The organism is Streptomyces luteolus, assembly GCF_029968015.1.
Lineage (GTDB): Bacteria > Actinomycetota > Actinomycetes > Streptomycetales > Streptomycetaceae > Streptomyces > Streptomyces luteolus.
The window spans coordinates 1-56,350 of the sequence record NZ_JASCIS010000025.1 but is presented as its reverse complement, the minus strand read 5'-3'; the positions used below and the strand labels follow the sequence as shown (position 1 = coordinate 56,350).

Below are 56,350 nucleotides of genomic sequence, written 5' to 3'. Positions count from 1 at the left end.
GAAGCTCGGCAGCTTGGCGACGTCACCGGAGGGGCGCTTGCCGAGCGCGTCGGACGAGCCGTCGGAGCCCACCATCTTCTCGGGCACCGGGATGTCCACCCAGCGGGCCGCGATCTTCGAGAACAACGGACCGGCGATGATCACCGTCGGTATGGCGACGAGCACACCGAGCGCGAGCGTGACACCGAGGTTGGCGCCGACCGCGTCGATGGCGACGAGCGGGCCGGGGTGCGGCGGGATGAGGCCGTGCATCACGGAGAGGCCGGCGAGGGCCGGGATGCCGATGCGCATCAGCGAGTAGTTGCCGCGCTTGGCGACCATCAGGACGACCGGGATCAGCAGCACGATGCCGACCTCGAAGAACAGCGGCAGTCCGATGACGCTGGCGATCAGCACGATCGCCCAGGGCATGGACCGCCCGCCGGCCTTGGCCAGGATGGTGTCGACGATCTGGTCGGCGCCGCCGGAGTCCGCGAGCAGCTTGCCGAGTATCGCGCCGAGGGCGATCAGCACGCCGACGCCCGCGACGGTCGAGCCGAGCCCGGCGGTGAAGCTCGTGATGGCCTTGTCGAGCGGGGCACCGGCGAAGGCCCCGAGCGCGAGCGACCCGATGGTCAGCGCCAGGAACGCGTGCACCTTGAACTTGGTGATGAGCAGGACGATGACGGCGATGCCCGCGAGGACGGCGATCCCGAGCTGGGCGTGGCCCGCCGAGGTGATCGGCTCGACGGCCTCCGCTGCCAACGTCTCGACGCTGAGACTGGTCACGGTGTTTCCCTTGCAGGAGAGGGGTGGTTACGGGGGAGTGGCCGCGTACGCAGGGGTGCGGGCGCGGCCGGGGTGCGCCACCGCGGGGGACGGCGGCGCGGGAGGTCAGTGCGAGGACGGCTGCTGCGGCGAGGGCGGTGCGCCGCCGTCCGCCGCGTCGAGAGTGCGGAGGGCTTGGACGGCGCGCTCGGTGATCTCCGCCGGGCTGCCCGCCACGTCGACGTCGACGCCCGCCTCGTCCGCGCCGAGCGGCTGGAGCGTGGCGAACTGCGAGTCGAGCAGGGCCGTCGGCATGAAGTGGCCCTGGCGGTGCGACATCCGGTCCTCGATGAGCTCGCGTGAACCGGTCAGATGGACGAAGACGAGGCCGGGTGCGGCCGACCGCAGCCTCTCGCGGTAACTCCGCTTGAGTGCCGAACTGCTGACCACCCCGCCGAGACCGGACCTGCCGTGCGCCCAGGCGCCGATGGCGTCCAGCCACGGCCACCGGTCGTCGTCGGTCAGCGGGGTGCCCGCCGACATCTTGGCGATGTTCGCCTCGGGGTGGAAGTCGTCGCCCTCGGCGTACGGGACGCCGAGCCGGGCCGCGAGCAGGGGGCCGATGGTGGTCTTACCGGTTCCTGCCACGCCCATGACTACGACGACGTGGGGGGTGTGCATGGCTGCTGCCTCGCTGTCTTCTTCGACATCCGTTCACACGGCCGTGGTCGTGCGTCACGCCACTGAAACTCATTAGGTCAGAGGAATTCAAGACCCTGTGACTTAAAAGTCAGACTTATTGTCGCCGAGCTCTCCTCGTAGGCTTACGCCATGACTGCACAGGTCCGAGGGCTGCACGCCCGCGTACTGGAGAGCCTCGGGCCCGCCATCACGGGCGGCGCGTACCCGCCCGGCAGCGTCCTGAGGATGGACGAACTGTCGAAGGAGTTCGAGGTGTCGCGCTCCGTGATGCGCGAGGCGGTGCGCGTCCTGGAGTCCATGCACCTGGTCGAGTCACGCCGCCGCGTCGGCGTGACGGTCCTTCCGACGCCCGAGTGGAACGTCTACGACCCCCAGGTCATCCGCTGGCGACTGGCCGGCGCCGACCGGCCGCGGCAACTGCGCTCGCTGACCGTGCTGCGCTCCGCCGTCGAACCCGCGGCCGCGGGCCTGGCCGCCACTCACGCGACCGCCGAGCAGTGCGCGGCCCTCACCGAGTGCGCGATCGGCATGGTCTCCCACTCACGCGGACGGCAGTTGGAGGGCTATCTGATCCACGACATCGAGTTCCACCGCACCATCCTGCGGGCCTCGGGCAACGAGATGTTCGCCCGCCTCGGCGACGTGGTCGCCGAGGTCCTCACCGGTCGTACGCACCACCAGGTGATGTTCGAGGACCCGGACCCGGCGGCCGTCACGCTGCACGTCAAGGTCGCCGAGGCCGTACGGGAGCGCGACGCGGAACGGGCTCAGGAGCTGACCCGGGAGATCACCCTGGGCGCCCTGGAGGAACTGGACGTTCTCGCGCCGTAGTCCGTCAGGCGAGATCGAGCGTCCAGTTCTGGCCGACCAGGTCGTGGCCGAAACTGTGGTGCGGGGACTCGTCGGCGAGCGTGAAGCCGTGTGCCTCGTAGATCCTGCGGGCCGAGACCAGCAGGGAGTTGGTCCACAGCGTCACCCGCCGGTACCCGGCCGCTCGGGCCAGGTCGAGGCACTGCTCGACGAGCCGGTTGCCGAGGCCGAGGCCGCGCGCCTTCGGGGTGACGAGAAGGGTGCGCAGCTTCGCCGTACCGGGCTCGTCTGCGGCCACCAGGAACACGCAGCCGGCCCGCTCGCCGTCGACCTCGGCGATCCAGGCGCCCTCGCGCGCCGGATCGTGCCCGGCGGCGTAGTCCGCCACGATCCGGGCGACCATCGCCTCGAACTCGCCGTCCCAGCCGAACTGTTCGGCGTAGCACTCGCCGTGCGCCATCACCACCCAGCCCAGATCGCCGGGTCGGTCCGCAGGACGCACGACGACGTGCGGGGGTCCGTCCTGAGGTGACATGGAGTCCTCCCGTGGCCTGCGCTCGCGCCTCCCGGCGCCCACTGACACGACTGTTTCAGTAGCTCTAGGCTAGGCCCATGTCCGAGGAAGCGACAACCCCCTCCGCCCGGCAGGTCGAACTCCTGGAGGCGGCCTACGCGTACGCCCTCACGCACGGCCTCGCCGACCTCTCGCTGCGTCCCCTGGCCGCCGCCATCGGCTCCAGTCCGCGCGTCCTGATCTTTCTGTTCGGCAGCAAGGACGGTCTCGTCCGGGCGCTGCTCGCGCGGGCCCGCGCCGACGAGCTCGCCCTGCTCGACCGCTTCGGCCCCGCAGGGCGGAAGGAGTCCATCGGGCTCGTGCGGGCGGTCGAGGAGGTGTGGGCCTGGCTGGCCGCGCCCGAGCACCGGCCGCTGCTCCGCCTGTGGGCCGAGGCGTACGCCCGCTCGCTCGTCGAACCGGACGGCGCCTGGGGCGGGTTCGCGCGCCGCACCGTGGACGACTGGCTCGACGCCCTCGCCGGCTGCCAGCCCCCGGCCGAGCGGGACGGCGAGCAGGGGACGACCCGCCGCACCCTCGCCCTCGCCGTACTCCGGGGGGCACTCCTCGATCTGCTCGCCACGGACGACGAGGCACGCGTCACCGCGGCCGTACGGCAGCAGCTGACCCACTTCGGCGGCTGCTAGTCTAGGTAGACCTATCTACCTAATTAGTGGAGTGCGCGATGACGGGAACCGGCTCAGGCACGTCGGGCAAGGGGCGGCGGAGGCCCGCGAGGGAGCGGCTGCTCGCGGCCGCCGCCCGGCGCTTCTACGCCGACGGCGTGGCGGCCACCGGCATCGACACCATCACCGCGGAGGCCGGTGTCGCGAAGATGAGCCTCTACAACAACTTCGCGTCCAAGGCCGAACTCGTCGGCGCCTACCTCGACGCCCGGCACGAGGAGTGGCTCGGCCTCTACCGCGCCCGCCTGGAACGGGCCGACGGTCCGCGTGCCGGAGTGCTCGCCGTCTTCGACGCGTACGCCGACCACGCCGCGTCCGTGTATGAGCAGGGCTTCCGGGGGTGCGGGCTGCTCAACGCGGCGGCCGAACTGCCCGCCCGGGACGAGGGCCGCGCGGTGGTGCGCCGCCACAAGGAGGAGGTGGAGCGGCTGATCGCGGGCCACCTCGCCGAGCTGCTGCCCGAACAGCCGGACCACGCACGGGAGTTGGCGGAGCACCTCGCGTTCCTCCTGGAGGGTGCGATGGCGCGGGCGGGCCTCGAAGGCGACGGCGCCCGCGTGCGGCGCGCCCGGACGCTCGCCGAGTCCCTCCTGGACACCCTGTGACCGGCGCGGGGGCCCAGCGGTCCGTGGGCCTCGGCGCGCTCTGCGTCCTCGCGGCCTCCGTGCTGTGGGGCACGACCGGCACGGCCGCGACCTTCGCGCCCGGCGTGGGCCCGCTCGCGATCGGCGCCGTCGCCATGGGCCTCGGCGGACTCCTCCAGGCCCTCATCGCCGCGCCCCTGATCACCCGTCATGCGCCCGCCCTCCACGCCCGGCGCGGCACCGTGCTGCTCGGCGCGCTCGCCGTGGCCGTCTATCCGCTCGCGTTCTACAGCTCGATGCGGCTGGCCGGGGTCGCGGTCGGCACCGTGGTCTCCATCGGCACGGCGCCGCTCGCCTCCGCCGTCATCGAACGCGCCGTCGACCGGAGGCATTTGACCCGCCGCTGGAAACTCGGCGCCGCCCTCGGCCTGACCGGCACCGTCCTGCTCTGCCTCGCCGAAACCGTGCACGCACCCGGGCCCGGAGGGGCGGACGGCCGCTCCGTGGCGGGCACCCTTCTCGGCGTGGGCCTCGGCCTGGCCGCCGCCACGACGTACGCCCTCTACTCCTGGACCGCCCACCGGCTCATCACCCACGGCATCCCCTCGCGCGCCGCGATGGGCGCCGTCTTCGGTGCCGGCGGGCTGCTGCTCGTGCCCGTGCTGCTGCTCACCGGCGCCCCGCTCCTCGCGTCCTGGTCCGCCGCGGCCGTGGGGGTGTACATGGCGCTCGTCCCGATGTTCGCCGGGTACGTGCTGTTCGGCTGGGGGCTCGCGCACGTACCGGCGAGCACGGCCACCACCCTGTCGCTGCTCGAACCGGCCGTCGCCGCCGTCCTCGCCGTCCTGGTCGTCGGCGAACGGCTGCCTGCCGTCGGCTGGGCCGGAGTCGCGCTCGTCGTCGCCTGCCTGGCCGTCCTCACCGCGCCGGGCCGCCGGCCGGTCGCAGGGGAGCACGGGCGTGGGCGTGGGGCACGTGTGGAGACGGCGGTCGCGGAGAGAATCAGGGACGCATCACCGTCGTAGCGCCCTGAACAGGAGTGAGTGACCGTGACCATCCGCCGCGCCATGCCCGACTTCCACACCGGCGACCTGGAGCAGAACCGGGACTTCTACGGCAAGTTGGGCTTCCAGGAGGTCATGAACCAGGGGTGGATCATGACGCTCGCTTCGCCGTCCAATCCCACCGCCCAGGTCAGCTTCATGACGCACGACAAGACCGCGCCCGTCGTGCCCGACCTCAGCGTGGAGGTCGAGGACGTGGACGCGGTCCATGCCGCGCTGCAAGGCAGCGGCGCGGAGATCGTGCACCCGCTGCAGGACGAGGAGTGGGGCGTACGCCGGTTCTTCGTGAAGGACCCCGACGGGCGCGTGGTGAACGTCGTCAGCCACCGCTGACCGCGCCCACCGGGCTCAGACCTTCCGTATACGGGCCTGAGTCACCACCCCGCCAGGCCAGTCGACGCGCGCCAGATGCCCGCCGTCACCGTCCGGCCGCACCTGGAGCGTGGGGTGGTGCGCGGGGGCCTCGCGCGTCAACGTAACCACGGCGGCGAGGGTCGTGCCGGGCGCGGGGACCTCGGCGGTCAGCCACGGCACGGCCGTGAACCGTCCGAGCGGACTGGTGCCCTCCTCCGTGTGGACGCCCGCCCCGGCGAAGCCCGTCAGCGCGTGCAGCCGTGACGTCAGCCCCTCCGTCGAAGCGGTCGCGTACGGCTTCGGGGCGTGCCCGGAATCCGACCCCGGCGGCGTGTCCGCCGTCAACGGCCAGCCGCCCAGGCGGAGTCGGACGGCCGGGCCCGGCGGACCCTCGACCCTGGCGAGGCGGACCTCGACCCCGTCGCGTACCACCGACGCGACCGTGACCACCGGGCCGGGAGTCGCCGGGCCGGTGCGCCCTGAGCCGTGGTCGAGGCCCGTGTCGCCGGTGAGGTCCACCCAGTGCACCCGGCCCGAGGAGAGCGCCATCAGGGCGCCGCCCGGGAGCTCGTGCGTGCCGAGGGCGGTGAAGCCGGTGCGGTGCGAGGCCCGGCCGTCGGCGTCGAGCAGGGTGACCGTGTTGTCCAGCGGGTCCGCGACGGTCGGGCCGGTCAGCGGCGGCAGCGTGGCCGTGGAGTAGCCGAGGCGGGCGTAGACCGGGGCGTCGGAGCGGACCGTGCCGGGCAGGGCGTGGTCCGTACCGTGGTTGAGGACCGTGACGACACCGTCGGCGCGCCGGGCCGAGACCAGCCAGCCCGGCGCCTCGACCGCCCTGGACTGATCCGACTCCTCCAGCGGCAGCGGCTCCTCCACCGCCGTCCACACCGGATGGTCGGCGGGCAGCGCGAGCCCGAGCATGCCCTTCGCCGCCCAGTACGGCGATCCGGGGCCCGAGTAGGACTGCCGTATGCCGGGCCAGGCGTGATGCCAGCCGAGCGTCAACAGGCCTTCGGCGTCCGGCACTTGGCGCCGCGTGAAGTGGTCGAGCATGCCGCTCGCCGCGCGCCGGGTGAGCCCCGGCGAGAGCCGTCCGGCGCCGGTGAGGGCACCCATCCACAGCGGGGCCGCGGCCGCGTACCGGTAGATCAGACTGCGGCCCTGAAGCAGCGGCGAACCGTCGGCTCCCACCAGGCGGACCGCGTCGTCCAGATAGCGGGCGAGGTCCGCCTCCCAGCCGGCCCGGACCTCCGGCGGGCAGAGCGAGCCGGTGACGTCGAAGAGGCGGGTCCACAGCAGCGGGTAGGTGTGCAGCGCCCAGCCCACGTAGTGGTCGTAACCGCGCTCCTCGCCGTCGGCCAGCCAGCCGCCCGCGCGCCGCATCGAGGCGTGGAACGCCAGGTCCTCCTCGATGTCCGCGGCCGACCAGGGCCCGCCCGCCTCGCGCAGAAACGACTCGGTGACGATCCGGAACCACACCCAGTTGTTCCGTACGTACGGCTGGTTCACCACCGTCGACAGCCAGGCCACCGTCGCCTCGCGCACCCGGTCGTCGAGCTTGTCCCACAGCCAGTCCTTGGTCAGCTGGAGGATCAGGGCAAGCGAGGCGGCCTCCACCTTCGCCTGCCCCACCAGGTCGGGGCGCGGCCAGGCCTCGGGGTGATGCGGGTCGGTTCCTGCGGCGAGCCCGGCCGCGTACCGCTCGATGAGGTGGTCCGGGTCGGCGCCCCGCTCGCCCGCGATCCGGAATCCGGCGAGCAGCAGGGAACGCGCGTACCCCTCAAGTCCGTCGGAGTCCGGGCCCGACGAGCTGTACGGGCCGGGCAGCAGGACGCGGGCGCCGCCGGGGGAGCGGTGGGCGTCGAGTGCCTTCAGCATCCGGTCGGCGAGCGCGGCCCAGTGCCGCCGCTCCCAGCCGGTACGGGGCGAGATGCGGGACCGTGCGGGTACGTCAACTCCGTTGTTCGGCTTCATACTTACTCCTCGCGCGCGGCTCAGGCCTGCACGGTCAGTGAGTCCCGGGTGAGGGGGGCGAGCGGCGGCCGGCCGCTCGTGAGGCGTTCCAGTTCCGTGAGGGCCATGCCGCTCATCCGGCGCGCCTCCGAACCGAGGGAGCCCGCGATGTGCGGGGTGAGCATGACGTTCGGCAGCGCGTACAACGGCGAGTCGGCGGGCAGCGGTTCGGGCTCCGTCACGTCGAGGATCGCGTGCAGGCCTGCGGCACACGCCTTCTCCAGGGCGTGGGTGTCGACGAGACTGCCGCGCGCGGTGTTGATCAGGACCGCGTCCGGGGGCAGGGCCGCGAGTTCGGCCGCGCCGATCAGGTGCCGGGTCTCGGGCAGGGCGGGCGCGTGCAGGCTCAGCACATCGGCCTGCGGCAGGGCTTCGGCGAGGCTCACGGGTTCGGCGCCCGCCGCGCGTACGGCCGCCGGGTCGGCCACCGGGTCCACGACCAGGACGCGCGCCAGGTCGAGTTCGCGAAGGAGCCGCACGAGACGGCTCCCGATGCGGGAGAAGCCGACGACGACCACGGTCCGCCCCACACCGCTGAGTTCGCCGCGCCCCTCGACGTACGTCAGGTCCTCTCGGTACGTACGGGCGTCCTGCGCGAGGAACGGCGCCTTCTTGAACGCCCACAGGACGGCGGCCAGGGTGAAGTGGACGACGGGCTCGGCGTTGGCGTCGGCGGCTGTCGTGACGAGGATGCCCCGGTCGAAGACCGCCTCGGTGACATGCCCGCGCACGGAACCGGCCGCGTGCAGGACGGCCCGCAGGCGCGGTGCGGCGTCGAGCACGTCCGCGTCGAGGCGCGGGCAGCCCCACGAGGTGATCAGCACCTCGGCCCCGTCCAGCCGGCGCCGGGCCTCGGGCGAAGTCAACTCGCTTACGGAGAGGGGCTCTTCGACACGTGCGAGAGCATGCAGCCGGGCCTGCTCGACCGGGCCGAACTGCAGGGCGAACGCGCGGTCCTCCATGACCAGGAGGGCGCGGGGGAGGGGCGACTCGACGGGTGACTCGGGCGACGCGGGCGAGACGGGTGGCTCGGGCGACGCGGTCGGCTCGGGCGGTTCGGGCGACTCAGGTGACACGGGCGACGCGGGCGGTTCGGGCGGCTCGGGTGGCTCGGGCGACTCAGGTGACACGGGCGACTCGGGCGACTCAGGTGACTCGGGCGGCTCGGGCGGTTCGGGCGACTCGGGCGGCTCGGGCGACTCGGGCGACAAGGGGCCTCCATCGGAAGGTGCCGGGGTGTGCGGGCTTCATCGGGAACAGTCTGCGGCCGTGCCCATCGTCAGGGCAGGGTCCGGCGCGAACGCAGGCCACCCGCCGCACCCGCTTGCCCCCCGGACCGGCGCCCCTCGGGTACTTCGTCCGGCCCCCGCCGGGCGGCGGCGCACCGCCGCGCTCCCTAGCGTCGCTTGAGGCAGGGGCATGCCTCGACACAGTGCAGGGGTGCCCGCGGACCTGCGGGAAGAGAGGGCACACACGATGCGAGCAGAGGTACGGGGCGCGGCGGGAATCCTGGCGGCCTGCGCGCTGACCGTGGCGGCGGCACCCGTCGCGACGGCCGACAGCACCGGTTCGTGGCGGGTGAGCGTCACACCGAGCACGGTCGCCCCGGGCGGGCAGGTGACGCTCAGCTCCAGCGGCTGCCAGGTGCCCACGGTCAAGGTGGACGCGCCGATCTTCGACCCGGTCGAACTGAACGAGGGCCACTCCGCCACCGCACACGTCTACCCGGACGCCAACCGGGGTGCGGAGTACGAGGTCACGTTCACCTGCAAACGCAAGACGAAGACGGTGCCGCTGATGATCGCCGGAGGGGGCGACACGGGAGGCCGGACGGGAGGTCACACCGGCGGCCACACCGGCGGCCATGAGACGGGCGGGCTCCACAAAGGCGTGAAGGCGGGCGAGGGCGGCGCCTTCTCCGACATCAGCCCCACCCAACTCGCCCTGGGCGGCGCCCTGGTGGCGGGAGTCCTCGGCTTCACGGTGATGCAGGTACGGCGCAGGGACGAGTGAGCCGCGGGGCCCCGCCTCACCAGGCGAGGCCCCGCCTCACCAGGTGGGGCCCCGCCGAGCAGCGGCCTCGTTCAGCTCAGGTGCCGGGTGAAGAAGCGGAGCGTGCTGTCCCCCTCGAACGCGGGGATCTCTCCGTGCTTGCCGGGATTGGCGTGCAGCGTCTTCTCGGCCGAGGCCAGGGCGTCGAACAGCGCCAGGCTCTCGGCCCGGGGCACCCGCTCGTCGTCCCACTGCACCAGGAACTCCACGGGCACGGTGACCCGTCCAGCAGCCGACTCCGAACCCGACTCCGACCCCGACCCCGACTCCGGGTCCGGCACCGAAGCCCCGCCCAGGCCCAGGACCGCCGCGCGGACCCGGGGCTCGGCGGCGACGAACGGAACGCCGAGCCCGCAGCCCAGGGACACTCCCCAGTAGCCCACCGGCCCGGCGCCGACGTGGTCGAGTTCCTGGACCGCGTCCAGGACCGCCCGCCATTCCGGGACCGTCCGGCGCGCCACCATCGCCTGGAAACCGGCGATCAGCGGAGCCAGTTCCTCCCCGGCCGCCACGCGGGCCGCGTTCTCGGTGGCGATCCGGTCGTACTCCGCGTCCTTCGGCCGGTCGCCATGACCGGGTACGTCGACCGCCACCACCGCGAAGTCGCATTCGGTCACGAAGCGGCGGGCGCGGAACTCGATGCCGGGGGCCTTCTTGTGCTGACCGCCGCCGTGGCCCATCAGGATGAGGGGACGCGTACCGGCGGCATCCGTCGGTGTCCACAGCACGCCGGGAATCCCACCGAGGGTGAAGAACTGTTCGGACACGCCGTCCGACGACGTCTGAGAGGTGAAGCGCATAGCGTTGCAAGCCTTTCGGGATGCCTTACGCGGGCACTCCCCGAGCCATGCGAGAGAGGGAGCCCCGACCTGTCACACCGTTGATCGGTCTCACCTCCTCGGTCCGCAGCGACGCACAGCGGCGGTGAACGTACCACAACCGCCCTCACGCGGCTCTGTGTTGGGTCCGACCCCGCACCCCGTAGAACAGCGCACCCGCCCCGAGCACCGCACTCCCGGCCACCACCGAAGCGGTCGGCAGAGCGAAGGCGAGGAGCGCGCACCCGGCCAGTCCGGCCGCCGGGACGATCCGGGGCGGGCGGCCCTCGGCCGGGGTCAGGGTCCAGGCCGAGGCGTTGGTGACGGCGTAGTACGCGAGGACGGTGAACGACGAGAAGCCGATCGCCTCCCGCAGGTCCACCGTCGCCGCCGCCACCGCGACGACCGCCCCGACGGCGAGTTCCGCGCGGTGCGGCACCCGGAAGCGCGGGTGCACGGCGGAGAGCCCGTGCGGCAGATTGCGGTCCCGGGCCATCGCCAGCGTCGTACGGGAGACGCCCAGGATCAGCGCGAGCAGTGAGCCGAGCGCGGCCACCGCCGCACCCGCGCGCGTGACCGGCACCAGCCACTCCGCCCCCGCGGCGCGCGCCGCGTCCGCCAGCGGGGCGGTCGCCTCCGCCAGACCCTTCGGCCCGAGCGCGGCGAGCACCGCGACCGACACGGCCGCGTACACCGCGAGCGCGATGCCCAGGGCGAGCGGGACGGCCCGGGGGATGGTGCGCTGCGGATCGCGTACCTCCTCGCCGAGCGTCGCGATCCGCGCGTACCCGGCGAAGGCGAAGAACAGCAGCCCGGCCGCCTCCAGGACCCCACCGGGCGTCGCGCCGTCCCCGAGCGCGAGGCGGTCGCTCCACGCCGGTCCCGACGACGTCCCCACCGAGACGGCGACGGCGATCACGACGGACGCGAGGACCGCGAGGACGACCGTGACGATCAGTCGGGTGAGGAGCACCGACTTCTGCACCCCTGCGTAGTTCACGGCGGTCAGCACCAGGACGGCCGCCACCGCGACGGCATGCTCCCGACCCGGCCAGACGTACGCCCCCACCGTGAGCGCCATCGCCGCGCACGACGCCGTCTTGCCCACCACGAAGCCCCAGCCAGCGAGGAACCCCCAGAACTCGCCGAGCCGGGCGCGGCCGTAGACATAGGTGCCGCCCGACGCCGGAAAGCGCGCGGCGAGCCGCGCGGACGACGTCGCGTTGCAGTACGCCACCAGTGCTGCGACCCCGAGACCCGGCAGCAGGGCCGACCCCGCCGCGCGCGCCGCGGGGCCGAGCGCGGCGAAGATGCCCGCACCGACCATTGAGCCGAGCCCGATCACGACCGCGTCGGAGAGCCCCAACCGCCGTCGCAGTTCCCCTGGTTGGCCGTCTCCGCTCGCTGCCTCGTGCATGGCCTCACTCCGTCACCCGTCACTCGTCGCCCGTACTGCGTACTGCGTACTGGAAGAATCTTCTAGAAATCTGTTCCACTCGGCCTGTGCCGAGGGCCATACTTCTCGGGGCCGCCGGAGTTCGGGGGACCGGCGGCCCTCGGTGGAAGGTAACCGCTCCAGGTAACGGGGCACCGTACGGGGGATGTTGGTGTCTGGCCTGCAGGGGGTGGTGGTGTACGGGGTCGTCGCCGGGATGCTGCTCGGTCTCGCGGTGTGGGGGTTCGTGAGGCGGCGCAGGGCGACCCCGGAGCCGCCCGCGCGGGAATACGCGGCGACCCGGCCCGAGGAGGAGACGGCACGCACCGAACTGCGCAGCCTCGCCCGCCAACTCGACCGCGACCGGGACGAGTTGAGCGCCCAGGGCCACAAGGCTGAGGCCGCCTACCGGGCCCGGGCCGCCGTCGAGCAGTGGCAGCGGCTCGTCGCGGCCCAGCCCGGCCGTTTCCAGGGGGAGCGGCACGCCGCGCTCGTCCGCCTGAGTGAACTCCTCGTGGAGACCGGCCAGTCCGAGGAGGCCGCCCGGGTACGGCAAGAAGCCGCCGAGGTCGCCTGGCGCGGAAGCCGCGGCGCGACCCTGCCGGGCACACCGCCGCCCGCCTATCCGGGCCCGGGTACGCCCCCACCGGAGCCGCCCCCGCCCGGCGCCGGACGCCGAGACTGAGCAGGCGCGCTGGTTCCGTGACACGGCCGGGCCCGCACGCCCCCATCGGCGTCCGCGAGAGGGGATCCGCTCCGCGCGTTCGGGGCGGGGCGGTTCACGGCCGTCACCGACCGGCTGCGGCCGCACATCGGCACCGGACGCGTCGAGCCCTGCCGAGGCGGCGGCCGCTCCGGCTCCGCTACAGCGGGGCGGATCTCCCCACGGTGCCTCCAGGGCCGCCCGCAGCGCGGCCACGTGCTCCGGCCCGATCCGCTCCGCGAGCACCTGCTCCAGCCGGGCGAGCGTGCGCCCGGCCTGCTCGACGCGCTGGCGCGGGCCGGGAGGCACCTTCGAGCGGGTCCTCGAGACGCTCGGCGCCCCCGCCGCCGAGCTCGGCCTGCCCCGCGAACCCGTCGTCCCCGCCCCCGGCGAGTTCGCCTCCGTGCCCCAGGCGTACGACGTGGCGTTCCTGCCCGACCACCAGTGGCGCACCCGATGAGCCCCGCCCCGCCACGTCGGCCGATCGCCGCACCGCACCCGGACTCGTGCTGTACGCGCACGTCGGGGCCCGGCGGCCGGTCCGCACGCAGTCGGGCGGTCCCGCGGGCGACACGCGCCAGGTGGGTGACGGTCGCGGAACAACGGAGGCCGAAGAGCTACACGTATGACTTATGACTGCACGCATCTCTCGCACCCGCGTGGCCCTCGCCGCCGCGCTCTGTGCGATCGCCCTCGGGGCGCAGCCCGTCGCCGCCGCCTCGGAGTCGGCACCCAAGCCGATGCGGCCCGGCGCGAAGCTGACCCTGATGAAGCACGACGGTCGCTACAGCACCGTGCCGTCGGAGGCGTCCTTCGCGCTTCTGACCTGCAACCCTCCCGGCGGCACCCACCCGACGCCCCGTACTGCCTGCAGGCTGCTCCGGGACGTGAACGGGAACATCCACAAGCTCGACAAGAACCCGGACCAGATGTGCACCAAGCAGTACAGGCCGGTGACGGTGCACGCCTACGGCCACTGGCACGGCCGCCACGTGAACCAGTGGAAGACCTTCGCCAACTCCTGCGAGGCCGAGGCGGCCACCGGCGAGGTCTTCACCTTCTGACCGCCGCAGCTCGCCACCGAGGAGCCGTGCCGCACCCGCCTGCGGCACGGCTCTTCCGTTGCCCGCCACGACCGCACCGGACCCCCGTCGTTCACAGAGGGAAAGGACCGAAGGAAGCACGATGCGAGGAAGCAGCCGCCCGTGACCCTCTCCACGACGCTCCAGCCCCTGCGCCGCCGCCTCACACCGACCGGACCACCGGCCCCGCCGGGACGCGACCCCTTCTTCGACAACGCGAAGTTCCTGCTCGTGGCCCTGGTCGTCATCGGCCACAACTGGGCCGTCCTCGTACGGGACATGGAGACCGTCAAGGCCGCGTACACCGTCCTCTATCTCTTCCACATGCCGGCGTTCGTGCTGCTCTGCGGCCTCTTCTCGCGCGGATTCACCGGCACGGGCCCACAGATCAGAGCCCTGCTCACCCGCGTCCTCGCGCCGTACCTGTTCTTCACCGTCGTCTACAAGGCGCTGCAGACCCTGATCTACGACGCTCCGTTCGCGCTCACGCCCACCGAACCCATCTACCTCCTGTGGTTCCTGGTCGCGCTCTTCCTGTGGCGCATCACCGCTCCCGTGTGGCGGGCCGTGCGCCACCCCGTCGCCCTCGCCGTACTGATCTCGCTCGCCGCGGGCCTCACCGGCATCGGATACGAACTTGCCCTGCCCCGCGTCCTGATGTTCCTGCCCTGGTTCGTGCTCGGGCTGCGGCTGCGCCCCGAGCACTTCCACCGCCTCCGCACCCGCGCCGTGCGCCGCTCGGCCCCGCTCGTGCTGCTCGCGGCACTCGCCCTCGCGTACGCCATCGCACCGCACATCAACGCCAACTGGCTCTACATGCGGAACAACAACGCCGAGCTGCAGACCGGCTCCCTGGAATACCTCGCGATCCGGCTCGGCCTGTTCGTCGTCTCGGCCGCGCTCATCGTGGCGTTCTTCGCTCTCGTCCCCGCCCGGCGCACCGTGTTCACGGCGCTCGGCGCGGCCACCATGTTCCCGTTCCTGGTGCACGGCCTGCTCGTGCAGACGGGACAGGCGTACGGGATGTACGAGCTGGTCGGACGGCTCGGCGCCGGGGCGCTGCTGCTGCTCGCGCTGTTCGGGGTGGCCGTGACCGCGGTGCTGTCCAGCACGCCGGTCCGCCGCGTCCTGCGACCCGTGGTCGAACCCCGCTTCCCGCGCTTCCTGACCCCGGAGGATTCCCCTACGGTCCGTCAAGAAGCAGCCAGGTCAAGCTCGGTGACGTCCCGTCAGGACGCCACGCGGGAGGTGCGCAACCAGTCGTAGGCCGCCTTCGCCGTGAACTCCCGCTGCCCGCCCGGGAACACGAGACCCGCCGTGGCGAACGCCGGGTCGTCGGCGGTCGCCGCCACGTACGGGATCGCGATACAGCCCATGCCCGCCTTCCGCGCGGCCACCGCGCCCGGCGCCGCGTCCTCCAGGACGACGCAGTCCGCGGGCGCGACCCCGAGGCGCCGGGCCGCCTCAAGGAAGACATCGGGCTCCGGCTTCCCCCGCTGCACCTCCTCGGCCGAGACCAGCGTGGTCAGCAGCGCGTCGAGGCCCGTGCCCCGCAGGATCGCGGTGATCGCCGCGCGCGACGAACCCGACGCCACGGCCATCGGCACCCCCTGCGCGTGCAGCAGCTCGACGAAGGCCCGCATCTGCGGGTACGCGTGCGTCTCGGCCGCCGCCAGCTCCAGGTAAAGCCGGTTCTTCTCGGCGAGCAGCCGGTCGAGCGGCGTGCTCAGCGCGTACTTCTCCCGCCAGATCGCCAGCGTCTCGGCCGTGCTGATGCCCACGTACCTCTCGTGCTCCTGCCACGTGAAGTCCGGGACGCCCTGCGCGGCGAGCAGCTGCCGGCCGGCCTCGAAGTAGTTGGGCTCGCTGTCCACGAGTGTCCCGTCGAGATCGAAGACGACGGCGGTGTGCGCGAGGCCGGGGGCGCTGCTGCTCGAAGTGCTCATGCCTCCCAGCATGCCAAGACGGGCAGAAGTAGGCCGTCCGGGTGGGGACCGGGCTCAGCGCCTCCAGGGCCGCCTCCCCGATCTTCGCGGGTCCACGACTCTCCCAGCCTCCGGCCGGGAGGTGCCCCCAGAGCAGGGTAGGTACCCCCACGGCGCCGCGGCCTGATCCGCGAAGATCGGGAAGACGGGCCCCAGGGGACATCTCCCCGATCTCTCCGGCCGGCGACCCTCGGGGAAGACGCCCCTAGCGCCGGTCCGCCGCCGCCCCGACCGACGCGACGAGCGGCAGCAGCCGGTGCGGTACGCGTTCGCGCAGGGCGACCTCGGTCCGGGTGCGGACCACGCCCGGCAGCTGGATGAGCTGCTGGATGAGGTCCTCCAGATGCGCGTTGTCGCGCGCCGCGACACGGGTCAGCAGGTCGCCGCCGCCGGTGATCGAGAACGCCTCGATGATCTCCGGAACCGCCGCCAGAGCGTCCCCCACCTCGTCCAGGTGCCCCTGCGTGACCTCGACGTGCACGAACGCGAGGACCGGGTGCCCGAGCGCGGCGGGTGAAAGGGTCGGCCCGGTCCCCGTGATTACGCCGTCCCGCTCCAGGCGGTCGAGCCGCGCTTGCAGGGTGCCCCGCGCGACGCCGAGGATCCGGGCGTACTCCCGCACGCTCGTGCGCGGCTGCTCCAACAGCAGCCGGAGAATACGGGTGTCGAGTGCGTCCACCGCCATGTCGCCCGCCCTCCTGCCCCCGCCCGGACGGTGTGCTCCGTCCGCGTCATCCCTTGCTTCCGTACGCAATTCGATCCGTACGTACGCGATGTCCCGCCTCGAATGTACCAATGGCCCGCGTGCCCGGCCTGGTGATGGGCCAACGGCCACCACGCCCGGACCGGCTCTGAGGCTGTGTGCGAACGGAGAGGGTCCTCCGGACGGCGGCGGTCGGCGTGCACGGAGAGCGGGAGAGCACTTGTGCTCGTTCGTATGGCCAACGAGGTGAGCTACCACAGCAGCACCGCACGGCAGGCCCCGGCGACCCCGGGCGTCTGCTCCGCGGCCCCGAACGCGACACGGCGCCGGGCGCTCGGACTGGCGGCCGGGCTCCTCGGCGCCGGCGCCCTGGGCTTCCGCCTGCCGGTCCCCGAGAGCGCCCTGCTCGACCCGGCCGACGCCGGTCCTCTGACCGGGGGGTGCGGCGCGTACTACGACCACGAGTACGAGACTCTGCTCGCGGCCGTCGACGAGTCCCGGTTCCGGCTGACCGACGCGGATCTCCGTGATCCCGGACTCGAGGGCGGTTGCGCCGAGCCCGCCGCGCAGGACCGGGGCGCCGACTGGGATCCGGACGGTGGCACGGACTGGGCGCGCGAGACCACGCCGACCGGCCCCTGGTCCTGGACCGGCAGCGGAGCGGGGCGCGGGAACGACGAACGCTCCCGGTGCCCGGCGGAGTCCGCCGCCGGACCCGAGGCGGCGGCCGCCCCGGCGGCCGGCCGCCCCTGGGCCCGCCCGCTGACCCGCAGCTACCGCATCACTACCGGGTACCGCGTCCGCGGCGACTGGCTCGCCGGGTACCACACCGGCGTCGACCTGGCCGTCCCGCAGGGCACGCCGGTCTACGCGGTCGCCGCGGGCGTCGTGGTCCTGGCCCGCCGGTCCGGTTCGTACGGCAAGGCCGTGACGATCAAGATGCGGGACGGTCGGTACGTGATCTTCGCGCACCTGTCCCGGATCAAGGTGAAGGCCGGAGCCCGCGTCCACGCCGGACAGCGGATCGCCAACAGCGGCAACACCGGCCGCTCCACCGGCCCCCACCTGCACCTGGAGATCCGCGCCCGGCGCGGCTACGGCTCCGACATCAACCCCATCACCTATCTGAAGAAGCGCGGGATCCGGATCTAGCACGTTGCGACCACGGGACCGCGGCAGTGGTCCGTTGGCCCTCCAGCGGCCGAGAGAATACGCCCCGCACTGGGCCATTGGCCCAGCCGTTTCGCCCGCTGTTGAACCATCAGCGGTCCAGGTGTTGAGATGTACGAGTCGATGGCGCTGCGGTTCCTCCGGGATCTCCGCGGCGCCTTTCTCATGTCGCGGTGCCCGCGGGCGCGGAAGGGGCGGGGCAACTTGCTGAAGAAGGCGTTCGTGACGCCGGACCCGGGGCGGGTACGGCTCCGCTTCGCGACGCGCGGCGTGCTCGGGATCGCGCTCGCCGTCGCGCTGTGCGGAGCCGTGGGGCATTCGCTCGTGGCGGCGATCACCGGCGGCCTGGCCGCGCTGCTCGCGCTGTTCACGGTGACCGACGCGACGGTGCGCGGACAAGCGGTGACGACGGCACTGCTGCCGGCCGTCGGCCTTCCGGTGCTCGCCCTCGCGGCCGTACTGCACGACGCTCCCGTCGCCCGGGACCTGGCCTTCCTCGCGACCGTCGGGGCGGGCGTGTACGCGCGCAGGTGGGGGCCGCGCGGGCACTCGCTCGGCGTGTTCGGGTTCATGACCTTCTTCGCCGCACAGTTCCTGCACACGGTGCCCGCGCAGCTGCCCGAGCTGTACGCCGCCGTCCTGCTCTCGCTCGCCGCCGCGTCGGCGGTGCGCTTCGGGGCGTGGTGCTACGAGCGCCGGTCGCCCGTCCCTGCCCCCGCGCCCGCGCCGACCGGCGGAACCGGGCTCAGGCGGATCACTACCAGGCAGGCCGTGCAGGCCACCGTCGGCGCGGGCTTCGCGCTCGCGATCGGGCAGGTGCTGTCCGACGAGCGCTGGTACTGGGCCGTCGGCGCGACCTGGTGGGTGTTCGTGAACACGAGCTCGCGCGGCGAGACCGTCGTCCGCGGGTTCCGCAGGTTCCTCGGGACCGTCCTCGGCATCGTGCTCGGCTTCCTCGTCGCCGTACCGCTGCACGACGAACCGGTCGCGGCCGCCGTCATCGTCGCCCTGAGCGTCTTCGGGATCTTCTACACGGCGGCCGTCTCGTACACCTGGATGATGCTCGCCGTGACCGTGATGGCGAGCATGCTGTACGGCCTGCTCGGGGTCCTCGACCCGGCGCTGCTCGCGCTCCGGGTGAGCGAGACCGCTGTCGGTTCCCTCGGCGCCGTCCTGGCCGTGCTCCTCGTCCTGCCGGTCACCACGCACTCCGTGACCGACGCGTGGGTGGAGCGCGCTCTGTGGTCCGTGCACGCCTGCACGGCGGAGGCCGCATCCCGCCTCGCGGGAAGCACCGAGGCGGACCCGGCCGCGCGGGTGGCGGAGCTCGAGACGAATCTGGGGCGCGTACGGCTCTCCCTCGCGCCCCTCGTGCATCCGCTCAGCCCGATGAAGGGACGCAAGGGGCGCGCCCGGCAGGTGCTCGCGCTGCTCGACGACTGCGCGCGCGAGGCGCGCGGGCTCGCCGCCGTCGCCGCCGACCCGGAGGCCTCGCACGACGCGCGGCTCGCCGCGGCGTGCTGGCGGGTCGAGGCCGCCGTCGAGGCGCTGACCGATGCGCCAAGCACCGGGGGACCGCGCCGCCCGGGCGAGGCGCCCGCACCCGAGCCGACCGGCCCCGAACCGGTGCTCGCCCACCTCCGCGCCCTCGAGCACTCCCTGCTCGAACTCGCCGTGCCACTGCGGCGCTCCGACCGGACACCGGTGGGCGCCTGACGGCAGCCTGGCCGATCTTCCACCCTTGGCCTAGACCTACTGCTACGGTCGTGCCCCGACAGGCACCGCGTCGCAGGACGAACTCGCAGGGGGTCACACGTGGGCAGCGCCAGGGCGTTCATCGGTTCCTTCACCTCCGCCGGAGGGCTCGGCGTCACCGCCGCCGCCGTCGACCCGGACAGCGGAGCCCTGACGCCCCTGGCCTCCACCGCCGCCGTCCCCGACCCCTCGTACCTCGCCCTCACGCCCGGCGGAGACGTCCTGTACGCGGTGAGCGAGACCGAGGACGGCGCGGCCGCCGCCTTCTCCGTACGCGGCGACGTACCGGAACTCATCGCCCCACCCGCCCCCGTCCGGGGCGCGGGACCCACCCACCTCGCGCTCGCCGAGGGCCACCTGCTCACCGCCAACTACGGCTCGGGCAGCGTCTCCTGCCTGCCCTTGGGGCCCGACGCCGCACCCACACCCGGTCACGTGCTGCGGCACCGCGGGGCGGGCCCCGACCCGGACCGGCAGGAGGGCCCGCACGCCCACCAGGTGCTGCCCGCCCCGAGTGGCGGCTGGATCCTGACCGTCGACCTCGGCACCGACACCGTGGACGTCTGCACCCTCACCGACGGCACGCTGCGCGTCCACGGCCGAGCGGCCCTGCGCCCCGGCAGCGGGCCCCGCCACCTGGCCTTCCACCCCGACGGCCGGACCGTCCACGTACTCGACGAGCTCGCCCCGACCCTCACCGTCTGCGACTGGGACCCGGCCGCCGGACTGCTCGCGCCGCGCGCCGAGATCCCCGTCCTCGACACCGTCCCGACCGGCGACGCCTACCCCTCGGCGGTCGTCGTCGCGCCCGACGGACGCTTCGTATGGACCGCGACGCGCGGCCAGGACGTCATCTCCGTCCTGGCGGCCGACCCCGGCGCGGCGGACGGCTCGGGGCTCCGCCTCGCCGCCACCGTCGACTGCTGCGGGCACTGGCCCCGCGACCTGGCCCTGCACCCCTCGGGCCGGTTCCTGTACGCGGCGAACGAGCGCTCCGGGGACGTCACCTGGTTCACCGTCGACCCGGACTCGGGCGTTCCGCGGCGCGGCGGCTCCGTCGCGGCCCCGGCGGCGTCCTGCGTGATCTTCGGCTGAGCTGACGCGGTCGCCTCGCGGGCACGAGGCGTACGCGAAGGGCCCGTCTCCCGGAATGGCGAATTCCCGGGGACGGGCCCTTGGAGGCTCTGTCGGACGATAAGGCGGAGGCGCTCAACGCGACTGCGGGGCGCCCTGCGCCTGCGGCGGCGTGATGCCGAGAGCGGCCATGTACTGGGAAAGGGCCAGCTTGCCGATCGCCGGGTACGCGCCGAGGGCCTCGGCGTAGGCGCAGCCCGCGTCCTTCGCGGCGGCGTCGAGGAGGCCCTCGGGCACCTCGGGGCCGATCAGGTGCGGGGCGAGCGCCAGGTGCGCGGAACCGGAGCCCCGCAGCTGCTCGGCGGTCGCGGCGATCGCGCCGTCCTGGTCGAGCGCGGCGGCCATCACCGGCACCGCGAGGCGCGCGGCGAGCAGCATGCCGGTGATCCCGGCCGCCTGCACCGCCTCCTCGCCGCCGATGGTCGCGAGGATGATGCCGTCCGCGGCCGTGGCGACCGTGAAGAGGCGCGCCCGGTCGGCACGGGCGAGCCCGGCCTCCGACAGGCGCACGTGCAGCGCCTCGGCGAGCAGCGGGTGCGGGCCGAGGACATCGGTCAGCTCGGCGGCCACACGGCTGTCCATGACGGCCTGGCGGACCTGGCGCATCAGCGCGTTGTCGGGCCCCGCGAGCAGCGGCACGACGACGGCGACGGGGCCCTGCGGAGCGGGCACGTCGTGGCCGGCGGCGAGCGCCTGCTGGTGGCGGGCGGTGCGCTGCTCGGCGGCGTGCGCGAGCACGGCGGGCAGCGTCGGGTACTCGGCGTCGTCACCGTCGAGGTAGCCGATCCTGGCGTCCAGGCCGGGCAGCTCGGAACGGGCGATGCTGACGACCTCTTCCGCGAGACCGCGCGTCGCGGCGGTGGGTGCGCCGGGCACGGCGAGAACCAGCGCGGGTGCTCCCTCGGGAGCCACCGCGGGTTCCGGACGGCGGTGCCGACCGGGCTGGCGAGGTCGCGGCATTCGTACGGGCAGGCCGTTGTCGGGCCCAGTGGGGGAGCTCATGGCGCCGCATGCTACTGGTTTCCCGCCTGCCCTTGTTCGGGCAGGTGGCACCTGAGTGGTATCCGTCCGGTTTTTTCCGTTACGCGGCGAATTCCGCAACTGCCGGAATCCGCGCCCGAGTTGACGCGCATCGACACACCCGCAGGTCAGGGCGGTGAATGTCACACGGCGCGAACCGCTGTGACGTTCCTCCCTCATACTGCTCTGCTCTTACGGCAGGTGCAGCATGCGCCCGTCGTGCGGCAGCCGCAGCGAGCCGTCCGCGAGCGCCCGCGCGAGGACCACGGCACCGTCGAGCGGATCCCCATCCGCCACCACGGCGCGCGCGGCGGGCAGTTGGGCGGCCAGCTCGTCCTCGAGCGGTACGAGCAGGGGCGCGCCCATCTTGAACAGGCCGCCGGTGAGGGCGACTTCGCACTCCGTCCCCCCCGGGCTCACGGCCACCGCCGCCTCCGCGATGTGCCGTGCCGCGTCGCGCAGAATCCCCGCGGCGACCTGGTCGTGCGGCGCGCAGCGGGCCACTTCGGGCGCGAACGAGGCCAGCACCGCGGGCCGGTCGGTCCGCGGGTAGAGCTTGCCGGGTAGCTCGTTCATCGGCCCGTCGAACGCCGCCTCGGCGCACGCGAGGAGTGCCGGTGAACCGCCGCGACGGCCGTCGTACGCACGCATCGCCGCGTCGAGTCCGGCCCGCCCGATCCAGGCGCCGCCACCGCAGTCACCGAGGAGATGCCCCCAGCCGTCGGCCCGCCGCCAGGTCTCCAGATCCGTGCCGAGCGAGATCAGGCCGGTGCCCCCGGCGACGACGGCGCCCGGCCGCTGCCCGAGCGCCCCCGCGTACGCCGTGACCGCGTCCGCCGCGAGCGCGATCCGTCGGACCGCGAAGGCCTCGTGCAGCGCGGCGGGCAGCCGCTCCCGCAGGTCGTCGCCGAGCGTGGCCATGCCCGCGGCGCCCACGGCCACGGCGGCGACCGCTCCGCCGCCCGCGCCCTCGATCAACTCGCGGGCCATCGGCGCCAGTTGCTCCATCAGATGCCCGGCGTCGATCCCCGCCGCGCCCGTGCGCACCGGCACACGGGAGGCCAGGCTCCGATGGCGGCCGCCCGCACCGGCTGCCGGTGCCAGCGCGACGCGCAGGCCGGAACCGCCGGAGTCGACACCGAGCACCCAGGACGCGGCAGAGGTCACGGCAGCCGCCAATCAACGGGCTGCGCGCCCTGCCTGGCCAGCAGGTCGTTGACCCGGCTGAAGGGGCGCGAGCCGAAGAACCCGCGGTCCGCGGACATCGGCGAGGGGTGCGAGGACTCCACGGCCGGAAGGTCGCCCAGCAGGGGACGGAGGTTGCGCGCGTCCCGCCCCCACAGGATCGACACCAGCGGGCGGCCCCGCGCGGCCAGGGCGCGGATGGCCTGCTCGGTGACCTCTTCCCAGCCCTTGCCGCGGTGCGCCGCCGGGCGCCGGGGTGCCGTGGTGAGCGCCCTGTTGAGCAGCAGCACACCCTGCCGGGTCCACGGGGTGAGGTCCCCGTTGCCCGGCTGCGGCAGGCCCAGGTCGGAGCCGAGCTCGCGGTAGATGTTGATCAGACTCGGCGGCAGGGGCTGGACCTCGGGCGCGACGGAGAAGCTCAGCCCCACCGCGTGCCCCGGGGTCGGGTACGGGTCCTGCCCGACGATGAGTACCTTCACCTCGTCGAAGGGCTGCTGGAAGGCTCTCAGGACGTGCGCCCCGGACGGGAGGTAGGTCCGGCCCGCGGCGATCTCCGCGCGCAGGAAGTCCCCCATACCGGCGACGCGTTCGGCCACCGGCTCCAGCGCCTGGGCCCACCCTGGTTCGACGATTTCTTTCAACGGTCGTGCTGCCACGGCGTCACCCTACTGGTGCAACGGACCCGGCGATCAACCCCGAGATCGACCCCGGTGCCCGGTCACGCCGCTCAGTCGTCGATCACCGCCGCCCGTACGCACAACACGTCCGGCAGGTGCGAGGTGAGGAGTTGCCAGCTCTCGCCGTCGTCCGCGCTCGCGTACAGCTCGCCGTTGCGGTTGCCGAAGTAGACGCCCGCCGGATCCGCGTCGTCCGTGCAGAGCGCGTCCCTCAGCACCGTGCCGTAGTGGTCGGTCTCCGGGAGGCCCTCGGAGAGCGGCTCCCAGGTCTTGCCCGCGTTCTGCGTACGGAAGACGCGGCAGCGGTGCTCCGCGGGGACCCGGTCCTCGTCGGCGTTGATCGGGAAGACGTACGCCGTGTCCGCGCGGCGCGGGTGGGCGGCCACCGCGAAGCCGAAGTCGGAGGGGAGGCCCCCGCCGATGTCGGTCCAGCGGGCGCCGCCGTCGTCGCTTCTGTAGACCCCCCAGTGGTTCTGGAGATAGAGGCGGTCCGGGTCGGCCGCGTCCCGCGCGACCTTGTGCACGCACTGGCCGAACTCGGGGTGCGGATCGGGCAGGAACACCGCGGATACCCCGGAGTTGGAGGGCGCCCAGCTCTCCCCGCCGTCCTTGGTGCGGAACACCCCGGCCGTGGAGACGGCGACCGTGATCGCCGCCGGGTCCCGGGCGTCGGTGAGGATCGTGTGCAGCCCCTCGCCGCCACCGCCCGGCTCCCAGCGCGAGCGCGTCGGGTGCTCCCACAGCGGTCTGACGAGCTCGAAGCTCTCGCCGCGGTCCTCCGAGCGGTACAGGGCGGCGGGTTCCGTGCCCGCGTACACCACGTCCGGTTCGGCCGCCGAGGGGTGCAGCTGCCAGACGCGCTCCAGTGAAGCACCGGTGTCCTGGGGGAACTTGACGGGTGCCTTGGTGGGCTCGGTCCAGGTGGCGCCCAGGTCGTCGGAGTGGAAGACCGACGGTCCCCAGTGCGAACTGTCCCCGCCGGCCAGGAGGCGGGGGGTGGCGCTCCGGGTGTCGATCGCGACGGAGTACACCGCCTGCGCGTTGAAGTGCGGTCCGTCGAACTCCCAGGCGACACCTCGCCTGCGTCCGAGGAAGAGTCCCTTGCGCGTGCCTACGGCGAGCAGAACATCGGTCGGCATGCCGACCACCTCCGGTGCATGTCGGTTGACCTCGTTGTCCACGACAAGCCTCAGTCTGCACCCGCCCACTGACAACGGCCCGGAAAACACCCCGGACCTGCGATGACCCTGTAGATCGGCGCCGAGCCTCCGGTCCGTCGAGCGGTCGCGGAGCCTGGCGGTCGGGTCCGGGGAGCGGTCGTGGGATCGGGCGGTCGGGTCCGCTGTTCGGTCGTGGGATCGGGCGGTCCGGTCCGTCGAGCCGTCGTGGAGCCAGGCGCTCCGTTGCTGCGAGCGGTGGCGGGTGCTGGAGGCCCCGACAGTCGGGCGGGCGCTCAGCCTGCGGCCCTGGGCCTGGAGGCCCGGTCTGTCGGGGCGGCGTGAAGCTTGGCGCTCCGCTGCGTCCAGCCGTCATGCAGCCTGGCTCTCCGCCTTGCCGGGCCGTCGCGGACCCCGGCCGACCCCCGAGGTGATCGCCGTGATCTCCCGTGCCCGACCTGGCAGCAGCCGCGTAGATCGCTGGCTGCAGCCCGTGACACCGAGCCTTGCGGAGCCCGCGGGCCAGTCCGCCGAGATGGTGCGGAGCCAGGTGCTCCGTTACGCCGAGCCGTCGCGGAATCGCCCGGCGGCCCGCCCGCCGAGGCGGCGCGGAATGGCGGCCCGCGCTCGGCCAAGGCGGCGCGGAGTGGCGGTCGGGTGCTGCCCAACCGGTGTGGAGCAACGCGCTCCGCCACCTCCAGCCGCGGCGCCGCCAGGCCTTCCGCTACCCCGAGCCGCCGCGGCCCCCTCGCACCACCGAGCCGATCGCCGCGATCTCCCCGGGGCCGACTCGGCAGCAGCCGCCCACGAGTCGTGCGCCCGCGGCCACCCAGCCCTGTACGCGTTCGGCCGAGAACGTGGCGGGGCCGCGCCAGTCGCGGGCCGCCGCGTCCCAGTGCTCGCCGCTGTTGGGGTAGACCACGACGGGCTTGCCGGTCACCCGCGCCGCGATCGGCACGGCCACGTCGGCGTCCTGCGGGCTGCAGCAGTTGACGCCGACCGCGAAGACCTCGTCGCACTCGGCCGCGAGCGCGAAGGCCTCCTCCAGCGGCTGCCCGGCCCGCGTCCGCGTCCCCGCCGTGCTGTACGAGAGCCAGGCGGGCACGCCCAGGCCACGCACCGCGCGCAGCAGCGCCTCCGCCTCGTCCGTGTCCGGCACGGTCTCCAGGGCGAACGCGTCCGGCCCGGCCGCGGCCAGGGCCTCCAGGCGGGGGCGGTGGAAGTGTGCGAGCGCGTCGACCCCGAGCCCGTACCGGCCGCGGTACTCCGAGCCGTCCGCGAGCATCGCCCCGTACGGCCCGGCGGAGGCGGCCACCCAGAGCGGGCGGCGCACTCCGGCAGTGAGGGCGCGCGTGGCGGCCTCGCGCGCCGACTGCACACTCAGGTGCAGCAGTTCGCTCGTGCGTGCGGAGTCGAAGCCGTACCGGGCGAAGCCCTCGTACGTCGCCTGGTAGCTGGCCGTGATGGCCACGCTCGCGCCTGCCTCGAAGTAAGCGGAATGGGCTTCGGTGACGGCCTCCGGCAGGTCCGCGAGCAGCCGCGCCGACCACAGCGCGTCGCTCAGGTCGTGCCCGGCGGACTCCAGCTGGTTCGACATCCCGCCGTCGAGGACCACCGGCCCCGCGGCGACCGCCTCGGGCAGTGACGGCCGCGCGCGCGGCGGTTCCGTTGCTGTTCCCATACGTCGAAGCTAACGCGGGCGCCCGCCGCCGGACCCCGGCGGACCCGGCCGTACGCTGGGGCCATGGCAACGGTACTGATCCTCAACGGCCCCAATCTGAACCTGCTCGGCACGCGCGAGCCCGGCATCTACGGGGCGCAGACCCTGAAGGACGTCGAGGCCCTGTGCGAGCAGACCGCGGCGGGGCTCGGCCTGACCGCGGACTGCCGGCAGTCGAACCACGAGGGCGAGTTGATCGACTGGGTCCACGAGGCGGGCCGGGAGCAGGCCGAGGGCCGGCTCATCGGCGCGGTGATCAACGCCGGTGCGTACACGCACACGTCGGTCGCGCTGCACGACGCGATCAAGGGGGTCGGGCTGCGCGCCATCGAGGTGCACATCTCCAACGTGCACGCGCGCGAGCCGTTCCGGAACCACTCGTACCTCTCGCCGGCCGCCGCCGGCATCGTCGTCGGCTTCGGCACGGAGGGCTACCGCTTGGCGATCGAGGGCCTGGACCGGCTGGCGAAGTCCGCGGCCGCCTGACCCCGCCATAAGGAAAAGGGGCGCGTCCGCCCGGTCGTTGGGACCGGGGGGCGCGCCCTTTCCGTACGACGGACGGCGGGTCAGCAGCGTGCGGTGAGCCGGACTCCGCACTTCGGGTCGAGGACCGGCTCGTCGGGCGCGGGGCCCACGCGGGAGAGCAGGAGCAGCCAGCCGTCGGGTACTTGGACCCAGGTGCGGGTGCAAAGAACCCGGGCGCTGAACGTGTGTCCGTGCCAGTGGCCGGAGGCGCTGACGGTGCGGCGGGTGATGCCTGCGCGGCCGTTGACGGTCGCGATGGTCTCCTCGGGGACGAGCTCGGACACGACCAGGCGTCCGGTGGACAGTTCCTCTATCTCCGCACTGCGATCGAGGCTGCGGCCGTCCGGGCGGACGGAGACGAACTGCGGGTGCAGCATCCGGTCGAGGGCGTCCATGTCCCGGTCCAGGACGGCGGCGCCGAGCCGCCGTTCGGCACCGATCAGGGCCTCAGCGGGAAAGATGTCGTCCATTGCGCCGATCGTACGGGTCCGTCGGGTCGCGTGGGAGGGTCCGCGGGAATGTGCGGCATGCACTTGCAACGATCATGCTCGCCCGCGAGCCGTCCGGCGGGTGCGCAGGGGGCTCACCGCGCGGGTGCGTCAACTCCCTTGTTCGGAGGGTGACATGCGGAACGCGGAGGCGATCGACGCACCCCTGAGTGTCGGGCGGGCCGCCCTGAGCACTCCTGGCGTACGTCGATCGCCTCGCTGACGCGTCCGCGTACCGTCGACGGGTTCGCTGCTCAGATCGCCCACGCGTACTGGTTCAGATCGCCCACGCGTACTGGTTCAGATCGCCCACGCGTACTGGTTCAGATCGCCCACGCGTACTGGTTCAGATCGCCCACGCGTACTGGTTCAGATCGCCCACGCGTACTGGTTCGGAACACGGATGTCCGCGGCCAGTTCGCGGGCCGCGTGCAGCGCCCACGAGGGGTTGCGCAGCAGCTCGCGGCCGAGGAGGACGGCGTCCGCCTCGCCGTTGTCGAGGAGCTTCTCCGCCTGCTTGGCCTCGGTGATCAGGCCGACCGCGGCGACCGGCAGCCCGGCCTCCTGCTTGACGCGGGTGGCGAACGGCGCCTGGTACCCGGGCCCGACGGGGATCGTGACGCCCGTGGCGTTGCCGCCGGAGGAGACGTCGAGCAGGTCGACGCCGTGCTCCTTCAGGTCCTGCGCGAAGCGCACCGTGTCGTCGGCGGTCCAGCCGCCCTCGTCCAGCCAGTCGGTGGCCGAGACGCGGAAGAACAGCGGCTTGTCCTCGGGCCACACCGCCCGTACGGCGTCGACGACTTCGAGGGGGAAGCGGGTGCGGTTCTCGTACGAGCCGCCGTACTGGTCGGTGCGCTGGTTGGAGTGCGGGGAGAGGAACTCGTGGATGAGGTAGCCGTGTGCGCCGTGCACCTCGACGACCTCGAAGCCGGCGTCGAGGGCACGCCGGGCCGCGTCGGCGAACTGCCCCACGATCGACTGGATCTGGTCGACCGTCAGCTCGCTCGGTACGGGGTGGTCGTCCCGGAACGCCACCGGGCTCGGGCCGAGCGGCTGCCAGCCGTGCTCGTCGGCGCCGACCGGGGCGCCGCGGTTCACCCAGGGGCGCTCGGTGGAGGCCTTGCGGCCGGCGTGCGCGATCTGGATGCCGGGCACGGTGCCCTGTGCCTTGAGGAACTCGGTGATCCGGCGCAGCGCCGCGACCTGGGTGTCGTTCCAGATGCCGAGGTCGAAGGGGCTGATCCGGCCCTCCGGGCTGACGGCGGTGGCCTCGAGGAGGATCAGCCCGGTGCCACCGGTGGCGCGGGCGCCGTAGTGCGCGAAGTGCCAGTCGTGGGCCACGCCGGCGTTCGGGCCGAAGACCTCCGCCGAGTACTGGCACATGGGTGCCATCCATACACGGTTGGGGATGGTCACCGAGCGGAGGGTGTACGGCTCGAACAGGGCGCTCACGGCGGAACTCCATTCGTGGACGGTTTCCGGCGCCGCGGGGGCGGCGCCGGTTCGTTAGTACGATACCCACCGTAGTACGAGAACTGTCAAACTACGAGAGTTCTCGTACAATGAGGTTCCGAGAACGTCCGGACGACCGGGACGATGGAGTGGAGCCGCAGTGACCCCCGCCACGAAGAGCACGGCCGGCAGCCGCACGCTGGAACACCCCGCGCTCGAAGAGATCCGCCTCGAAGGCGTGCTGCACGCACTCTCCGACCCGATGAGGCTGCGCATCGTCACCGAACTGGCCTGCTGCGAGGACGAACTGGCCTGCTCGTACTTCGAACTGCCGGTGACCAAGTCGACCACCACGCACCACTTCCGGGTGCTGCGCGAGAGCGGCGTGATCCGGCAGTGCTACCGGGGCACGGCCAAGATGAGCGGCCTGCGCCGCGACGACCTGGACGCGCTCTTCCCCGGACTCCTCGACAGCGTCCTCGACGCGGCCGCGCGCCAGACGGACCGGCTCGGCGGAGCCTGACCCCTCGGCCGCGGCCTCCAACCGCCTTACGGCGTGCTGTCCTGGCGGTCTTCGGGCTGCGGTGTCGCTAGTCGCCGTTGCCCGCGCCCTCGCGTGCCGCCGCGAACAGCCCTTCCCAGTCCGGGATCTTCACCGGGCCGCGGCCGAGGGAGGCTCCGAGGGCTGCTTCCGCGTGTTCGATGGACTCCCAGCCGGACCACTCGACGGGGCGGAGGCCGAGGGCGCGCAGGGCGGTGAGGGGGTCGTCCACGCGGTCACGGACCGAGCGAGGGCGTGCGGCGGCGTCCTCCAGAAGGGAGTTGACCGTCTCCTTCGCACAGGGCCGGTTCGTGCCGATCACTCCGGTGGGGCCGCGCTTGATCCAGCCCGCCACGTACTCACCGGGGGAGACGTGCCCCGCGCGCAGCACGCGGCCCGCCTCGTGCGGCACCGTGCCCGACGCGGGGTCGAACGGCATCCCTTCCAGGGGCACCCCCCGATAGCCGACCGAGCGCAGCACCAACTCGGCCTGGATGTCCTCGAATTGGCCCGTGCCCCGGACGCCGCCCGCCCCGTCCGGCACGGTCCGCTCGAACCGCACCGCACCCACCCGGCCCTCCGCTTCGAGGAGTTCGACGGGCCGGAGGAAGAAGCGCAGATGGATCCTGCGGGTCGCCTCGACTGAGGCTCCGGACCCGGAATCGGACCCGGACCCGGCATCGGGCCCGGACCCGGACCCGGAATCGGACCCGCTCCCGGCTCCGCTCCCGTGCGGTGGTTGTTCGGACCAGCCCTTGAGCACTTCTACGTTGCGACGGTTCGCGGCAGGCAGCGACGACGGGTCTGCGCAGGCCGGGTCCAGCGCCAACTCGGCCGGATCGACGAGGACTTCGGCGTCCGCGAGGGTGCCGAGCTCCCGCAGCTCCTTCGTCGTGAACTTGGCCTGCGAGGGGCCGCGCCTGCCCACCATGTGCACGTCCCGCACCGCGCTCCCGGCCAGCGCGTCGAGGGCGGCCTGGGGCATGTCGGTGGGCCGGAGCTCGTCGGCACCGCGGGCGAGGATGCGGGTCACGTCCACGGCGACGTTGCCCACACCGATCACGACGGCCGAGCGCACATCCCGTACGAAGGAACGGCCACGGTGAGGCACACCATGCTGCGGGGAGCCGTTCGCGGTGGCGTCCGGGTGGGCGCTGTACCAGGACACGAACTCGGTGGCCGAGCAGCTGCCCGGCAGGTCCTCGCCGGGGATGCCCAGCTGCCGGTCGGTGGCGGCGCCCACGCAGTACACCACCGCGTCGTACAGCTCCAGGAGCTGTGCGGGGGAGAGGCGGCCGGGGCCGACCTCGACGCCGCCGAGGAAGCGTACGTGCGGGTCGTCGAGGACGGTGCGCAGATTGTTCTGCAGCGATTTGATCTTCTCGTGGTCCGGGGCGACACCGTATCTGACCAGGCCGTACGGGCACGGAAGCCGGTCGAGCACGTCGACGCGGACGTCCTCGCCGTGCGCCGCTGCACCCGGCTCGCCGGGGTTCCCGGACCGTGCGTGCGCCACCAGGGTCTGGGCGGTGTAGACCCCGCTCGGGCCCGATCCGACGACGGCGACATGCAGCACGGCGGCTCCTTCCGAGAGGTGGTGCCCCGGGTGCTTCCAGCATCCCACCGCCGCCCCTGCGGGGGGAGGTGCACGCGCGGCCCTCCTCAGGAACCCTCGAAAGGCCCTGAGGCGCCGCTCGCGGGCGGCTCAGGACATGCCGCGCATCCGGTTGATCTCGGCGGTCTGCTGGGCCACCGTGTCGTTGGCCATCTCCTCGATCCGGATGTTGTTGCCCTCGGCCAGCAGGTCGGTGGCCATCGTCACGGCGCCGCCGTGGTGCGTGATCATCAGCTTCAGGAACAGTTCGTCGAACGCCGCGCCCTTGGCCGCGCGCAAGGTCTTGAGCTGCGCCTCGCTCGCCATGCCGGGCATCGGGGCGTCACCGTGGCCGTCCCTGTGACCGCCACCGTGGTCATCCCCGTGCCCGTGGGAACCACCGGGCTCGCCCTCGCTCTTCCCCTCGCCCTTCCCCTGGTCCTCGCGCTTGTGGGCGTCGTGCTTCTTCAGCCAGCCCTTCATCGCGTCGATCTCGGGCCCCTGGGCGGCGGCGATGCGTTCGGCGAGGCCCTTCACCTTGGCGGACTTGGCGCGCTCCGGGGCGAGTTCGGTCATCACCAGGGCCTGCGCGTGGTGCTCGATCATCATCTCGGCGTAGGTGAAGTCAGCCGAATTGGGGGTGTCGTCGTCGCTCTTGGCGGCGGCCTCCTCGGGTGAGAGCCGCTCGTTCTCCTCGCCGGGCTTGCCCGGGGCGATCACGGACGGGCCGCCCTTGCCGGCGCCCTCGCCGGCCGCTTTGTCGTTCGCCGAAGAGGCGTCACATCCGGTCAGGGCGAGGCCGATGAGGGCCACCGCTGCGGCGGCGGTGAGCACGTGGGAGCGCATCGGTCTGCGGCGGTTCGGCACAACTGCCTCCAGTGGCACACGTGTTGTCGGATGAGACGAGAGGGTGTGCGGGCCCGGTGAAGAAGGGCCGTCGATCGAGACCGTCCTAGCACGTTTCCTTATGTGGATGATCAAAAACTTCCATTACAAGTACGTTGCCATCTGTTGATATGGGCATGGCGAGCACGATACTGCCGGTGTCCGTGAACCGTTCAACTGTGAACGGCGACAAGGGAGGGGACGCAGTGACCCTGTTGAACGAACCCCGAGCGAGACGCAGACGCCTGGGCGTTTTCACCGCGGCCGCCGGGCTGGCCGCGGCACTGCTGACGGCAGGACCTGCCGCGGCGACCCCCGATCCGGGAGACGCGCCCACCAAGCGCGAGGTCTCCAAGAGCGAACAGGCCGAGGCCGAGAAGGCGATCAAGAGCGGCGAGATACCCGGCCAGGACGAGATCGTCCACTCCGACAACATCGAGCATCTCGGCAACACCCCCAAGGACGCGCTGCCGGGCACCAATTCGGACCTGGCCTTCCAGGGCCGGTACGCGTTCGCGGGCAACTACGACGGCTTCCGCGTCTTCGACATCAGCAACCCGAAGAAGCCGAAGACCGTCGCCCAGGTGCTCTGCCCCGGCTCGCAGAACGACGTGTCGGTCTCCGGGAACCTGCTGTTCCTGTCCACCGACTCCTCGCGCAGCGACTCCAGTTGCAACAGCACGACCCAGCCGGCGACCGAGAAGTCGTCCTGGGAGGGCATGAAGGTCTTCGACATCAGCGACAAGCGCAACCCGAAGTACGTCGCCGCCGTCGAGACCGCCTGCGGCTCGCACACCCACACCCTGGTGCCCGAGCGCAAGAACGTCTACGTGTACGTCTCCTCGTACTCGCCGAGCGCCACGTTCCCCGACTGCCAGCCGCCGCACGACGGCATCTCCGTCATCAAGGTGCCGCGCAAGGCGCCCGAGAAGGCCAAGGTCGTCGGCTTCCCGGTGCTCTTCCCGGGTGACGGCGAGGACGGCGGCGGCAACCCGGGCGGGCCCACCAACCCGGGCGTCTCGAAGACCACCGGCTGCCACGACGTCACCGTGCTGCCCTCCAAGGATCTCGCGGCGGGCGCGTGCATGGGCGACGGCATCCTCTTCGACATCGAGGATCCGGAGGAACCGAAGGTCATCGACCAGGTGCAGGACAACGTGAACTTCGCGTTCTGGCACTCGGCGACCTTCAACCAGAAGGCGAACAAGGTCGTCTTCACCGACGAGCTGGGCGGCGGCGGCGCGGCCACCTGCAACGCGGAGATCGGACCGGAGCGCGGCGCCGACGGCATCTACGAGATCAAGGGCAGGGGTGACGACCGCAAGCTGGTCTTCAAGAGCTACTTCAAGATCCCGCGTCACCAGGCGGACACCGAGAACTGTGTCGCCCACAACGGCTCGCTGATCCCGGTCAAGGGCAAGGACCTGATGGTTCAGGCCTGGTACCAGGGCGGCGTCTCCGTCTGGGACTTCACCAACTCGGCCAAGCCGAAGGAGATCGCGTACTTCGAGCGCGGCCCGCTCTCCACGGACGCCATCCAGACGGGCGGCTCGTGGTCGGCGTACTACTACAACGGCCACATCTACTCCAACGACATGGCCAAGGGCTTCGACGTACTGAAGATCAACGACCGGCGTACGGACCCGGCCGAGCGTGTCCGGATGCGCGAGCTCAACGTGCAGACGCAGCCCGACTACTTCGACTGATCCGACGGGACCATCTGATCTGACGGAACCATCTGATCTGACGGAACCTGCCGGTCCAGCTGTTCCGTCCGACCCGTCTGACGGGCATCGGCGGGCCGCGGCACGATCGTCGGCTCGCCCGTCGCCCCGGTGTGCGGCCTCGCGCCGCCCACCGGGGCCTGCGTCGTCGAACGGTGGCCGCCCGGCGGCTTCTCGCCCGGCGGGAAGCCGGACTTCCAGTCGAGCCCGTACCGCTGGAACAGCTCGGCGCGGAGCGTGCCCGCGGGCATCGGCGCACCCGGCAGCAGCACCGCGACCACGGCGCCCATCAACAGGGCGCGCAGCAACGGGTATTCGACGTCCACGTCGTCGGCGCCGTACCGCCGCACCGTGTCCCTCAGGAGCTCCGCGAGCCGCTGCTGCTCGGGGCACTGCACGAATCCCTCGGCCTGCAGGATGCCCGCCATGTGCGTGCGCATCAGGAGCGGGCGGTCCTGCGCGAGGCCCAGGATCGCGTCGATGGCGCGGGCGAGGCGCTCGCGTCCGTCGTCGGTACGGGGCTCGCGCTCCAGGGCGGCTTCGAGGGTGAGGTGCATCAGGCGGTGCACGGCGGACTGCAGGAGCTGTCGCTTGCCGGGGAAGTAGTACGAGATCAGGCCGCGGGCCGAACCGGCCAGATCCGCGATGTCACCGAGTGTCGTCGCCTCGTAACCACGCTCGTCCACGAGGGTCACCGTCGCGTCGAGGAGCCGCTCGCGGGACCTGCGCCGCAATTCCTCGTTGACCGCTGCGCTTCGCGGAGACATCCTGTAACTCCTGCGTTGACTGGCTCACAGCCAACTATACTCAGCGCGTGCCGGTCGGATCCCTGTGGGGCCCGGTCCGGCGGGGCCGTTCGCATTTCGGGCGACGCGGGGGATCGCCCGAAATGCGGCGGCTTTTTGCTGGAGTGGGCGTGCGGGGGGTGCGGGGGCCGTCGGTCCGGGGCGCCGTCGATCGCCCTGCGGGCTCGTCCTCAATCGCCGGACGGGCTCTTTTTTATCCCCTCCCCGCCCCTTCCCGAAAGACCTGCGGTCGGCTGCGGGGGCTCCGCCCCCGGACCCCCGCTCCTCAAGCGCCGGAGGGGCTGAAAGAAGGCCGGAGGGGCTGGATTTGCGGCGGGTCGGTGGCGGAGTTGGCGGGTCAGTGCCTGCGGCTCAGGCGGTAGATGGCGTACGTCACTCCCGGGATGATGTCGACGGCCGCCCAGAGGACGATCACGAGCCCGACTCCGATGGCTGTGCCGACGCTCTCGGCGTTGTTGCAGGCGCTCGCGTCCAAGGTCCCGCAGTCGTCGGGCGCCCCGACTGGCGAGGAAGGTTGCAGATGCAAAGTGAACGCTACGCCGCGCTGCGCCGCGCCAGGCCCGAGGGAGCGGTCAGTCGGTGTCCGGCGTCATGTCCGGGAGCGTGAGGGAGCCGTCGGCTGAGAGCGGGAAGCCCGGGTTGTGGGCCACCTCCCAGGCGTGGCCGTCCGGGTCGAGGAAGACACCTGTGTAGAAGCCGAGTTCGGAGAGCGTGCCCGGCTTCGTGACGCGCGCCCCGGCCCGCCGCGCCGTATCGAGCAGGTCGTCCACCTCCGCCGCGGAGCGGACGTTGTGGGCGAGGGCGATGCCACCGAAGCCCGGGCCGTCCGGAGCCTCGGCGGGCTCGACCCCGCAGTCCGCGGCGAGCTTCTCGCGGCCCCAGAGGACCAGGCCCTGCCCGCCCGCCTGGAAGAAGACGGTCTCCTGGACCTCCTGGCCGCGCCACCCGAGCGCTTCGTAGAAGGCGCGGGAGCGGGCCAGGTCGCGGACGCCGAGCGTGATCAGGCTGATGCGCTGTTCCATCCGGTCACCGTAGTCCCGGAGTTGGGCCGGGCGGCGGTTCAGGCCATCGGTCGGCGTACGCACAGCGCGTCGAGGCCCAGCGTGAACGGCGCCGGGTCCGTCACCGACAGGCCGAACACCTGCTCCCGGTCGAGGCCCACCGTCACGTGCACGCAGAACGCGACCACGTACATGAACCCCTCGGTCTCCTCGTCCTCCAGCACGAACAGCAGGTGGTAGTCGTACCGCGTGCCCTCGTCCGTCTCGTGCAGGACCAGGTGCGGGGCGTCGAGCTGGTCGCCGAGGCCGATGAACGCGCCCGTGAGGGTCTCCTCGACGCGCTCCCAGAACGCCTCGTCGCCAAGCGGCAGGGACAGCGCCTGGCGCACCGCCTGCTTGAGGGTGAGCACCATGACGTGCGTGGGGGCCTGCTCCTGCAGCGCGAAGCCGGGGATGATCCGGACGATCGACGCCCCGGGCAGCTCCTTCGCCGCCGCCTGCACCGGACCGAAACGGAACGCCCCGGACGTACCGGAGGGCTCCGTGGCCTCCGCGAGCGCCTCCTGGAGCCGGGCCTCGGCGGCCCCCGCCTGCTCGGCGCAGGCGGGGGTCACCGCGATCAGGGGCTTGAAGGTGATGGGGGTGATGGGGGTGATGGGGGCAATGGTTACGAGGGGGTCGAGCGGGTCGGTGGACCGCCCCGTCTGCGCGCTGCCGTGGTCCGTCGTCGTGTCCGTCATCGGCTTCTCCCCTGTGCCTGGCCTGGCTCTGTGCCTCGCGTGATCAACTGGCGGGCGACAGTATGCCTTTGGCGGTGTGGTGTGGCACACACCGTCTCGCGGGGCGGACGGTCAGCCTGCCTGCGGCTGCCGCTCCGGTATGCCCGCGGGCGCCTGAGCGGCCGACTCGGCCAGGTGGTCCGGCACACTGTCCGGGTCGGTGAGCCGGCCGAGTCGCCCCGGCACGTCGAAGCCGACCAGGACGACGACCAGGACCGTGCCCGCGAACGTCAGCACCGCGAGCGCCTGCCCCAGGTCCATGCCGGACGCCAACTGCGCACCGAGCACCGGCGCGACGGCACCCCCGAGAGCGCCCACGTTGTACGTGAAGCCGAGCGCCGCACCCCGTACCTCGGTGGGGAAGTGTCCGCCGATGTAGCGGGGCAGCAGGCCCGAGATACCGAAGCTGAACGCCTGCAGCACGAAGAGCAGCGCGCCGAGGAGCAGCAGGTCGTCCTGGACCGCGAACACCGGGAACACGAAGACCAACGACGCGAGCAGCGTGAACGCGTACGCCTTCTTCGTACCGATCCAGTCGCCGACGAACCCGGCGAGCCAGCAGCCCGCCATCGTGCCGAAGCCCGCGAAGTACAGGACGTCCGTGACCTGGTCCGGGCTGTACCCGAGGTCGGTCTTCAGGTAGGTGGGCAGCAGGGCCTGGATCGGCCAGGTGTAGAGGAACGCGAAGAACACCGTGACGATCATCGCCAGATACAGCGGCCAGCCGCGCCGACCGCCCAACTGCACGGCGAACGCGGCCAGCGAGAGCCCGGCGAGTACCGAGAGGAGAGGCACCAGACCCGCGCCGAGCGGGGTGAACACCGCGAACAGGGAGACCGTCGCGACGACCGCGAGCACCGTGTTCACGCTCGCCCGCGTCCGGTCGGCGAACAGCGGCCGGAACGGGTTCGGCTTCGCCTCCCGCTCCCCGACGGCCTCGGTCCACTCGGCGGCCTCGGGCAGGGCACGGCGCATCCAGAGGGCCATCACGATCGGGATGAGGCCGAGGTAGAACATCCAGCGCCAGCCGAGCGTGGGCACGACCCAGTTGTAGACCTGCGCGGCGAGCACCGAGCCGACCGAGAAGCCGGAGATCAGGAAGCCGCTGGCCCGGTTGCGGACGCGGGCGGGCCAGCTCTCCATGACGTACGTGGCGCTGGCGCTGTACTCGCCGGCCATGCCCATGCCGATGGCGAGGCGGGCCACGAACAGGCTGGTGTAGTCCCAGGCGAAGCCGCAGGCGAACGTGCCGACGGAGAACAGCAGGATGCTCAGGACCATGGACAGCTTGCGGCCGTAGCGGTCGCCGAGCGCGCCGAGCACCGCACCGCCGAGCCAGCGCGTGATGAACGCACCGGACACGAGGCTGGCGGCCTGGACCGTGCTGAGGCCGAACTCGTCGCTGATCTCGGTGAGGACGAGGGAGATCAGGACGAAGTCGAAGCCGTCGAGGACATAGCCGATCCAGGCGGCGGCGAAGGACTTCCACTGCGTACGGCTGACTTCGCGGTACCAGGGGAGCGGGCGGGGTGGGGCGGTGTGGGACACGGTTACTCCAGAGTGCCGGATCGTCTCGCCGTCGAGACGACCGGGTCGGCCGGGACAGGTGCGGGCGGAACTCGGGATGTGCGGGACCTGAGGGGATACGGAGGTCAGGGGCGGGGCGTGCGGCCCTCGACGGCTTCGGCGAAGCGCCGCGTGAGGGCCGTCGGCGCGGTGATCGCGGTGCCGACGACGACGCTGTGCGCCCCGCGCGCGAGCGCCTCGGCGGCCTGCTCGGGCGTGTGCAGGCGGCCCTCGGCGACCACCGGTACGGACACGGCCGCCGCGAGCGAGGCCACCAGGCCGAGGTCGGGACCGGCCTGGCGCGGGGAGCCGGGGGCGTAGCCGGACAGGGTGGTGGAGATCAGGTCGGCGCCCTGCGCGGCGGCCGCGAGGCCCTCGGCGTGGGTGGCCACGTCGGCCATCACCAGGGCACCGGCCGCGTGCACGGCGGCGACGAGCTCGGCGAAGGCCGAGCCGTCGGGGCGTGGCCGGTCCGTCGCGTCGGCGGCCACCACGTCGGCGCCCGCTCCGGCGACGGCCAGGGCGTGCCGGACGGTCGGCGTGATGTAGACACCGGTGTCGACGCCCGTGTCGACGCCCGTGTCGCCGTCCTTCCAGAGGCCGACGACCGGCAGGTCCACCTCGGCCCGGATCGCGGCGACGGCCTCCGGTTCATTGGCCCGTATCGCGGCGGCGCCGCCCGCGTGCGCGCAGCGGGCGAGCAGGACGAGGGCATCGGTATCCCGCATCGGGTCACCGGGCGGCGCCTGACAGGAGACGATCAGCCGTCCGGCGAGGGCGTCGAGCAAGGTCTGCGGATCTCGTGGGTACGGCGATGCCGTCATGGTCACTCCGGACAGAGGGGGTGGGACAGGGGGTGGGACAGGAGATGGGGCAGGGGGACAGGGGGTTGGGACAGGGGTGCAGGTGGCGGCCGGTCGTCAGGCCGGGTGGTGCAGCGGTGCCGTGGAGGGGAGCAGAGCCGCCCCTCGTACGGCCGCATCCGCGCCGAAGCGAGGCGGCTCAGGGCGCAACCGCCTCAGTGGGGCGAGGAGCTCGGCCGCGAACGACGCGGCGAGCGGGTCGAGGTAGCGCGGGCCGAGGCCGGTCACGCCGCCGCCGACCACGACCCGGTCGGGACCGAGCGCGTTGGCCAGACCGCCGAGGGCGCGGCCCGCGGCTCGCGCCCCGACCGCGATGGCCTCCGCGGCGGCGGCATCCCCTCGGTCGGCCCGCGCCGCGACCGTCTGCAGCCGCTCGGCGCGGCACCCGGAGAGCCGCTCGTACAGGGCCGTGACGCCGGGCCCCGCCGCCACCCCCTCCAGATGGCCGACGGCGCCGCAACTGCACGGCACGCCGTCCGCCTCCGGGCTCGGCAGATGCCCGAGGTGCCCGGCGACGCCCAGACGACCGTGCGCCATCCGGCCGTCGACGGCGACCGCACCACCGATTCCGGTTCCGACCGCCAGATACAGCAGCGAGGAGCCCTCAGGCAGCGCGGCGAGTTCCGGTCCGGCCGTGGCGCGTACGTCGTTGTCACAGGCCACGGGGGTGTCGAGGCGTGCGGCGAGGGCGGGGGCGAGCGGGGTGCCGCGCCAGCCGCTGATCGTGTCCGTCGCCCCGGTGACCGTTCCGCTCACAGGGTCGATCACCCCGGCGGCGGCCACGCCCACGGCGGTGGCCTCGGCGCCGGACGCCACTTCCGTCGCGGCAGCGGCGAGCGCGTCCAGGACCGCGCGCGCACCCTCGGTGGCCGGGGTCGGCCGGGTGTGGCGGGCCAGGACCGTGCCGTCGGCGGCGACGAGCGCGGCGGCGATCTTCGTACCGCCGAGGTCGAGGCCGACGACGGACCCCGGGGCGCGCTCGCGGGAGGGCCTCATCGCACCGGCACGAGACCGGCGCCGCGCAGCCGCGCCGCCACCTCGGCCACCGAGTCGTCGTCCAGGGGGATCTGCGGGCGCGCGGTCGCACGGCAGTCGACGATGCCGAGCAACCACAGCGCGGCCTTGAAGGAGCCGAGCGCGGACGAGCTGCGCCCCATGTCCGACTCGGGACCGCAGTCCACCATCCCGAACAGCTCGACAAGCCGCTCCTGCTCCTTGGCGGCGAGCTCCAGGTCGCCGGCGCGGGCGGCGTCGTAGAGGCGTACGTACCCGGCCGGGTCCACGTTGCCGATGCCCGGCACCACACCGTCGCAGCCCGCCAACAGCGCGGCGTCGACGGTCAGTTCGGAGCCGGTGAGCACGGCGAAGCCGGGCGCGGGACCGGCGGCGCGGCCCTCGCGGCCGCCGAGCCCGACGAGCAGCCGGCGCAGCGCACCCTCGTCGCCGCTGCTGTCCTTGAGCCCGGCGAGCGTGCCGTCCTCGGCCAGCTCACGGACGAGGCCGGGGGTCAGCTTGCTGTGCACGGCGACCGGGATGTCGTACGCGAACAACGGCAGGTCGACGGCGGCCCGCAGCGTGCGGAAGTGGCCGGCGATCTCCTTGGCGTGCGTGCGGGTGTAGAACGGCGCGGTCGCGACCAGCGCGTCGGCGCCGAGCCGGGCGGCGGTGCGGGCGTGCTCGACGACGCGGGCGGTGGTGGTGTCGATGACGCCCGCGAGGACGGGGACGCGTCCGGCCGCGGTGGCGACCACGGTCTCCAGGGCGGTGGCCCGCTGCGCGTCCGTGAGGTAGGCGACCTCGCTGGTCGAGCCGAGCGCGAACAGCCCGTGCACCCCGCCCGCGATCAGATGCTCCACGAGCCGGGCCAGGGACGCGGTGTCGACCTCGCCTTCCGGCGTGAGCGGGGTGCAGACGGGCGGGACGACGCCTGTGAGAGGCGAGGCGAGGGGCATGGCGGTGGCTCCCGGGAACGGATCGGAACGACGAGCGGTACGGATTGGCCGTACGGCTGGTCGTACGGAGTTGTCGTACGGACCAGCCGAACGACAGGACGTAGGACGTAGGATGTCCCATGTCGGGTCACCATAGACCGGCGTGTACGTGGCAGGTCAAGAGCTGAAGGCAGGGGAAACGGAAGATGGCGCGAGGGAATCTCAGCGAGACGGCACAGGCACGGATCAGGCAGCTGATCCTCGACCGGAAGCTCGGCCCCGGCGATCCGCTGCCCACCGAGTCCGAGCTGTCCGCGCTGCTCGACATGAGCCGCAACTCCGTACGCGAGGCGCTCAAGGCGCTGCAGGCCGTGCGCGTCATCGAGATCCGGCACGGCTTCGGCACCTACGTGGGCTCGCTCTCGCTCGACCCGCTGGTGGACGGGATCGCCTTTCGCGCCGCGGTCCGGCACCGGCGCGGCGAGCCGAGCCTGTACGAACTCATGGAGCTGCGCGAGGCGTTGGAGTCCGGCGTGATTGCCACGGTGGCCGCGACCGTGCCCGCCGACGACCTCGACACACTGGACGATCTCGTACGGCGGATGGAGGGCGAGGCGGCGGGCGGCGCCGTCGACGCCGCGACCGACCGGGCCTTCCACCTGGCCCTCTACCGCTCGCTCGGCAACCACCTCCTGAGCGAGGTGCTCGACGCGTTCTGGGCCGCGATGCGGCAGGTCCGCGACGATCTCGCCGACGACCACCAGGACCCGCACCGCACCTGCGCCCAGCACGCCGAGATCGTCGCGGCGCTGCGGGCCGGGGACGGGGCGCGGGCGGCGGAGGCGATGCGGCGCCACTTCGACGGGATCAGGAAGCGGCTGCCGACGGTGTGAGCGCGTCTGGTTCAGGGCGAGCGTGAGGGAAACATCGGAGCGATGAGCAGCCCGGCACGCAACTCCTCGGAGACGATGGCCGGTTGGCCCCGTTGACATCCGATGTATTCGTCCCTACGTTCCCCAGCGATCCGCCGCACACGGAAGCGATCCGCCGCACACGGAAGCGTTCCGTCGCCCGCAGACGCATACAGGAGCCGCCCCATGCGCACATCCCGCAGCCGCACCAGGCGAAGAGTCACCGCACTGACCCTGCTCCTCACCGCCGCGCTCGCCGCCTCGGCACTGCCCGCGGCCGGCGCGGCACCGGCACCGGTCCGGTCGGCGCCGGGACCCGGCACGGACCACGCCACCGACGACCCGTTCACCGCCGACCGCACCAGCTGGTTCCGGCAGGACCGCTTCGGCATGTTCATCCACTTCGGCGCCTACTCCAACCTGGAGGGCGAGTACACCCGGCCCGACGGGACGGTCTGCCGCAACGCCGAGTGGATCCAGCGCGAGTGCGGGATCCCGAAGGACGCCTACGAGAAGCAGGCCGCGACCTTCGACCCGGCGGACTTCGACGCGAAGGCCGTCGTGGCGGCGGCCAAGAGCGCGGGGATGAAGTACATCGTCATCACGGCCAAGCACCACGACGGCTACGCGATGTGGCCGACGCGGGTCAACTCCTGGAATCTGCGCGACCATTCGGCCTTCGACCAGCGCCGCGACATCCTCGCCGAGCTGAAGGAGGCCGCCGACGACGCGGGCATCAAGCTCGGCTTCTACTACTCGATCTGGGACTGGCACGACCCGGACTTCCCCGACCCGGCGACCTTCCCGAAGTACGAGAAACGCATGTACGCCCAGCTCAAGGAGCTGGTCGACGCGTACGACCCGGCGCTGCTCTGGTTCGACGGGGAGTGGGACACCGACCGGCCGCACAACCCGTGGACCGCGAAGGACGGCGAGCGCCTGGAGTCCTATCTGCGCGGCCTGGACCCGGAGTTGGTCATCAACAACCGGGTCGGCAAACGGCGTGTCGTGGACGGTGACTACGGCACGCCCGAGCAGGAGATCCCCGACGGACCGGTCGACGGCCAGCTCTGGGAGTCCTGCATGACGCTCAACGACCACTGGGGCTTCGCCCGTTACGACGAGAACTGGAAGTCCTCCACCACTCTCGTCCGCAACCTCCTGGCCACCACATCCCGCAGCGGCAACTACCTCCTGAACGTCGGCCCCGACGCCCGCGGCCGCATCCCGGAGCCGTCCCTGAACCGCCTTGCGGAGATGGGCAGTTGGCTGCGTGCGGACGGGCAGGGTGAGGCGGTGTACGGGGCGCGGTACGCGGGGCTCGTCGAGGAACCCGCCTGGGGAGCGGTCAGCCGCAAGGGCGACAAGCTGTACGCGGCGGTCACCGAGTGGCCCGAGCCGGGCGGCGCGCTGCACCTCACGGCGCGTACCGCGTTCGAGGTGAAGTCGGCGCGCGTGCTCGGCTCCGATCAGAAGGTGGCGGTCGAGAAGACCGCCGACGGATACGCGCTCACGCCGTCCGGCGAGGCCACCAACCCCACCGCGACCGTGGTGGAACTGGCCGTCGACCCTGGCCCCACCGCACCCGAGGGCCGTGGCAAGGGCCTCAGGCAGGAGATCTTCGACAACCCTGAGCTCACCGGGAAGCCGAAGGTCACGCGCACGGACTCGGACGTCAACCACGCCTGGAAGTACACCGGTTCACCCCACCCCGCCATCCCGTCGGACGGCTTCGGCATCCGCTGGACCGGCGCACTCGAACCGCGCCGCACCGAGACGTACACCCTCACCACCGTCTCCGACGACCGGGCCCGCGTGTGGATCGACGGGGAACTGGTCATCGACGCCTGGGACCCGCACGGCCCCCGCGTCGACAAGGCCCAGGTCGCCCTGAAGGCCGGCACCCGGCACTCGGTCAGGATCGACTACGCGGAGCAGAGCGGCGAGGCTCACATGAAACTGCTCTGGTCCAGCCCGGGGCAGGAGCAACAGGTCGTGCCGCAGGCGCAGTTGTACGCGAAGTGACATCAGTGACGCCAGTGACGCCAGTGACGCCAGTGACATGAGTGACACCTGTGACGCCTGTGGCCGCCGCACCGGTGCGGGTGCGGCGGCCACTGCTCGCGGGGTCGGGCCGGTCAGCTGGTGCCGGGGTGGAACGCCACCGCCGACTTCGCGGGCAGCTCGACCTTCACCTTGCCGCCGGAGACGGTCACCTCGCGGGCGGCCTCCCCGCTCAGCACGTCGCGGTAGGTGCCGTCGGGCACCTGCGTGCTGAACTCGGCGGTCACCGCGCCGCCGGTGTTGTTCACGGCGACGAAGCCCTTGCCGCCGCGGCCGAAACCGATGACGTTGCCCTGCGGCGACTGGAAGTCGGTGACATCGGCGTCGCCGACGGCCACGCGCCAGCCCACCATGCCGGTGATCCGCGGGTCGCGGTCCAGGCAGTACCAGGCGCCGTTGCCGCAGTCCGTGTCCGTGACGAAACCGTCGCCGTTCGCGGGCGGCGAGGCGTCCTTGTTCTCGTACGTGAAGCCCGCGTAGACCGCCGGGTCGGCGTGCTTCCAGCCCAGCTGGAAGACATTGGCGAGCACCGCCGTGTCGCCGTCCTTGTAGGACAGATGGCGGCCCTCGCGCTCGGTGTCGTGGTTGGTCACGAACGACACCGACTTGTCGGCGGGCAGTTGCCCGTTCCCGAAGTCCCTCAGGGACGCGATGTCGCCCTGGAACGCGGACTTGAGCCGGTCGGCGGCGGAGAAGTCGAGCACCTTGCCGCTGCCGTAGTACTCGTCGGGCGCGGGCGTCGGACCGGGGAACACCTCGTGGAAGACGTACGGGCGCGAGCCGTCCGACGTCGTGTCCAGCTTGCCGACGATCGCCTCCAGGTCGGCCGCCGGCATGTGCTTCGACGCGTCGATACGAAAGCCCGAAACGCCAAGCGCTATCTGTGAGTTGAGATACCCGGCGATCTTGGATCGGACCGCCTCACTGCCCGTCTTCAGGTCCGGCAGGCCGAGCAGTTCGCAGTTCTGCACCTCCCACTTGTCGTTCCAGTTGCTGATGGTGCGGTCGCAGACATCGACGTTGTAGTCGCCGCGCTGGTACATCGCGGGCCGGTACTTGTCGGTGACCTGGGTGCCGCCGTAGCCGGTGCCGGTCAGGGCCGCGGTGTGGTTGACGACGGCGTCCGTGTAGACCTTCACCCCGGCGTCGTCGCACGCCTTCGTCATCGCGGCGAAGGCTTCCTTGTCGCCGAAGCGGCTGTTCAACTCGTAGTTGACCGGCTGGTACACATCCCACCAGTTGCCGTCCGGCTGGGCGATCGACTCGGCGGGCGGCGCCACCCACACGGCGGCGTAGCCGGAGGGGCCGAGGACGTCGGTGCACTCGGCGCCCACCGACTTCCAGTTCCACGACCATAGGTTGGCGATCACGTCCTTGCCCGCGGCGGCCTTGGGCGCCTTCGCTTTCGGCTTCGCCTTCGCCTTCGCCTTCGCCTTCGACTCGGCGGCGGGGGCGGGGGCGGGGCTCGCGTTAGCGGGCTGTAGTACGGCGGCGCCCAGAAGAGCGGCCGAGCCCGCCGCGGCCGCGGCGACCAGGGACCTGCTGAGCTTGCTCATGGGGTTCCTTCTCTGTGGGGGCGAAGGGAGGCAGGCCTGCGGAACATCGATCGTGCGGGATGAGCCATGCAACCCTCCTCGGCGGGAGAGCCGACGCGCCACGGCCCCATCGGTGTGTGGTGAATCCTGCTGCAAGATCTTGCAACGAAATGCCTCGTGCGGCGCCGAAGTTAGTCCCGGTTTGAAGGAGAGGTCAACCCTCCGGGCAGGATGGGGCGGTGGAATGGCGGTGTAGGGGCGGGCATTCAGGGCGAAGGGTGCATCCCCGCCCTGTGCAAGCCTGCGTAAGAGCTTGCAGCCCCGTATCCGCGCTCCCTCCCTGGCTCTGGGTCAGCCCGACGCCGCGTCCTGCGGCTGCTGTCGAATTCGGGCGGCGAACTCCGAAACATGACGGGAACTCAGGAATCGGTAGAGGCGTACGAGATAGGTGATTTCGCGCGGCATGGTGGACTCCGAGCCATGCACTTCGGGAAGCAGCCCGGAATGCACCTCTTCGTGGCGGCGCGGCTCACCGGCCAAGGCGTCCCGACGGGCCGCCTCGATCCAGCAGGCCGTGGCCAACAGCCTTTCGCGCTCCCTGAGTTCGCTTTCCTGGATATGCCGCGCGGCCTCCCGCAGCAGCTCCTCGGAGGCCCAGCCGTCGCGCAGGAAAATGATGCTGTCGCGAATGTCGATGACCCGCTGGTGCAGCAACTCCCAGGAATTGCGGAATGTCAGCAGATCGGAGAGTCGTGACTGCGGCGTGACGACGAGGAGTTCCGGAGTGGCCTGCCGCAGGAGTCGCCACAGCCGGAAGAGCCGCTGGCGCCGGTAGTAGAACAGTGAGGCCTTCCGCAGCGGGTCGATCGCCGCCAGCGAGCAGCCGAGCGCGACCAGGACGAACCGCGCGAACGAGCACCAGAACCCGGCGAGCTGGAGCGCGGGCGAGGCGTCCGGCTCGAACCAGCGCAGGCCGCGGATCACCAGGTACGGCACCTCGGCGCTGGTGCCGAGCGCGAGCAGCAGCATGCTGGCGCGCAGCGTCGGGCTCAGCATGCGCAGCCCGTACCGCCAGAACACGGCCGCCGCCCCGACCGCGGTGACCAGGCCGTATCCGACCCAGACGAGCGCGTACGCCACCCACCAGCCGTGCGCCTGCTCGCCGTACCGGTCCTGTTCGTCGGCCAGGACGAAGAAGAGGAAGGCGGCGCCCGCCGTGACGAGGGCGCAGCCGAGGGGGGCGCGGCGGAGCCAGGGCGGTGTGGGCCGGTCCACGGCGCGCAGGGTGAGGGCGAACCACCACACCACCGCGAAGTCGGTGAGCGCGATCAGCGTCACGGCCAGTTCGCCGGCCTTCGGCACGCCCGTGACCTCGTCGACCCAGGCGCCCACCTGGGCCTGGATCAGCAGCGATCCGGCGGCGAGCACCAGAAGCACGGCCCAGACCGGCCGTTGGCCGGAGCGGCGGAGTGCGGGTATGCGCAGCACGAGCACGGTCCATACGACGGCGAGGACCACCCCGCGCATCGTCTCGACCCATGCGGGCACGTCATGCACGGGTGGCCCCCAGGAGTTCGGCCGCGCGCTGCTCGACCGGGCTCACGTCACGGGGACGCAGTCGGCCGGCCCGCTTCAGGGCGAGCGAGGCGAAGGTCTCGGCGAGCTCCTCCTCGGCGGGGCTGTGGGCGAGCAGCGGCGCGGGCGCGGCGGGCCGGTCGGCCGCGCGCAGGGCGACGGCCGGACGGTCGCCGTCGGGCGGCGGCACGACCCGCCGTACCGCCGGGTGCCGTTCGCGGGCGACGAGGAGATGACAGATCTCATGGAGCACGATGTGGTCCCGGTGATATCCGGTGGCGGACGAGCGATACAGGATGCGGTCGCCGCGTCCGTCGTCGATCCACATGCCGAAAGGAAATTCCGGGAGGTCGACGGAGTGCAGGGTCAGCGGACGGCCGCCGATGCGTGCCAGTTCCTGGCAGAGCACGTCGACATTCCATGGCCGTGGAAACTCGGGCAGGCACGCGAGAAGGCCCTTCGCGGCGAGCCGCATATGCCGGTGAGTTATGGCCAAGGACCCTTCCCTGCGTGTCCGCAGGAGCCTTTGCCTGCGTGTACGGACGCCGGCGGCTCATCGCTCTGACGAATTTCTCGTGCATGGCGAGCGAGAACGCACCCGGCGGGCCCCATGTAACCGGTTCGGCGAAGTGCGAACCAGCAGAAATCAAGACAGGTACAGCGCGGGAGGTGGCAGAAGAACGACGACCGGGCGGCTCGCGCGCCGGTGATCAGGCGCGCAGGGTGAGGGGCGGCGGGGTGCCGCTGAGGTAGTGGTCGCCGATGGCGCGCAGCCGGTGGCCGGGGACCTCCGTGGTGTTGGGTGTGTGGGGGGAGAGGACCGGGACGGTGCGGGCCCTGGGTCAGGCGGAGTTGCCGCCGCCGGTCCGTGCGGCCACCTCGGTCTGTGCCGATGAGCCCTCGGCGCGGACTGCCGCGGTCTCCGGCGCCGTCCCCGCATCCGTCTGCGCATCCGTCCCCGTGTCCGTCCCTATGTCCCTCCCCTTGTCCGCCTTCGCGTCCGTCCTCGCCTCGGGAGCGATCCGGGTCTGCTTGCGGTGTTCGCGGAAGGAGTGGGCGACGGCCGCGGCCCACAGCACGTAGATGAGCGCGTACACCGCCCACTGCGTGGCGTCCGAGGCGTTCAGCCAGTCGCTCTTGAGGAGCGTACGGATGTTGGTGAGGACGATGATGCCGCCGACCGCGGAGCCGAGAAGCCGCGGCGGTACGTGCCGGACGAGCCACGCGGCGATCGGCGCGGCGATCAGGCCGCCGATGAGCAGGGCGCCCGCCCACGCCAGGTCGACGCCCTCGGAGCCGAGGCCGAAGAGGAAGCCGAGGCTGGCGGCGACCGCGACGAGGAACTCGCTGGTGTCGACCGAACCGATCACCTTGCGCGGCTCCAGGCGCCCGCTGGCCAGGATCGCCGGGGTGCCCACGGGGCCCCAGCCGCCGCCTCCGGTGGCGTCGAGGAAGCCCGCGACCACCCCGAGCGGCGACAGGAACCGCTTGCGCAGCGGCTTGTTGAGGTTGCCGGTCGGCAGGCCGAGGAACGTGAACCGGGTCAGGACGTACGCGCCGAGGCCGAGCAGGATCAGCGCCATCACGGGCTCGGCGAGCTCCGTCGACAGGTGGGACAGGACGGTGGCGCCGGCGAACGCGCCGACCGCGCCGGGCAGTCCGATCTTCGCGACGACACGCCAGTCGACGTTACCGAAGCGCCAGTGCGCCACGCCGGAGGCCAGCGTGGTGCCGATCTCCGCGAGGTGCACGGTCGCGGACGCGGCCGCCGGGTTCGTGCCGAAGGCGAGGAGCAGGGTGGTGGACGTGACGCCATAGGCCATGCCGAGGCTGCCGTCCACGAGTTGGGCGCCGAGCCCGGCGAGGGCCAAGAGGATGAGCGTTCTCACGACGGCACGTACCTTCCCTAGTTTTCCCACTGGATTGGTAGGGATAGTGGCCGTGAACTGCCTTACGGGCAAGCGGGTGTTCAGCAAATGGACAGATTCGTCTTGCTATCCGGGAAGCGGCAGGTCAGAGGCGTGTCGCGAGAGAGTGCCACACGCGGGCCTTGCTCAGGGGTTCGTCCACGCCGACGGATTCTCCGCCAACTCCGCGACCTCGGCGGGCAGTCCGGCGCACGCGACGTCCTCCAGGGAGACGCCGTCGAGGATCTGCCGGACATTGGCGCGCAGCGCGATCCACAGCGGCAGCAGCGACTCGGCCGGTCCGGAGTACGACAATTCGGGCGGGCGTACGCCGCGTACCGATACCAACGGGCCGTCGACCGTGCGGATCACGTCCGCGACGCTGATCTCCGCGGCGGGCCGCGCGAGGCGGTAGCCGCCGTTGCCGCCGCGCTGACTGGTGACGAGGCCGCCGCGGCGCATGTCGTTGAGGATGCCTTCAAGGAATTTGTGCGGAATCTCCTGGGCCGTGGAGATCGTCTCGGCTTTCACGGGGCCGGTGTCCGTGCAGGCCGCGAGCTGCAGGGCCGCCCGTACCGCGTAGTCCGCTCTGGCTGAGATGCGCATGCCCGCATTATCGCCCACTGGCGGCGCCCCACTGGCGGCGCCGGGCTATTTCCTACTACTCTGATAGGAAAGAGTGGCCGGGCGCCGGCCACCGGCACTTCGACGCGGGTCCGCGAGGACGCGCAGTAGGGACGCCATGTCACGCGACCAGCAGCCGCTCGTACGCCGTCGGCACGTCGACTTCCGTCGCGTCGCCAGCGCCGTCTGCGCCGTCCGCTGCGCGTGCTGTCGCGACTGAGGCACCCCTGCTCCGCACCACTGCCTTCCCTCCGGACCCAGCGAATCGAGAAGCCATGACCACGGCCGCACCCAGCCGCTCCACCGCCCCAGTCGCTCCCCGTGTCCCGCAGCCGACCCGCCACCTCCGGCTCGTACGTGAGGACGCCCGCGAGTTCGTCGGATATCTGGTCCTGCTCCCGGCGGGCACCGATCCGACGGAGCTGTTCGCGCGCAGCGGCATCCGCCCGGAGCCGCACGCCGTCGCCCCCGCCGGCACCCCCGTTCCGCAGGACACCCCGCCCGACGCCCTGCGCCTCGACGCCGAACGGCGCGTCGCCGTGCTCGACGGGCGCGAACTCGACCTGACCTACCTGGAGTTCGAGCTCCTCGCCCAACTCACCGGGCATCCGCACCGCGTGTACTCCAGGGAGTACCTCGTCGGTCACGTATGGGGCTACGGGCACGTCGGCGACGGCCGCACCGTGGACGTCCACATCGCCCGCCTGCGCCGCAAGTTCGGCCCGAAGCACCGCGGCCGGATCGTGACGGTGCGCAGCGTCGGCTACAAGTACGTGCCGGACGCCTCCTGAGGCGCCCGGCACGTACTCGGCCCTGTCGTCGAACCGGTGTCACTCCACCCGCAACTCGCCGATGCCGGGCCTGTCTTCGACTCCCGAACCTCCCGAACCTCCCGAGCCTCCCGACGTGCCCCGGACGGTCACGCGGACATGGCGTGCCACCACGTTCTGCGCCAGGTCACCCGAGTCCGGGGCGACGGTCACCCGCTGCCAGTGCCGCCCGTCGAGGGAGGTCTCCACGCGGTGCGACGCGGGGCGCGGCTCGGTCCACGTGATGCCGACACGCCGCAGGGTGGCGGGGCGGGCCAGGTCGACACGCAGGCTGCCCTCGCGCGCCTCGGGCACCCACGCCGTCGCCGCGCTGCCGTCGACGGCGGCCTCCGCGTACCGGCCGGGCTCGGGCGTGCTGCCGCTCACCGGGCGGCAACGGGCCAGGTTCGCCGTCGGTTCGAGGTCCGGGCGGCGGTTCTTGAGGATCGCGGGCGCCCCCTCGCTCACCGTGACGCGGCCCACTCCTTCCACAGATCGCCCTTCGCCCCGCTGGTCCAGGCGTAGAACAGGCCGGAGTGGCCGAGTTTGCGGGCGTTGGCGCGGGCTGCCGTGCGGGTGCGGTAGCGGTAGTCGACGACGGAGCGGGCGAGTTCGGGGTCGAGGGCGAGCAGGCTCGGGAACATCCACGTCTCGGCGTCCCAGAACACCAGGCCCGCGTAGTTGTCGCTGGTGAGGCCGGTGGGGCGCGGGGAACCGCCCGACCAGCCACGACGGCGCGGCAGTCGAACGACATTGCGGGATCCGGGGGCGCAGCCCCGAAGCTGCTGCAAGCGTTCGGGAAGGGGCGGGGAGGGGGAAAGAATCACTGGCCCGAGACGTACAACCTCCGCAACGCCTTCCGGTCCAGCTTCCCCACGCTCGTCAGCGGCAGCTGCCCCACCACCCGCACCTCGCGCGGATACTTGTGCGCCGCCAGATGCTCGCGCGCGTACGCCACCAGTTCCTCCGCAGGCACGGCCCGGTCGCCGCGCAGCGTCACGTACGCCACGACCTCCTCGCCGAGGCGGGCGTCCGGGCGGCCCACGACCCCGGCCGCGGCGACCTCCGGGTGGGTGACGAGGACGTCCTCGACGTCGCGCGGGTAGACGTTGAACCCGCCCCGCAGGATCAGGTCCTTCTTGCGGTCGACCACGTACAGGAAGCCGTCCTCGTCGAACCGGCCGATGTCCCCGGTGTGCAGCCACGCGTCGCGCACCGTCTGCCCGGTCAGCTCCGGCGCCTGCCAGTACCCGACCGTCACCCCGGCCGAGCGCACACAGATCTCGCCGTCGCCGCCCGCCGGGACCGCGCGGCCCTGCTCGTCCCGGATCTCGATGTCGTAGCCGGGCAGCGGCTGTCCCACCGAGCCGGGCCTGACCCGCCCCGGCCGGGTGGTGGCGATGACCGAACCGGACTCCGTACAGCCGTACCCCTCCAGGATCCGGCTCCCCGGCACCCGCCGCTCCCACTCGGCGCGCACCTCGTACGGCAGCGGTGCCGCGCCGCTCGCGACATGGCGCAGCTCGCTCAGGTCGGCCTCGTCGAGGGGCTGTGCGAGCAGCATCTGGATCATGCTCGGTACCAGGGTGGTGCGGTGCACCCGGTGCCTCTGCGCCAGGTCGAGCCACTCGGCCGGGTCGAACCACCTTTGCAGCACGGCCAGTTGGGGCTCCAGGGCGTGCCAGCCGACGAGCGTCACGATCAGACCGTACGCGTGCGAGAGCGGCAGCGGGATCAGCGTCCGGCCCGGGCCCTCGGGTTCGACGGTCTCCTGCGCGGCGGTGTGCGTGCTGAGCGAGCAGGCGTGCAGGTTGCCGTGGCTGAGCATCACGCCCTTCGCCCGGCCCGTCGTACCGCCGGTGTAGAGCAGTGCGGCGAGGTCGTCCGCCGCGCGCGCCACCGGATGACCGGCCGCCGCGGCCTCGACGTCCGCGAACGAGCAGACGTGCAGGTGCGGCGGCAGCGACGGCGTCCCGGAGTCCGGGGCGTCCGGGGTGTCCGGGGTGTCTGGGCCGTCCGGGGCGTCCGGGGCGTCCGGGCCGTCCGGGGCGCCGATGACCACCACATGCCGCAGCTCCGGCGCGCGCGGCGCGGCCCCCGCGACCGTCGGCAGCAGCTCCGGGCTGGTGATCAGGACCCGGGCGCCGGAGTCGACCAGGATGTGCGCCAGCTCGTCGGGCCCCACCAGGAACATCACCGGTGTCACCACCCCGCCGGCCCGCCAGATCGCGTTGTACGTGAGCGTCACCTCGGGGCAGTTCGCGGTCAGGACGACGACCCGGTCGCCTGGCGCGACGCCGAGGCCGGTCAGGCCCGTACCGACCCGGGTGGCCCGCTCGAACAGCGGGCCGGAGCGATGGACACGGCCGTCGTACACCAGCGCCTCGTGATCACCGAGGCGTTCCCGTGCGTTCTCGGCGAGGAGGGCGAGATTCGGAGAGCGATCGAGCATCGGGGCACCTGCCTTCTGGGGCGGAGCGGCTCGGACTCCGCGCCATGCTGCCGGAACTCGCGGGGTCGGTCGAGACCGGGCGCGGCACCTCCTGCCGGAACAGGCCAGGCCCACCTGGGTGCTCCCACGCGGCGTGTGCCCGCCGGACCGCTGAGGATCGTGCCATGTCACCGCCCGCGCGACGGCGCCCCGTACGCAGTGCGCGCGCCCTGCTGCCCGCCGCGGCACGGGCCGGCCGCCGCACGGCCGAGCTGCCCTGGCGCGGTGCCCTCATCGGCCTCGTCGTGCTGCTCGCCCTGTTCGGCACGGGCGTCGGCCTCTACTTCGACGAACGCTCCGTACGCCAGCGACCCGTGCACGTCGGCGCCCACCGCGAGGACGACCGCCTCGACGTCGAGGTGACCGTGCAGCGCACCAGCCCCGGCGACCGGCGCATGACCCTGCAACTGTTCGCACGGGCGCGCGGCAAGTACGCCGACCCGGTCGGGAGCCCGAACACGAACGTGGCGATCTACACCAACGACCCGGACCACGACGAGCTGAGGTTCGACAAGGACAGCCCGGTCTGGCGCAGGGAGTTCCAGCTGACCCTCTCCGCGGGCACCCCGTCCGACTACCCCTTCGACCGGTACGAGACCCACCTGGCGCTGACCGCGACCACCACCGGCAAGGACGCCGTGCCGATCGCCCTCACTTACCGCGACGAGGACCCGAACTTCGCGATCGACCCGGGTGGCACGTCGTACGACGACGCGGTGGCGAGCATCGACGGCACCGTCAAGCGCTCCCGGTCCACGTTCATCATGGCCTGGTTCATGATCGCCGCGATGTGGGCGATCGCCCTCGCGGTGGCCGTCGCCTGCTGGCTGGTCGTGGGCCAGCGCCGCGGCCTCGTCTGGCCCGCGCTCGGCTGGATGGCGGCGAGCCTGTTCGCCCTGGTCGGCCTCCGCAACGCGGCGCCCGGCTCCCCGCCCAACGGCTGCGTGCTCGACTACGCCGCGTTCTACTGGGCCGAGGCGCTCATCGCGCTCAGCCTGACGCGGCTCGTCTTCCACGGCATCCACCTCGAACACCGCACGGGCGGGCCCGTCGACCCTCTGCAGTCCGGCAACGGCTCGGGCTCCCGCGGGCCGACACGACTGCGCCGCCGCGGAACACCGGCCGGAAGCCGGGTCCGCGGCGGCGGACGTCGTACGGGCGAGGACGGGGCGTAGGGACTCCGCGGGGACCCGGGCGTCGCCTTCGTCCGGCCCTCGCCGACCGCGGGCACGCTCGGCGGGGTGGCCCGGAGGGCTCAGCGCACGCGATGCAGCGTCAGCGGATCGAAGCCGCCGGGCCGGGCGAGCACGGACGGCAGCCGGGGGTCCTCGCTCGTCACGACCCAGCACTTCTGGCTCGCCTCGTCCGGCCACGGCACCCGGCGCCGCCAGGTCCGCGCGGCCACGACCCGCGACTCCTTGCCGACCGGCCCGTCAACGGGGTCCCCGGCATCCTCGCCGTCGCCGTCGCCGTCGCCGTCGCCGTCACCGAACAGCAGCTCGACGGCCACACCCGACGGCAACTTCACATCGGCACGGCGTACCGCCGTGACGGTGCGCCACGGACCGGACTTGAGGACGCGGGCGACGAGCAGCGTCCACTGGAGCTTGCGCGCCGGGCGGATCAGCAGGAACGCGGTGATCATCGACAGGAAGGCCGCGAGACCGGTGACGACCTGGCCGCCGTCCCGGTCGGGCCCGACCATCGCCGTCACCAGGAGAGCGACCCATATGGCAGCCCTGACCAGGAAGTTGACGAGCGTCAAGCGGAACGACTTCGACCACAGCTCACGGGTCGCGGCGTCGTCGAACGCGTACTTGGCCAATGGCAGGGGGACCTGCGTCTTCACGCACTGCTCCTTCGGATGAGGTGAACCGGCTCGGTGCCGGGTGGGGGGAACTCAGGGGGCTGGGGGGGCGGGCTCAGCCGCGCAGTCCCGCGCCGAGCGAGGCGAGGCCCGCCCGCTTGGCGCGTGCCATCCGCTCCTTGTCGCGGGCGATCGCCCGGTACTCCTCCAGGGGCGTACGGCTGCCGCGTTCGAGCGTCATCAGCTCCCGGCCGCCCGGCTCGGCGATGACCCCGCCGAACTCGGGGTCGCCCGCGAACCACGCGCCCTGCTCCATCACGCCCGTCCAGCGCTTGCGCTGCAGCGGGTTGATCGCCCGCATCGCCTTCGACCACTCCCCATCGGGCTCCGCCCGCAGCTGGACGGGCAGCGCCATCACGTCCTTGACGCCGGGACAGGGGCGTACGGCCGCGCGGTACTCCCACGGGTACGCGCGCAGCACCCGTCGGATCCGGCGCAGCCGCAGCACCGGGCCGAGCGAGTACAGGGCGGCCGCGAACACGAACGGCGCCGCCACGAGACAGACGAACCCGGCGATCCGCATCCACATCGGAGGTGATCCGTGCCGGTCGCCGAGCAGCCCCATCACGGTCAGGGTCGCGAGCAGCAGCAGGACGACCAGCGGCAGCGCCGACCCGGCCCGCAGCCGCGCCCGCTGCCAGTTGCGTCGCGTCGCGGCGTGATCGAAGGCGCACTCGTCCGGCGGGACCTGCACGGCGGATGGCATCTGTTGGGCTCGCTCCTGCTTCGGGTGCTGCGAGTCTAGGACACGTGTCCGGCGCCACTTCGACGGCCGTACGCGGGTCCGCGCGGGTCCACGCGGGTCCGCGTCAACCCGGTGCGCATAAGATGCGTGCTTTGTTCGTTGTACGTCGGAATACCGCCAGGAGCGTTCCCTGTGACCGTAGCGACCGTCCCCGCCACGCCGGACCCGGCACCCGTCGACCCGCGGCAGAGCACGGCAGACGTGCCCCGCCAGGCCGCGGCCGAGCCCGCGGAGCAGCCGGTCACCGCCACGGACGCCGAGCTGATCGCGGGCGCGGAGTGGGCCCCGGGGACGGACGAGGACAACGCCTCAGACGGCTCCGACGCCTCCGAGGTCTCCGACGGCTCCGACACCTCCGACGGCTCCGACACCTCCGACGGCTCCGAGGCCTCCGACGACCTGGACGAGCGCATCGCCCGCGACGCCCAAGAGTTCGGCGTGTACGCCCGTACCGGAGGCTGGACCTTCGCCCTCAAGGTGGCCCGGAGCGTGCGGCCCGGCGGGCAGGCGGCGGGGGAGACCCCGAAGGTGTCCGCGAAGCGGTTCGGTGAGCTGGCCGGCTGCTCCGCGGAGCGCGTCATGCGCTTCTACAAGGCCTGGGACGCGGCGGCCGACGACGGTCTCGTCCCGCAGTTCGAGGCCCTCGAACCGGGCGCCGAGGTCGAACTCCCGGACGCGGACGTCTGGCTCTCCTACTACGTCTCCCGCAACAGCGCCACGTCCGTGCGCGGCACCGCCATCACCGCCGCCGCCGAGGCCGAGGGCATCCGCCCGACCAAGGCCCTGGAGGTCGCTGAGAACCCGACCGCGCTGCGCGCCGCGATCCTCGCCGACCCCTCCACCGCCCAGGCCGCGCGCGCCGCGCTGCTCGACCGGATCAAGGAGGACCCGGCGCTGCAGACCGAACTGGCCCGCGACATCGCGCGTACCGACGTCCTCAAGAAGGCCGTCGCGCAGGAGGCGAAGGCGGCCGACCGGATCGGGTTCGTGCGGCAGATCGCCGAGCAGGGCGAGCTGAAGACCCCGGCGGGCCAGAAGCTTCAGGCGCCCGCCGAGCTGCGCCAGGAGGCCGAGCGCCACCTGTCCCTGCTCGACGAGCTCGACGACGGCGAAGAGGCCGGCGCGTGGACGACGGAGGCGTACGGCACCGTCAAGGACCTCGCCGCGCAGGCCGTGGAGCAGGCCGTCGAGGGCGACCCCGAACTGCGCGTCCAGGAACGGCGCTCGAAGTTCTACAGCAGCCTGGAGAAGGCGACGAAGGTGTTCGAGGAACTGACCCTCGACGACGCCGACGACATCTACGAGGACGACATGGTGCAGCGCCTCGAAGAGCTGCAGCGCTCCATCGGCGCCTGCATCGCGGCCCTGCGGAAGGCGAGCGACGGCCCGCAGTGACGCGGCGGTGACCGCGGCCGACGCGGGGACTGCCGGTGGCACGGCTGTCGGTGGCACGGCTGTCAGTGGTCCGGGGCACACTGGTCGCATGTCGTCGTCTCCGCGCCGGGCCTGCCCGGAGTGTGCCCGTGAAATCGCCGTCGTGGGGGGGGGGGGGGGGCGCCCC

The 56,350-nt window shown here is 72.5% G+C and carries 56 protein-coding genes and 1 pseudogene (1 of these 57 cut by a window edge); 21 read left to right on the top strand and 36 right to left on the bottom strand.

Annotation, left to right across the window (positions count from 1 at the left end; all coding sequences use genetic code 11):
- On the bottom strand, positions 1-768 hold the 5' portion of the coding sequence (locus tag QIT00_RS23710) for a GntT/GntP/DsdX family permease (protein ID WP_282537389.1). It extends 657 nt beyond the left edge of the window; only the first 768 of its 1,425 coding nucleotides appear in the window; it begins with the start codon at positions 766-768; its stop codon lies beyond the left edge, outside the window.
- 105 nt (positions 769-873) lie between these two features.
- Entirely contained in the window at positions 874-1,428 is a 555-nt protein-coding gene (locus QIT00_RS23705; RefSeq protein WP_282537388.1) for a gluconokinase, read from the bottom strand.
- Between the two features lie 150 nt (positions 1,429-1,578).
- Between QIT00_RS23705 and QIT00_RS23700 the strand changes: the two genes are divergently transcribed.
- Positions 1,579-2,280: a FadR/GntR family transcriptional regulator gene (locus tag QIT00_RS23700; RefSeq protein ID WP_282537387.1), complete on the top strand. Its 702-nt coding sequence runs from the start codon at positions 1,579-1,581 to the stop codon at positions 2,278-2,280.
- A 4-nt stretch (positions 2,281-2,284) separates the two neighbouring features.
- On the opposite strand, the gene QIT00_RS23695 is transcribed toward QIT00_RS23700, so the two are convergent.
- Complete coding sequence (locus QIT00_RS23695; RefSeq protein WP_282537386.1) at positions 2,285-2,794, bottom strand: GNAT family N-acetyltransferase; 510 nt, start codon at positions 2,792-2,794, stop codon at positions 2,285-2,287.
- A gap of 77 nt (positions 2,795-2,871) precedes the next feature.
- Between QIT00_RS23695 and QIT00_RS23690 the strand changes: the two genes are divergently transcribed.
- Genes QIT00_RS23690 through QIT00_RS23675 form a run of 4 tightly spaced genes read left to right on the top strand, consistent with a single transcriptional unit; the run spans position 2,872 to position 5,479 of the window.
- Positions 2,872-3,459 (top strand): TetR family transcriptional regulator, encoded by a 588-nt coding sequence (locus QIT00_RS23690; RefSeq protein ID WP_282537385.1) that lies wholly within the window; start codon positions 2,872-2,874, stop codon positions 3,457-3,459.
- Positions 3,460-3,497: 38 nt separating this feature from the next.
- Complete coding sequence (locus tag QIT00_RS23685) at positions 3,498-4,103, top strand: TetR/AcrR family transcriptional regulator (protein ID WP_282537384.1); 606 nt, start codon at positions 3,498-3,500, stop codon at positions 4,101-4,103.
- Positions 4,100-5,107, top strand: a complete 1,008-nt coding sequence (locus QIT00_RS23680; RefSeq protein ID WP_282537383.1) for a DMT family transporter — start codon at positions 4,100-4,102, stop codon at positions 5,105-5,107. The genes QIT00_RS23685 and QIT00_RS23680 overlap by 4 nt, the downstream gene beginning before the upstream one ends.
- A gap of 24 nt (positions 5,108-5,131) precedes the next feature.
- Positions 5,132-5,479, top strand: coding sequence for a VOC family protein (locus QIT00_RS23675; protein WP_282537382.1), 348 nt, complete (start codon positions 5,132-5,134; stop codon positions 5,477-5,479).
- A 15-nt stretch (positions 5,480-5,494) separates the two neighbouring features.
- On the opposite strand, the gene QIT00_RS23670 is transcribed toward QIT00_RS23675, so the two are convergent.
- A complete protein-coding gene (locus tag QIT00_RS23670) occupies positions 5,495-7,471 on the bottom strand; it encodes a DUF2264 domain-containing protein (RefSeq protein WP_282537381.1) in 1,977 nt (658 codons plus the stop codon).
- Positions 7,472-7,491: 20 nt separating this feature from the next.
- Positions 7,492-8,721 carry a hydroxyacid dehydrogenase gene (locus QIT00_RS23665; protein ID WP_282537380.1) on the bottom strand — a complete coding sequence of 410 codons (1,230 nt, stop codon included), beginning with the start codon at positions 8,719-8,721 and terminating at the stop codon, positions 7,492-7,494.
- Between the two features lie 265 nt (positions 8,722-8,986).
- Between QIT00_RS23665 and QIT00_RS23660 the strand changes: the two genes are divergently transcribed.
- Positions 8,987-9,523: a hypothetical protein gene (locus QIT00_RS23660; RefSeq protein ID WP_282537379.1), complete on the top strand. Its 537-nt coding sequence runs from the start codon at positions 8,987-8,989 to the stop codon at positions 9,521-9,523.
- A gap of 71 nt (positions 9,524-9,594) precedes the next feature.
- Here QIT00_RS23660 and QIT00_RS23655 read toward each other — a convergent pair whose 3' ends face one another.
- The gene (locus QIT00_RS23655; RefSeq protein WP_282537378.1) at positions 9,595-10,362 is read right to left on the bottom strand and encodes a dienelactone hydrolase family protein; all 768 of its coding nucleotides are present in this window, start codon (positions 10,360-10,362) and stop codon (positions 9,595-9,597) included.
- A 145-nt stretch (positions 10,363-10,507) separates the two neighbouring features.
- A complete protein-coding gene (locus QIT00_RS23650; RefSeq protein ID WP_282537377.1) occupies positions 10,508-11,797 on the bottom strand; it encodes an APC family permease in 1,290 nt (429 codons plus the stop codon).
- 184 nt (positions 11,798-11,981) lie between these two features.
- Here QIT00_RS23650 and QIT00_RS23645 point away from each other — a divergent pair, with 184 nt between their 5' ends.
- The 4 genes from QIT00_RS23645 to QIT00_RS23630 all read left to right on the top strand — a co-directional run bounded on the left by QIT00_RS23645 (position 11,982) and on the right by QIT00_RS23630 (position 14,866).
- On the top strand, positions 11,982-12,500 hold the full coding sequence (locus tag QIT00_RS23645; protein WP_282537376.1) for a DUF6479 family protein: 519 nt from the start codon (positions 11,982-11,984) through the stop codon (positions 12,498-12,500).
- A gap of 283 nt (positions 12,501-12,783) precedes the next feature.
- Complete coding sequence (locus tag QIT00_RS23640; protein ID WP_282537375.1) at positions 12,784-12,978, top strand: hypothetical protein; 195 nt, start codon at positions 12,784-12,786, stop codon at positions 12,976-12,978.
- A gap of 172 nt (positions 12,979-13,150) precedes the next feature.
- Positions 13,151-13,582 carry an SSI family serine proteinase inhibitor gene (locus QIT00_RS23635; RefSeq protein WP_282537374.1) on the top strand — a complete coding sequence of 144 codons (432 nt, stop codon included), beginning with the start codon at positions 13,151-13,153 and terminating at the stop codon, positions 13,580-13,582.
- 141 nt (positions 13,583-13,723) lie between these two features.
- The gene (locus tag QIT00_RS23630; RefSeq protein WP_282537373.1) at positions 13,724-14,866 is read left to right on the top strand and encodes an acyltransferase family protein; all 1,143 of its coding nucleotides are present in this window, start codon (positions 13,724-13,726) and stop codon (positions 14,864-14,866) included.
- On the opposite strand, the gene QIT00_RS23625 is transcribed toward QIT00_RS23630, so the two are convergent.
- Both QIT00_RS23625 and QIT00_RS23620 read right to left on the bottom strand, forming a co-directional pair.
- Positions 14,830-15,546, bottom strand: coding sequence for an HAD family hydrolase (locus QIT00_RS23625; protein ID WP_282537372.1), 717 nt, complete (start codon positions 15,544-15,546; stop codon positions 14,830-14,832). The two genes, QIT00_RS23630 and QIT00_RS23625, sit on opposite strands and share 37 nt — an antisense overlap.
- Positions 15,547-15,790: 244 nt before the next feature.
- A complete protein-coding gene (locus QIT00_RS23620; protein WP_282537371.1) occupies positions 15,791-16,270 on the bottom strand; it encodes an Lrp/AsnC family transcriptional regulator in 480 nt (159 codons plus the stop codon).
- 252 nt (positions 16,271-16,522) lie between these two features.
- Between QIT00_RS23620 and QIT00_RS23615 the strand changes: the two genes are divergently transcribed.
- From QIT00_RS23615 to QIT00_RS23605, 3 genes are all read left to right on the top strand, one after another.
- A complete protein-coding gene (locus QIT00_RS23615) occupies positions 16,523-17,440 on the top strand; it encodes a M23 family metallopeptidase (RefSeq protein ID WP_282537370.1) in 918 nt (305 codons plus the stop codon).
- 222 nt (positions 17,441-17,662) lie between these two features.
- Positions 17,663-19,174, top strand: coding sequence for an FUSC family protein (locus QIT00_RS23610; RefSeq protein WP_282537369.1), 1,512 nt, complete (start codon positions 17,663-17,665; stop codon positions 19,172-19,174).
- Positions 19,175-19,273: 99 nt separating this feature from the next.
- Positions 19,274-20,308, top strand: coding sequence for a lactonase family protein (locus QIT00_RS23605; protein WP_282537368.1), 1,035 nt, complete (start codon positions 19,274-19,276; stop codon positions 20,306-20,308).
- A gap of 114 nt (positions 20,309-20,422) precedes the next feature.
- On the opposite strand, the gene QIT00_RS23600 is transcribed toward QIT00_RS23605, so the two are convergent.
- From QIT00_RS23600 to mmuM, 5 genes are all read right to left on the bottom strand, one after another.
- A complete protein-coding gene (locus QIT00_RS23600; RefSeq protein ID WP_282537367.1) occupies positions 20,423-21,349 on the bottom strand; it encodes a sirohydrochlorin chelatase in 927 nt (308 codons plus the stop codon).
- 210 nt (positions 21,350-21,559) lie between these two features.
- Entirely contained in the window at positions 21,560-22,534 is a 975-nt protein-coding gene (locus QIT00_RS23595) for an N-acetylglucosamine kinase (RefSeq protein WP_282537366.1), read from the bottom strand.
- On the bottom strand, positions 22,531-23,208 hold the full coding sequence (locus QIT00_RS23590; RefSeq protein WP_282537365.1) for a uracil-DNA glycosylase: 678 nt from the start codon (positions 23,206-23,208) through the stop codon (positions 22,531-22,533). The genes QIT00_RS23595 and QIT00_RS23590 overlap by 4 nt, the downstream gene beginning before the upstream one ends.
- A gap of 71 nt (positions 23,209-23,279) precedes the next feature.
- The gene (locus QIT00_RS23585) at positions 23,280-24,437 is read right to left on the bottom strand and encodes a WD40/YVTN/BNR-like repeat-containing protein (protein ID WP_282537447.1); all 1,158 of its coding nucleotides are present in this window, start codon (positions 24,435-24,437) and stop codon (positions 23,280-23,282) included.
- Between the two features lie 673 nt (positions 24,438-25,110).
- Entirely contained in the window at positions 25,111-26,067 is a 957-nt protein-coding gene (gene mmuM, locus QIT00_RS23580) for a homocysteine S-methyltransferase (RefSeq protein ID WP_282537364.1), read from the bottom strand.
- Positions 26,068-26,130: 63 nt separating this feature from the next.
- On the opposite strand from mmuM, the gene aroQ reads away from it, so the two are divergent.
- A complete protein-coding gene (gene aroQ, locus QIT00_RS23575) occupies positions 26,131-26,592 on the top strand; it encodes a type II 3-dehydroquinate dehydratase (RefSeq protein WP_282537363.1) in 462 nt (153 codons plus the stop codon).
- Positions 26,593-26,672: 80 nt separating this feature from the next.
- On the opposite strand, the gene QIT00_RS23570 is transcribed toward aroQ, so the two are convergent.
- On the bottom strand, positions 26,673-27,101 hold the full coding sequence (locus QIT00_RS23570; RefSeq protein WP_282537362.1) for a nuclear transport factor 2 family protein: 429 nt from the start codon (positions 27,099-27,101) through the stop codon (positions 26,673-26,675).
- Between the two features lie 387 nt (positions 27,102-27,488).
- Positions 27,489-28,571 (bottom strand): NADH:flavin oxidoreductase/NADH oxidase, encoded by a 1,083-nt coding sequence (locus tag QIT00_RS23565; protein WP_282537361.1) that lies wholly within the window; start codon positions 28,569-28,571, stop codon positions 27,489-27,491.
- Between the two features lie 160 nt (positions 28,572-28,731).
- Between QIT00_RS23565 and QIT00_RS23560 the strand changes: the two genes are divergently transcribed.
- Positions 28,732-29,094 (top strand): ArsR/SmtB family transcription factor, encoded by a 363-nt coding sequence (locus QIT00_RS23560; RefSeq protein ID WP_282537360.1) that lies wholly within the window; start codon positions 28,732-28,734, stop codon positions 29,092-29,094.
- Between the two features lie 67 nt (positions 29,095-29,161).
- Here the strand turns inward: QIT00_RS23560 and QIT00_RS23555 are convergent, their stop codons facing one another.
- Positions 29,162-30,688 carry an FAD-dependent oxidoreductase gene (locus QIT00_RS23555; RefSeq protein WP_282537359.1) on the bottom strand — a complete coding sequence of 509 codons (1,527 nt, stop codon included), beginning with the start codon at positions 30,686-30,688 and terminating at the stop codon, positions 29,162-29,164.
- Positions 30,689-30,817: 129 nt separating this feature from the next.
- Entirely contained in the window at positions 30,818-31,573 is a 756-nt protein-coding gene (locus tag QIT00_RS23550) for a DUF305 domain-containing protein (protein WP_408909838.1), read from the bottom strand.
- 224 nt (positions 31,574-31,797) lie between these two features.
- On the opposite strand from QIT00_RS23550, the gene QIT00_RS23545 reads away from it, so the two are divergent.
- Positions 31,798-33,297, top strand: coding sequence for an LVIVD repeat-containing protein (locus QIT00_RS23545; RefSeq protein WP_282537358.1), 1,500 nt, complete (start codon positions 31,798-31,800; stop codon positions 33,295-33,297).
- Here the strand turns inward: QIT00_RS23545 and QIT00_RS23540 are convergent.
- The 8 genes from QIT00_RS23540 to QIT00_RS23505 form a co-directional block, all read right to left on the bottom strand.
- Positions 33,285-34,082, bottom strand: coding sequence for a TetR/AcrR family transcriptional regulator (locus QIT00_RS23540; RefSeq protein ID WP_282537357.1), 798 nt, complete (start codon positions 34,080-34,082; stop codon positions 33,285-33,287). The genes QIT00_RS23545 and QIT00_RS23540 overlap by 13 nt on opposite strands.
- A 376-nt stretch (positions 34,083-34,458) precedes the next feature.
- Positions 34,459-34,596 (bottom strand): hypothetical protein, encoded by a 138-nt coding sequence (locus QIT00_RS23535; RefSeq protein ID WP_282537356.1) that lies wholly within the window; start codon positions 34,594-34,596, stop codon positions 34,459-34,461.
- A gap of 97 nt (positions 34,597-34,693) precedes the next feature.
- Positions 34,694-35,143 carry a VOC family protein gene (locus QIT00_RS23530; protein ID WP_282537355.1) on the bottom strand — a complete coding sequence of 150 codons (450 nt, stop codon included), beginning with the start codon at positions 35,141-35,143 and terminating at the stop codon, positions 34,694-34,696.
- Positions 35,144-35,181: 38 nt separating this feature from the next.
- Entirely contained in the window at positions 35,182-35,862 is a 681-nt protein-coding gene (locus QIT00_RS23525) for a Type-2Aa cytolytic delta-endotoxin (protein WP_282537354.1), read from the bottom strand.
- Between the two features lie 111 nt (positions 35,863-35,973).
- Entirely contained in the window at positions 35,974-37,449 is a 1,476-nt protein-coding gene (locus QIT00_RS23520; RefSeq protein WP_282537353.1) for a sialate:H+ symport family MFS transporter, read from the bottom strand.
- Positions 37,450-37,553: 104 nt separating this feature from the next.
- Positions 37,554-38,291: an N-acetylmannosamine-6-phosphate 2-epimerase gene (locus QIT00_RS23515; RefSeq protein WP_282537352.1), complete on the bottom strand. Its 738-nt coding sequence runs from the start codon at positions 38,289-38,291 to the stop codon at positions 37,554-37,556.
- A gap of 96 nt (positions 38,292-38,387) precedes the next feature.
- The gene (locus QIT00_RS23510; RefSeq protein WP_282537351.1) at positions 38,388-39,326 is read right to left on the bottom strand and encodes an ROK family protein; all 939 of its coding nucleotides are present in this window, start codon (positions 39,324-39,326) and stop codon (positions 38,388-38,390) included.
- Positions 39,323-40,282 (bottom strand): dihydrodipicolinate synthase family protein, encoded by a 960-nt coding sequence (locus QIT00_RS23505; protein WP_282537350.1) that lies wholly within the window; start codon positions 40,280-40,282, stop codon positions 39,323-39,325. The genes QIT00_RS23510 and QIT00_RS23505 overlap by 4 nt, the downstream gene beginning before the upstream one ends.
- A 185-nt stretch (positions 40,283-40,467) precedes the next feature.
- On the opposite strand from QIT00_RS23505, the gene QIT00_RS23500 reads away from it, so the two are divergent.
- Complete coding sequence (locus tag QIT00_RS23500) at positions 40,468-41,154, top strand: FadR/GntR family transcriptional regulator (RefSeq protein WP_282537349.1); 687 nt, start codon at positions 40,468-40,470, stop codon at positions 41,152-41,154.
- Positions 41,155-41,358: 204 nt separating this feature from the next.
- Complete coding sequence (locus tag QIT00_RS23495; protein WP_282537348.1) at positions 41,359-43,197, top strand: alpha-L-fucosidase; 1,839 nt, start codon at positions 41,359-41,361, stop codon at positions 43,195-43,197.
- A gap of 113 nt (positions 43,198-43,310) precedes the next feature.
- On the opposite strand, the gene QIT00_RS23490 is transcribed toward QIT00_RS23495, so the two are convergent.
- The 5 genes from QIT00_RS23490 to QIT00_RS23470 all read right to left on the bottom strand — a co-directional run bounded on the left by QIT00_RS23490 (position 43,311) and on the right by QIT00_RS23470 (position 48,859).
- Positions 43,311-44,792, bottom strand: a complete 1,482-nt coding sequence (locus tag QIT00_RS23490; RefSeq protein ID WP_282537347.1) for an alpha-amylase — start codon at positions 44,790-44,792, stop codon at positions 43,311-43,313.
- Between the two features lie 330 nt (positions 44,793-45,122).
- Positions 45,123-46,328 carry a DUF6545 domain-containing protein gene (locus tag QIT00_RS23485; RefSeq protein ID WP_282537346.1) on the bottom strand — a complete coding sequence of 402 codons (1,206 nt, stop codon included), beginning with the start codon at positions 46,326-46,328 and terminating at the stop codon, positions 45,123-45,125.
- Entirely contained in the window at positions 46,321-46,842 is a 522-nt protein-coding gene (locus tag QIT00_RS23480; protein ID WP_282537345.1) for a hypothetical protein, read from the bottom strand. The genes QIT00_RS23485 and QIT00_RS23480 overlap by 8 nt, the downstream gene beginning before the upstream one ends.
- 346 nt (positions 46,843-47,188) lie before the next feature.
- On the bottom strand, positions 47,189-48,235 hold the full coding sequence (locus QIT00_RS23475; RefSeq protein ID WP_282537344.1) for a sulfite exporter TauE/SafE family protein: 1,047 nt from the start codon (positions 48,233-48,235) through the stop codon (positions 47,189-47,191).
- 165 nt (positions 48,236-48,400) lie between these two features.
- On the bottom strand, positions 48,401-48,859 hold the full coding sequence (locus QIT00_RS23470) for an RrF2 family transcriptional regulator (protein WP_282537343.1): 459 nt from the start codon (positions 48,857-48,859) through the stop codon (positions 48,401-48,403).
- A gap of 293 nt (positions 48,860-49,152) precedes the next feature.
- On the opposite strand from QIT00_RS23470, the gene QIT00_RS23465 reads away from it, so the two are divergent.
- A complete protein-coding gene (locus QIT00_RS23465) occupies positions 49,153-49,668 on the top strand; it encodes a winged helix-turn-helix domain-containing protein (protein ID WP_282537342.1) in 516 nt (171 codons plus the stop codon).
- A gap of 39 nt (positions 49,669-49,707) precedes the next feature.
- Here QIT00_RS23465 and QIT00_RS23460 read toward each other — a convergent pair whose 3' ends face one another.
- The 3 genes and pseudogenes from QIT00_RS23460 to QIT00_RS23455 form a co-directional block, all read right to left on the bottom strand.
- Positions 49,708-50,154 (bottom strand): discoidin domain-containing protein, encoded by a 447-nt coding sequence (locus tag QIT00_RS23460; protein WP_408909837.1) that lies wholly within the window; start codon positions 50,152-50,154, stop codon positions 49,708-49,710.
- A gap of 14 nt (positions 50,155-50,168) precedes the next feature.
- Positions 50,169-50,399: pseudogene (locus QIT00_RS39000) on the bottom strand (hypothetical protein); the annotation flags it as partial.
- Positions 50,400-50,509: 110 nt separating this feature from the next.
- Positions 50,510-52,138, bottom strand: coding sequence for a class I adenylate-forming enzyme family protein (locus QIT00_RS23455; protein ID WP_282537341.1), 1,629 nt, complete (start codon positions 52,136-52,138; stop codon positions 50,510-50,512).
- Between the two features lie 164 nt (positions 52,139-52,302).
- On the opposite strand from QIT00_RS23455, the gene QIT00_RS23450 reads away from it, so the two are divergent.
- The gene (locus QIT00_RS23450) at positions 52,303-53,352 is read left to right on the top strand and encodes a DUF4436 family protein (RefSeq protein ID WP_282537340.1); all 1,050 of its coding nucleotides are present in this window, start codon (positions 52,303-52,305) and stop codon (positions 53,350-53,352) included.
- Between the two features lie 80 nt (positions 53,353-53,432).
- On the opposite strand, the gene QIT00_RS23445 is transcribed toward QIT00_RS23450, so the two are convergent.
- A complete protein-coding gene (locus tag QIT00_RS23445) occupies positions 53,433-54,026 on the bottom strand; it encodes a hypothetical protein (protein WP_282537339.1) in 594 nt (197 codons plus the stop codon).
- Positions 54,027-54,099: 73 nt separating this feature from the next.
- Positions 54,100-54,750 (bottom strand): hypothetical protein, encoded by a 651-nt coding sequence (locus tag QIT00_RS23440; RefSeq protein ID WP_282537338.1) that lies wholly within the window; start codon positions 54,748-54,750, stop codon positions 54,100-54,102.
- A gap of 171 nt (positions 54,751-54,921) precedes the next feature.
- Here QIT00_RS23440 and QIT00_RS23435 point away from each other — a divergent pair, with 171 nt between their 5' ends.
- Positions 54,922-56,184: a hypothetical protein gene (locus QIT00_RS23435; protein WP_408909836.1), complete on the top strand. Its 1,263-nt coding sequence runs from the start codon at positions 54,922-54,924 to the stop codon at positions 56,182-56,184.
- Positions 56,185-56,350 lie beyond the last annotated feature (166 nt).

Bases quoted from the DNA above. Each gene is read 5' to 3' on its own strand.
- QIT00_RS23655 (WP_282537378.1), bottom strand. From the start codon at position 10,362: ATGCGCTTCACCTCTCAGACGTCGTCGGACGGCGTGTCCGAACAGTTC.
- QIT00_RS23690 (WP_282537385.1), top strand. From the start codon at position 2,872: ATGTCCGAGGAAGCGACAACCCCCTCCGCCCGGCAGGTCGAACTCCTG.
- QIT00_RS23600 (WP_282537367.1), bottom strand. From the start codon at position 21,349: ATGAGCTCCCCCACTGGGCCCGACAACGGCCTGCCCGTACGAATGCCG.
- QIT00_RS23695 (WP_282537386.1), bottom strand. From the start codon at position 2,794: ATGTCACCTCAGGACGGACCCCCGCACGTCGTCGTGCGTCCTGCGGAC.
- QIT00_RS23705 (WP_282537388.1), bottom strand. From the start codon at position 1,428: ATGCACACCCCCCACGTCGTCGTAGTCATGGGCGTGGCAGGAACCGGT.
- QIT00_RS23470 (WP_282537343.1), bottom strand. From the start codon at position 48,859: ATGCGCATCTCAGCCAGAGCGGACTACGCGGTACGGGCGGCCCTGCAG.
- QIT00_RS23645 (WP_282537376.1), top strand. From the start codon at position 11,982: ATGTTGGTGTCTGGCCTGCAGGGGGTGGTGGTGTACGGGGTCGTCGCC.
- QIT00_RS23650 (WP_282537377.1), bottom strand. From the start codon at position 11,797: ATGCACGAGGCAGCGAGCGGAGACGGCCAACCAGGGGAACTGCGACGG.
- QIT00_RS23525 (WP_282537354.1), bottom strand. From the start codon at position 35,862: ATGACGGACACGACGACGGACCACGGCAGCGCGCAGACGGGGCGGTCC.
- QIT00_RS23465 (WP_282537342.1), top strand. From the start codon at position 49,153: ATGACCACGGCCGCACCCAGCCGCTCCACCGCCCCAGTCGCTCCCCGT.
- aroQ (WP_282537363.1), top strand. From the start codon at position 26,131: ATGGCAACGGTACTGATCCTCAACGGCCCCAATCTGAACCTGCTCGGC.
- QIT00_RS23510 (WP_282537351.1), bottom strand. From the start codon at position 39,326: ATGAGGCCCTCCCGCGAGCGCGCCCCGGGGTCCGTCGTCGGCCTCGAC.
- QIT00_RS23455 (WP_282537341.1), bottom strand. From the start codon at position 52,138: ATGCTCGATCGCTCTCCGAATCTCGCCCTCCTCGCCGAGAACGCACGG.
- QIT00_RS23660 (WP_282537379.1), top strand. From the start codon at position 8,987: ATGCGAGCAGAGGTACGGGGCGCGGCGGGAATCCTGGCGGCCTGCGCG.
- QIT00_RS23700 (WP_282537387.1), top strand. From the start codon at position 1,579: ATGACTGCACAGGTCCGAGGGCTGCACGCCCGCGTACTGGAGAGCCTC.
- QIT00_RS23625 (WP_282537372.1), bottom strand. From the start codon at position 15,546: ATGAGCACTTCGAGCAGCAGCGCCCCCGGCCTCGCGCACACCGCCGTC.
- QIT00_RS23440 (WP_282537338.1), bottom strand. From the start codon at position 54,750: ATGCCATCCGCCGTGCAGGTCCCGCCGGACGAGTGCGCCTTCGATCAC.
- QIT00_RS23685 (WP_282537384.1), top strand. From the start codon at position 3,498: ATGACGGGAACCGGCTCAGGCACGTCGGGCAAGGGGCGGCGGAGGCCC.
- QIT00_RS23540 (WP_282537357.1), bottom strand. From the start codon at position 34,082: ATGTCTCCGCGAAGCGCAGCGGTCAACGAGGAATTGCGGCGCAGGTCC.
- QIT00_RS23450 (WP_282537340.1), top strand. From the start codon at position 52,303: ATGTCACCGCCCGCGCGACGGCGCCCCGTACGCAGTGCGCGCGCCCTG.
- QIT00_RS23570 (WP_282537362.1), bottom strand. From the start codon at position 27,101: ATGGACGACATCTTTCCCGCTGAGGCCCTGATCGGTGCCGAACGGCGG.
- QIT00_RS23505 (WP_282537350.1), bottom strand. From the start codon at position 40,282: ATGCCCCTCGCCTCGCCTCTCACAGGCGTCGTCCCGCCCGTCTGCACC.
- QIT00_RS23615 (WP_282537370.1), top strand. From the start codon at position 16,523: ATGGCCAACGAGGTGAGCTACCACAGCAGCACCGCACGGCAGGCCCCG.
- QIT00_RS23495 (WP_282537348.1), top strand. From the start codon at position 41,359: ATGCGCACATCCCGCAGCCGCACCAGGCGAAGAGTCACCGCACTGACC.
- QIT00_RS23515 (WP_282537352.1), bottom strand. From the start codon at position 38,291: ATGACGGCATCGCCGTACCCACGAGATCCGCAGACCTTGCTCGACGCC.
- QIT00_RS23620 (WP_282537371.1), bottom strand. From the start codon at position 16,270: ATGGCGGTGGACGCACTCGACACCCGTATTCTCCGGCTGCTGTTGGAG.
- QIT00_RS23490 (WP_282537347.1), bottom strand. From the start codon at position 44,792: ATGAGCAAGCTCAGCAGGTCCCTGGTCGCCGCGGCCGCGGCGGGCTCG.
- QIT00_RS23500 (WP_282537349.1), top strand. From the start codon at position 40,468: ATGGCGCGAGGGAATCTCAGCGAGACGGCACAGGCACGGATCAGGCAG.
- QIT00_RS23670 (WP_282537381.1), bottom strand. From the start codon at position 7,471: ATGAAGCCGAACAACGGAGTTGACGTACCCGCACGGTCCCGCATCTCG.
- QIT00_RS23530 (WP_282537355.1), bottom strand. From the start codon at position 35,143: ATGGAACAGCGCATCAGCCTGATCACGCTCGGCGTCCGCGACCTGGCC.
- QIT00_RS23635 (WP_282537374.1), top strand. From the start codon at position 13,151: ATGACTGCACGCATCTCTCGCACCCGCGTGGCCCTCGCCGCCGCGCTC.
- mmuM (WP_282537364.1), bottom strand. From the start codon at position 26,067: ATGGGAACAGCAACGGAACCGCCGCGCGCGCGGCCGTCACTGCCCGAG.